At 63.5% G+C, this 51,942-nt stretch carries 46 protein-coding genes and 1 pseudogene; 24 read left to right on the top strand and 23 right to left on the bottom strand.

What is annotated here, in order from left to right:
* The first annotated feature begins 39 nt into the window (after window positions 1–39).
* Both X733_RS143395 and X733_RS143390 read left to right on the top strand, forming a co-directional pair.
* Window positions 40–2,319, top strand: coding sequence for an NADP-dependent malic enzyme (locus X733_RS143395; RefSeq protein ID WP_023819530.1), 2,280 nt, complete (start codon window positions 40–42; stop codon window positions 2,317–2,319).
* A 124-nt stretch (window positions 2,320–2,443) separates the two neighbouring features.
* Complete coding sequence (locus X733_RS143390) at window positions 2,444–3,517, top strand: sensor domain-containing diguanylate cyclase (RefSeq protein WP_023819531.1); 1,074 nt, start codon at window positions 2,444–2,446, stop codon at window positions 3,515–3,517.
* A gap of 71 nt (window positions 3,518–3,588) precedes the next feature.
* Here the strand turns inward: X733_RS143390 and X733_RS143385 are convergent, their stop codons facing one another.
* On the bottom strand, window positions 3,589–4,581 hold the full coding sequence (locus tag X733_RS143385; RefSeq protein WP_023692653.1) for an adenosine kinase: 993 nt from the start codon (window positions 4,579–4,581) through the stop codon (window positions 3,589–3,591).
* Window positions 4,582–4,796: 215 nt separating this feature from the next.
* On the opposite strand from X733_RS143385, the gene X733_RS143380 reads away from it, so the two are divergent.
* A complete protein-coding gene (locus X733_RS143380) occupies window positions 4,797–5,699 on the top strand; it encodes an EamA family transporter (protein WP_023819532.1) in 903 nt (300 codons plus the stop codon).
* 197 nt (window positions 5,700–5,896) lie between these two features.
* A complete protein-coding gene (locus X733_RS143375; RefSeq protein WP_023746645.1) occupies window positions 5,897–6,598 on the top strand; it encodes a sulfate transporter family protein in 702 nt (233 codons plus the stop codon).
* 5 nt (window positions 6,599–6,603) lie between these two features.
* Here X733_RS143375 and X733_RS143370 read toward each other — a convergent pair whose 3' ends face one another.
* From X733_RS143370 to X733_RS143345, 6 genes are all read right to left on the bottom strand, one after another.
* The gene (locus X733_RS143370; RefSeq protein ID WP_023819533.1) at window positions 6,604–7,602 is read right to left on the bottom strand and encodes a proline racemase family protein; all 999 of its coding nucleotides are present in this window, start codon (window positions 7,600–7,602) and stop codon (window positions 6,604–6,606) included.
* Window positions 7,603–7,615: 13 nt separating this feature from the next.
* Entirely contained in the window at window positions 7,616–8,419 is an 804-nt protein-coding gene (locus X733_RS143365; RefSeq protein WP_023732504.1) for an oxaloacetate decarboxylase, read from the bottom strand.
* Between the two features lie 77 nt (window positions 8,420–8,496).
* Window positions 8,497–9,315, bottom strand: a complete 819-nt coding sequence (locus X733_RS143360; RefSeq protein ID WP_245274483.1) for a hypothetical protein — start codon at window positions 9,313–9,315, stop codon at window positions 8,497–8,499.
* Between the two features lie 176 nt (window positions 9,316–9,491).
* Complete coding sequence (locus tag X733_RS143355) at window positions 9,492–10,151, bottom strand: HAD family phosphatase (RefSeq protein WP_023819535.1); 660 nt, start codon at window positions 10,149–10,151, stop codon at window positions 9,492–9,494.
* Between the two features lies 1 nt (window position 10,152).
* A complete protein-coding gene (gene dut / locus X733_RS143350; protein WP_023819536.1) occupies window positions 10,153–10,638 on the bottom strand; it encodes a dUTP diphosphatase in 486 nt (161 codons plus the stop codon).
* Between the two features lie 85 nt (window positions 10,639–10,723).
* On the bottom strand, window positions 10,724–11,194 hold the full coding sequence (locus X733_RS143345) for an Lrp/AsnC family transcriptional regulator (protein ID WP_023746649.1): 471 nt from the start codon (window positions 11,192–11,194) through the stop codon (window positions 10,724–10,726).
* 114 nt (window positions 11,195–11,308) lie between these two features.
* Here X733_RS143345 and X733_RS143340 point away from each other — a divergent pair, with 114 nt between their 5' ends.
* From X733_RS143340 to X733_RS143330, 3 genes are all read left to right on the top strand, one after another.
* Entirely contained in the window at window positions 11,309–11,563 is a 255-nt protein-coding gene (locus X733_RS143340; RefSeq protein WP_023685117.1) for a DUF6356 family protein, read from the top strand.
* Between the two features lie 15 nt (window positions 11,564–11,578).
* Complete coding sequence (locus tag X733_RS143335; RefSeq protein WP_023746650.1) at window positions 11,579–12,373, top strand: class II glutamine amidotransferase; 795 nt, start codon at window positions 11,579–11,581, stop codon at window positions 12,371–12,373.
* Window positions 12,374–12,688: 315 nt separating this feature from the next.
* Window positions 12,689–14,062 (top strand): amidase, encoded by a 1,374-nt coding sequence (locus X733_RS143330; protein WP_023746651.1) that lies wholly within the window; start codon window positions 12,689–12,691, stop codon window positions 14,060–14,062.
* Here the strand turns inward: X733_RS143330 and X733_RS01000000166490 are convergent.
* A pseudogene (locus tag X733_RS01000000166490) lies at window positions 14,056–15,137 on the bottom strand (FAD-binding oxidoreductase). The gene X733_RS143330 and the pseudogene X733_RS01000000166490 overlap by 7 nt on opposite strands.
* Window positions 15,138–15,275: 138 nt before the next feature.
* Between X733_RS01000000166490 and X733_RS143325 the strand changes: the two are divergent.
* Window positions 15,276–16,868: a peptide chain release factor 3 gene (locus tag X733_RS143325; protein ID WP_023685113.1), complete on the top strand. Its 1,593-nt coding sequence runs from the start codon at window positions 15,276–15,278 to the stop codon at window positions 16,866–16,868.
* Between the two features lie 177 nt (window positions 16,869–17,045).
* On the opposite strand, the gene X733_RS143320 is transcribed toward X733_RS143325, so the two are convergent.
* A complete protein-coding gene (locus X733_RS143320; RefSeq protein ID WP_023685112.1) occupies window positions 17,046–17,516 on the bottom strand; it encodes a VOC family protein in 471 nt (156 codons plus the stop codon).
* A 270-nt stretch (window positions 17,517–17,786) separates the two neighbouring features.
* On the opposite strand from X733_RS143320, the gene ilvD reads away from it, so the two are divergent.
* Complete coding sequence (ilvD, locus tag X733_RS143315) at window positions 17,787–19,631, top strand: dihydroxy-acid dehydratase (protein ID WP_023819537.1); 1,845 nt, start codon at window positions 17,787–17,789, stop codon at window positions 19,629–19,631.
* A 67-nt stretch (window positions 19,632–19,698) separates the two neighbouring features.
* Here ilvD and X733_RS143310 read toward each other — a convergent pair whose 3' ends face one another.
* Window positions 19,699–21,456 (bottom strand): ABC transporter ATP-binding protein, encoded by a 1,758-nt coding sequence (locus X733_RS143310; RefSeq protein ID WP_023698913.1) that lies wholly within the window; start codon window positions 21,454–21,456, stop codon window positions 19,699–19,701.
* A gap of 175 nt (window positions 21,457–21,631) precedes the next feature.
* Between X733_RS143310 and X733_RS143305 the strand changes: the two genes are divergently transcribed.
* Window positions 21,632–22,912 carry an amidohydrolase family protein gene (locus X733_RS143305; RefSeq protein ID WP_023698914.1) on the top strand — a complete coding sequence of 427 codons (1,281 nt, stop codon included), beginning with the start codon at window positions 21,632–21,634 and terminating at the stop codon, window positions 22,910–22,912.
* 72 nt (window positions 22,913–22,984) lie between these two features.
* Window positions 22,985–23,908: a DMT family transporter gene (locus X733_RS143300; protein WP_023725821.1), complete on the top strand. Its 924-nt coding sequence runs from the start codon at window positions 22,985–22,987 to the stop codon at window positions 23,906–23,908.
* A 1-nt stretch (window position 23,909) separates the two neighbouring features.
* On the opposite strand, the gene X733_RS143295 is transcribed toward X733_RS143300, so the two are convergent.
* Entirely contained in the window at window positions 23,910–24,812 is a 903-nt protein-coding gene (locus tag X733_RS143295; protein ID WP_023715584.1) for a phosphotransferase family protein, read from the bottom strand.
* A gap of 106 nt (window positions 24,813–24,918) precedes the next feature.
* Between X733_RS143295 and X733_RS143290 the strand changes: the two genes are divergently transcribed.
* Entirely contained in the window at window positions 24,919–25,551 is a 633-nt protein-coding gene (locus tag X733_RS143290; protein ID WP_023692639.1) for a class I SAM-dependent methyltransferase, read from the top strand.
* A 12-nt stretch (window positions 25,552–25,563) separates the two neighbouring features.
* Here the strand turns inward: X733_RS143290 and X733_RS143285 are convergent, their stop codons facing one another.
* Window positions 25,564–28,017: an FAD-dependent oxidoreductase gene (locus X733_RS143285; RefSeq protein WP_023819538.1), complete on the bottom strand. Its 2,454-nt coding sequence runs from the start codon at window positions 28,015–28,017 to the stop codon at window positions 25,564–25,566.
* Window positions 28,014–28,898, bottom strand: a complete 885-nt coding sequence (locus X733_RS143280) for a phosphotransferase family protein (RefSeq protein WP_023819539.1) — start codon at window positions 28,896–28,898, stop codon at window positions 28,014–28,016. The genes X733_RS143285 and X733_RS143280 overlap by 4 nt, the downstream gene beginning before the upstream one ends.
* Window positions 28,899–29,318: 420 nt before the next feature.
* On the opposite strand from X733_RS143280, the gene X733_RS143275 reads away from it, so the two are divergent.
* The 9 genes from X733_RS143275 to X733_RS143230 all read left to right on the top strand — a co-directional run bounded on the left by X733_RS143275 (window position 29,319) and on the right by X733_RS143230 (window position 39,040).
* Window positions 29,319–30,083: a DeoR/GlpR family DNA-binding transcription regulator gene (locus X733_RS143275; protein ID WP_023685103.1), complete on the top strand. Its 765-nt coding sequence runs from the start codon at window positions 29,319–29,321 to the stop codon at window positions 30,081–30,083.
* A 405-nt stretch (window positions 30,084–30,488) separates the two neighbouring features.
* Window positions 30,489–31,100 (top strand): DedA family protein, encoded by a 612-nt coding sequence (locus tag X733_RS143270; protein WP_023685101.1) that lies wholly within the window; start codon window positions 30,489–30,491, stop codon window positions 31,098–31,100.
* Between the two features lie 79 nt (window positions 31,101–31,179).
* Window positions 31,180–32,091 (top strand): LysR substrate-binding domain-containing protein, encoded by a 912-nt coding sequence (locus tag X733_RS143265; protein ID WP_023673412.1) that lies wholly within the window; start codon window positions 31,180–31,182, stop codon window positions 32,089–32,091.
* 211 nt (window positions 32,092–32,302) lie between these two features.
* A complete protein-coding gene (locus tag X733_RS143260; protein WP_023692632.1) occupies window positions 32,303–33,457 on the top strand; it encodes an ABC transporter substrate-binding protein in 1,155 nt (384 codons plus the stop codon).
* 208 nt (window positions 33,458–33,665) lie between these two features.
* Window positions 33,666–34,664 carry an ABC transporter ATP-binding protein gene (locus X733_RS143255; protein WP_023685100.1) on the top strand — a complete coding sequence of 333 codons (999 nt, stop codon included), beginning with the start codon at window positions 33,666–33,668 and terminating at the stop codon, window positions 34,662–34,664.
* A 220-nt stretch (window positions 34,665–34,884) separates the two neighbouring features.
* Complete coding sequence (locus X733_RS143245) at window positions 34,885–35,850, top strand: ABC transporter permease (protein ID WP_023685099.1); 966 nt, start codon at window positions 34,885–34,887, stop codon at window positions 35,848–35,850.
* On the top strand, window positions 35,840–36,655 hold the full coding sequence (locus tag X733_RS143240) for an ABC transporter permease (RefSeq protein ID WP_023819541.1): 816 nt from the start codon (window positions 35,840–35,842) through the stop codon (window positions 36,653–36,655). The genes X733_RS143245 and X733_RS143240 overlap by 11 nt, the downstream gene beginning before the upstream one ends.
* 105 nt (window positions 36,656–36,760) lie before the next feature.
* Window positions 36,761–38,188, top strand: a complete 1,428-nt coding sequence (locus tag X733_RS143235; protein WP_023819542.1) for a gamma-aminobutyraldehyde dehydrogenase — start codon at window positions 36,761–36,763, stop codon at window positions 38,186–38,188.
* A gap of 228 nt (window positions 38,189–38,416) precedes the next feature.
* The gene (locus X733_RS143230) at window positions 38,417–39,040 is read left to right on the top strand and encodes a hypothetical protein (RefSeq protein WP_245274484.1); all 624 of its coding nucleotides are present in this window, start codon (window positions 38,417–38,419) and stop codon (window positions 39,038–39,040) included.
* Window positions 39,041–39,068: 28 nt separating this feature from the next.
* On the opposite strand, the gene X733_RS143225 is transcribed toward X733_RS143230, so the two are convergent.
* From X733_RS143225 to X733_RS143180, 10 genes are all read right to left on the bottom strand, one after another.
* Window positions 39,069–39,428, bottom strand: coding sequence for a hypothetical protein (locus X733_RS143225; RefSeq protein WP_023819544.1), 360 nt, complete (start codon window positions 39,426–39,428; stop codon window positions 39,069–39,071).
* Window positions 39,429–39,483: 55 nt separating this feature from the next.
* Window positions 39,484–39,915: a nuclear transport factor 2 family protein gene (locus X733_RS143220; RefSeq protein ID WP_245274485.1), complete on the bottom strand. Its 432-nt coding sequence runs from the start codon at window positions 39,913–39,915 to the stop codon at window positions 39,484–39,486.
* Between the two features lie 6 nt (window positions 39,916–39,921).
* Window positions 39,922–40,401 (bottom strand): carboxymuconolactone decarboxylase family protein, encoded by a 480-nt coding sequence (locus X733_RS143215; protein WP_023715594.1) that lies wholly within the window; start codon window positions 40,399–40,401, stop codon window positions 39,922–39,924.
* Between the two features lie 110 nt (window positions 40,402–40,511).
* Window positions 40,512–42,065, bottom strand: coding sequence for an alpha/beta fold hydrolase (locus X733_RS143210; protein ID WP_023715595.1), 1,554 nt, complete (start codon window positions 42,063–42,065; stop codon window positions 40,512–40,514).
* Between the two features lie 134 nt (window positions 42,066–42,199).
* On the bottom strand, window positions 42,200–42,514 hold the full coding sequence (locus X733_RS143205) for a formate dehydrogenase subunit delta (RefSeq protein ID WP_023688796.1): 315 nt from the start codon (window positions 42,512–42,514) through the stop codon (window positions 42,200–42,202).
* Entirely contained in the window at window positions 42,504–43,334 is an 831-nt protein-coding gene (gene fdhD / locus X733_RS143200; protein ID WP_023715596.1) for a formate dehydrogenase accessory sulfurtransferase FdhD, read from the bottom strand. The genes X733_RS143205 and fdhD overlap by 11 nt, the downstream gene beginning before the upstream one ends.
* A gap of 349 nt (window positions 43,335–43,683) precedes the next feature.
* Window positions 43,684–46,596 (bottom strand): formate dehydrogenase subunit alpha, encoded by a 2,913-nt coding sequence (gene fdhF / locus X733_RS143195; RefSeq protein WP_023819545.1) that lies wholly within the window; start codon window positions 46,594–46,596, stop codon window positions 43,684–43,686.
* Between the two features lie 10 nt (window positions 46,597–46,606).
* Window positions 46,607–48,163: an NADH-quinone oxidoreductase subunit NuoF gene (locus X733_RS143190; RefSeq protein ID WP_023753003.1), complete on the bottom strand. Its 1,557-nt coding sequence runs from the start codon at window positions 48,161–48,163 to the stop codon at window positions 46,607–46,609.
* Window positions 48,160–48,639 (bottom strand): formate dehydrogenase subunit gamma, encoded by a 480-nt coding sequence (locus tag X733_RS143185; RefSeq protein ID WP_023753004.1) that lies wholly within the window; start codon window positions 48,637–48,639, stop codon window positions 48,160–48,162. Before X733_RS143185 ends, X733_RS143190 begins: the two co-directional genes overlap by 4 nt.
* 195 nt (window positions 48,640–48,834) lie before the next feature.
* Window positions 48,835–49,734 (bottom strand): LysR family transcriptional regulator, encoded by a 900-nt coding sequence (locus X733_RS143180; RefSeq protein ID WP_023673428.1) that lies wholly within the window; start codon window positions 49,732–49,734, stop codon window positions 48,835–48,837.
* Window positions 49,735–49,892: 158 nt separating this feature from the next.
* Here X733_RS143180 and X733_RS143175 point away from each other — a divergent pair, with 158 nt between their 5' ends.
* The 3 genes from X733_RS143175 to X733_RS0135350 form a co-directional block, all read left to right on the top strand.
* Window positions 49,893–50,534: a DUF47 domain-containing protein gene (locus tag X733_RS143175; RefSeq protein WP_023673429.1), complete on the top strand. Its 642-nt coding sequence runs from the start codon at window positions 49,893–49,895 to the stop codon at window positions 50,532–50,534.
* 3 nt (window positions 50,535–50,537) lie between these two features.
* Window positions 50,538–51,542 carry an inorganic phosphate transporter gene (locus tag X733_RS143170; protein ID WP_023703518.1) on the top strand — a complete coding sequence of 335 codons (1,005 nt, stop codon included), beginning with the start codon at window positions 50,538–50,540 and terminating at the stop codon, window positions 51,540–51,542.
* A gap of 77 nt (window positions 51,543–51,619) precedes the next feature.
* Window positions 51,620–51,942: iron-sulfur cluster assembly protein (locus X733_RS0135350; RefSeq protein ID WP_031193760.1), on the top strand; the 323-nt coding region annotated here is incomplete at its 3' end.

Here is a 51,942-nt window from a genome sequence, read left to right on the forward strand (position 1 = left end):
TCTCAAGGGGGCGACACCGGCGAGGAAATCAAAAGCATCATGGCCAAGAAAACCGAAAATAGCGGCCCCTCCGTCAGCGCCGAGGAGGCGCTGGAATTCCACGCCATGGGCCGCCCCGGCAAGCTGGAGATCGTCGCCACCAAGCCGATGGCGACGCAGCGCGATCTGAGCCTCGCCTATTCGCCGGGTGTCGCGGTTCCTGTGCTGGCCATTGCCGAAGACCCCAGCCGCGCTTTCGACTACACGACGCGCGGCAACATGGTCGCCGTCATCTCCAACGGCACCGCCATTCTCGGCCTCGGCAATCTCGGCGCGTTGGCCTCCAAGCCGGTGATGGAAGGCAAGGCGGTGCTGTTCAAGCGCTTCGCCGATGTCGATTCCATCGATCTCGAGGTCGACACCGAGGATGCCGACGAATTCGTCAATTGCGTGCGCTTTCTCGGCCCGTCCTTCGGCGGCATCAACCTGGAAGACATCAAGGCGCCGGAATGCTTCATCATCGAGCAGCGGCTGCGCGAACTGATGGACATCCCGGTCTTCCATGACGACCAGCACGGCACCGCCATCATCTCGGCCGCCGGGCTGATCAACGCGCTGGAGATCACCGGCCGCGACATGAAGACCACGAAAATGGTCTGCAACGGCGCCGGCGCCGCCGGCATTGCCTGCATCGAACTGATGAAGGCGATGGGTTTCGCCCCGGAAAACATCATCTTGTGCGACACCAAGGGTGTCGTCTACCAGGGCCGCACCGAAGGCATGAACCAGTGGAAGTCGGCGCATGCGGTCAAGACCGCCACGCGCAGCCTGGCCGAGGCGCTGGATGGCGCCGACGTCTTCCTCGGCCTGTCGGCCAAGGGCGCATTGACCACCAGGATGGTGCAATCGATGGCCAAGAACCCGATCATCTTCGCCATGGCCAATCCCGACCCGGAGATCACGCCGGAGGAAGTGGCCGAAATCCGCACCGACGCCATCATGGCCACCGGGCGTTCCGACTACCCCAACCAGGTCAACAATGTGCTGGGCTTTCCCTACATCTTCCGCGGTGCGCTGGATGTCAGGGCCACCACCATCAATGACGACATGAAGATCGCCGCAGCGAGAGCGCTGGCCGACCTGGCGCGCAAGGACGTGCCCGACGATGTCGCCGCCGCCTATCAGGGCAACCGGCCGAAATTCGGCCCGAACTACATCATCCCGGTGCCGTTCGATCCGCGCCTGATCTCGGCCATCCCGCTCGCGGTGGCCAAGGCGGCGATGGAGTCGGGCGTCGCCCGCAAGCCTATCCTCGACCTCGACCGCTACGCGCAGGAGCTGTCGGCCCGCCGCGACCCGATCGCTTCGACCTTGCAGCGCATCTACGATCGCGTCCGCCGCCAGCCCAAGCGCATCGTCTTTGCCGAGGGCGAGGAAGAACAGGTGATGCGCGCCGCCGTCTCCTATGTGAACCAGAAGCTCGGCACCGCGATCCTGCTCGGCCGCGACGATGTAATCAAGGAAAACGCCAGGCACGCCGGCATCGACCTGAACAAGCAAGGCATCGAGATCATCAATGCCAGGCTTTCGCGCCGCAACGGCATCTACACCGATTATCTCTACGAGCGCATGCAGCGCAAAGGCTTCCTGTTCCGCGACTGCCAGCGGCTGATCAACAACGACCGCAACCATTTCGCTGCCTGCATGGTGGCGCTGGGCGATGCCGACGGCATCGTCACCGGCGTCACCCGCAACTATTCCACGGCGCTTGACGATATCCGCCGCGTCATCGACGCCAAGCCCGGACACCGCGTCATCGGCGTCTCCATCGTGCTCGCGCGGGGCAAAACAGTCCTCGTCGCCGATACCGCCGTGCACGACATGCCCAATGCCGAACAGATCGCCGACATCGCCGAAGAGGCGGCGGGATTTGCCCGCCGCATGGGCTACGAGCCGAGGCTCGCCATGCTTGCCTATTCGACCTTCGGCCACCCGCAGGGCGAACGCTCCGAGCGGGTGCAGGAAGCGGTGCGTATCCTCGACAAGCGCCGCGTCGATTTCGAATATGACGGCGAGATGGCCGCCGACGTTGCATTGAACGCCCGTGCCATGGCGCAGTATCCGTTCATCCGGCTGACCGGCCCGGCCAACGTGCTGATCATGCCGGCGTTCCACTCGGCCTCGATCTCGACCAAGATGCTGCAGGAACTCGGCGGCTCCACCGTCATCGGCCCGCTGCTGGTCGGCTTGAACAAACCGGTCCAGATCGTCTCGCTCAACGCCAAGGATTCGGACATCGTCAACATGGCTGCGATCGCGGCCTATAGCGCGGGAGCCTGATTGGCGGCAAAATCGCCAACGCATAAGAGATTGATAATATTCGGCTGCTATAGGGAACGTTCTCGCCCCCTATGGCCTTATGGCATTGGCGGCGCGCTCAGACCGCCAAAACGGGGGTGCGGCCATGAAGCATGACACGGCATCTGTGGTCGGCCAGGGGGTCTATCACGACGAGCGCCTGGATGCGCTGCTGAGCATCACCGGCCGCATGGACGGTTATCTCTACCGTTGCCGCAACGATGCGTCCTACACCATGCTCTACATCAGCGACGGCATTTTAACCGTCAGCGGTTATCGGCCGAGCGACTTCATTCAAAATGCCGTGCGCGACTATGTCTCGGCGATCCACCCGGATGATCTCGCTGCGGTCTATGCCGCCGTCGATACCGCGCTCGAGGCGCGCTGCAACTGGAACGTCGACTACCGCATCGTGCCACAGGTCGGCGAGCCGCTCTGGGTGCGCGAGATCGGAGGCGGGGTCTGGAATGGTGCCGGCGAACTCGAATTCCTCGAAGGTTTCGTCGTCGACATTAGCGACCGTAAGGTAGTCGAGGATCTCAATGCCGAACTGCTGCTCGAACTCAAGGCCGCCAATGAGGAACTCTCCGTACAAAAGCGCGAGATCGAGCTGGCCAAGCAGCAGAGCGATCATTCGGCCAACCACGATGCATTGACCGGCCTGCCCAACCGGCGCGCCTTTCACAACGAGCTGAGGTCGGTGATCGACCGCTGCGACAGCACCGGCCAGGCGGCCGGCCTGCTGTTCATCGACCTCGATAGGTTCAAGAAGGTCAACGACACGCTCGGCCACGAGGCCGGCGACGCGCTGCTGCAGGAGGTGGCGGGTCAGCTTCGCACCATCCTGCGCAGCGCTGATTTCGTGGCGCGGCTCGGTGGAGACGAGTTCGCATTCCTGTTTTCAGGAGAGGCTAGCCGGGCCCGACAGAAGGCCATGGGCGTCGCCGAACGTATCCTGGAAAAGCTGCGGATCAAGGTGCCGACGCCGAATGGAGCCATCCATGTTGGTTGCACCGTTGGCGTCGCCATCTACCCGGCGGAAGCGTCCGATTCGGAGGCGCTGATAACGCTCGCCGACCGACTGATGTACATCGGCAAAAAGAGCGGCCGCAACCGGCTGGTCACCGCCGGGGCTTTGGAACCCGGGCCTACGTCCGACGACCTTCGCCGCACCGCCTGAGCGGAGCGCCGGACAGCCTGATCCGGCGGGAACCCCTCATCTGGCTCGGCGCTGCGCGCCGAAAGACGGCCCTACAGCAACCCCGCCAATTGGGCCGCGCTGCGCAGGTTTTGCCGCGGCCGTGGCCCGAGCTGCTGGATCACCAGCCCGGCGGCCAGCGAGCCGAGATCGCCGCAATCCTTCAGGCTGCGCCCCGAGGTGTAGCCGTAGAGGAAACCGGCGGCATAGAGGTCGCCGGCGCCGGTGGTGTCGACCAGTTCGCGGATCGTCGTCGCCTGAATGGTGACGGTCTCGTCGCCGCGCACGATCACTGAGCCTTTTTCGGAGCGGGTGACGGCGGCAATCTTGCAGTCTTTGCGGATAGCCGCCAGCGCCTCGTCGAAGGATTTTGTCTGGTAGAGCGACTTGATCTCGTGGCTGTTGGCAAAGACGATGTCGACAGTGCCCGAGCGCATCAGCTCGAGGAACTCGTCCCGGTAGCGGTCGACGCAGAACGAATCCGACAACGTCATCGACACTTCGCGCCCGGCCTCGTGTGCGAGCTTCGCCGTCTGCCGGATCGCCTCCTTGGCGCGCGGCGGATCCCACAGATAGCCCTCGAAATAGGTAACCTTGGCGCCGGATGCCTTGTCGGCCTCGACGTCTTCCGGGCCGAGTTCGACGCAGGCGCCGAGATAGGTGTTCATCGAACGCTCGCCATCGGGGGTGACGAATATCATCGAGCGCGCCGTCGGCGGCTGTCCCTCAAGCGGCCTGGTGTCGAAGGCAACGCCCTGGGCATGGATGTCATGGGCGTAGATTTCGCCGAGCGGATCGTTCGACACCTTGCCGAAGAAGGCGGCGCGGCCGCCGAAGCTGGCGACGCCCGCCGCCGTGTTGCCGGCGCTGCCGCCCGAGGCCTCGATCGCCGGCCCCATGCGGCTGTAGAGCAGCTCGGCGCGCTTGGTGTCGATGAGGTTCATCGCACCCTTGATGATGCCGTTGGTCTCGAGAAAAGCGTCGTCGCACTGGGCGATGATGTCGACAATGGCATTGCCGATGCAAAGCACGTCAAAATCCGGCATCAATGTCTCCGCCTCGGAACCTGCCGGCTTTCTGCCGCGCCCGGGCGGGTCTACAGCATCACCCCGAAAAATGGCAACCGATTTCCATCCTTTGCCGGCCCAAGCCGGCGCGCGCGCCTGGGACGAGGCTCCATCACAGTTCGACCGTGGCCGAAGCATCTGACCGCCGGGTCGCCTACAAGCTTGGCCTCAAATCAAGCGCTGGAAGCACCCGCATGCAAGCAAAGACCGACATGACCACCGAACTGGCGCTGCTTGGCGTGCTGGCCGCCCTGTGGGGCGCGTCCTATACCTTCATCAAGATCGGTGTCGAGACGATCCCGCCGATATCCTTCATCGCTGCCCGCACCTTGATTGCCGGCGCCATCCTGCTCGCGCTGATCCGCTGGCGCGGCCTCGCCATGCCCAAGGACAGCGCGACCTTGTGGCGGTTCATGGTCCAGGCCTGCCTCAACAGCGTCGTGCCGTTCACGCTGATCGCCGCCGCCGAGCGCTCCATCGACGCCGGTCTGGCCACCATTCTCAACGCGACCTCGCCGATCTTCACCTTCCTGCTGACCGCGCTCATCACGCGCCACGAAACCGTAACCGCACGCAAGCTGTTCGGTGTCGGTGCAGGCATCGCCGGTATTTGCCTGATCGTCGGCACCCAGGCGCTTGGCGGGCTCGGCCATCAATTGTGGGCGCAGCTTGCCGTCATTGCCGCCACGGTCTGCTATGCCGGCGCCGCCATTTTCGGCCGCGGCTTTAGGGGACTCGACCCGATGCTGCCGGCCGCCGGCTCGATGCTGTGCGGCGCGGTCATCCTCGTCCCCTTGAGCCTGGCCTTCGACCGCCCGTGGACCCTGTCGCCTTCAATGGCGTCGATACTGGCCTTGTTGGCATTGTCGGTGTTCTCCACGGCGCTGGCCTTCTGCATCTTTTTCCGCCTCATCCACACGCTTGGTTCGGTCGGCACGACGTCGCAGGCCTATCTGCGCGTGCCGATCGGCGTCGGCATCGGCGTCGTGTTTCTCGGCGAAAGCATCGGGCCGACGGCGCTCTGGGGCATGGGCTGCGTCGTCGCCGGCGTTGCGGCAATGACCATCCCAGCCCGCTCCCGGGCGCTGGCGCGCTAGATCATGATGAGATTTGGTTGAAATCTCATCATGATCTAACCCTTTGTTGGAGTATGATCTTTTCCAAAAACCGGTACCCACTTTTTGGGATCATGCTCTAGTTCCCGTCCGGAATTGCGCCCGCTCCGGCAGGCTTGCGGCTGACAGGGTCTCAGCCTATGTCGAAGATATCCGTTCGTTCCTGGGGGTGAAACGCCGTGATCTTCAACGCTGCCCGCGCCGCCTTCAGCCGGCTGTTTTCTCCCGAATTCCGCGCGGTTTTCCTGAAGACGCTGGGCTTGACCGTGCTGGCGCTGGTCGCGTTGTGGTTCGTCTTGACCGGGCTTGTCGATTGGCTGGCGCTGCCATGGGTTCACTCCTTGCTGCCCGGCCTGCCGTCCTGGGCCGGATGGCTGAGCGGCATCATCGCTGCCATCGCGCTTGCCTTCGGGATGGCGCTGCTGATCGCGCCGGTGACGGCAATCGTGGCCGGCCTGTTTCTCGACGACATCGCCGAAGTGGTCGAGCGCACCGACTATCCGGCCGATCCCGTCGGACGCGCCATGCCGGCGCTGCGCTCGCTCGTGTTGTCGGTGAAATTCTTCGGCGTCGTCATCCTGGGCAACATCGTCGCCTTGCTCCTTCTGTTGGTTCCAGGCGTCAACATCGCCGCCTTCTTCATCGTCAACGGCTATCTGCTCGGACGTGAATTCTTCGAATTCGCCGCCATGCGCTTCCGCCCGGAAGATGAGGCGAGGGCGTTGCGCCGGAAATATGCCGGCACCGTCTTTCTGGCCGGGCTGCTCATCGCTGCCTTCCTCGCCGTGCCCCTGCTCAACCTGCTGACGCCGCTCTTTGCCGCCGCCATGATGGTGCATCTGCACAAGGCGGTCGGCGCGCGGGAGAGCGCCGGGCGATAGGCCTATCAACGCAGAAGAAAACCGCGTCCCAATTCGTCATCCGGCTCGACGGTGAATTCCGCCCGGCCCGAATAGTAGGCGCGGCCGCCGACGCGGGCGATGATCGCATCATGCGGGCCGGCCATGGTCGTGCGCGCCACCGCTCCGGAAAAGCGCGAGCCGGCGATGCTTTCGAAGGACCGCTCCTGACCAGGGTTGATCTCACCCTTGGCATGCATTGCCGCCAGCCGCGCGGTGACGCCGGAGCCGGTCGGCGAGCGGTCGACCTCGGCATCGGCAAAGACGCAGATGTTTTTCGTTGCCTCGCTGGAGAACGCATCTCGTCCATCGGTGAGGATGGTGCCGTAGAGGAAAGCGAGATCGGCATGGTCGGGATGCGATAGAGGGAACTCCGCCTTCAGCCGCTCGGTCAGCGCGGTTGCCGCGTCGACGAAATCGCGCACCCGGCTGCGGCCGAACTCCAGGCCGAATTGATGGCAGTCGGCCAGCGCGTAGAAGGCGCCGCCATAGGCGATGTCGAACGCAATCTTGCCGTATCCCCCCAATTCGATTTGTTGGTCATGGGCAAACAGAAAGGCCGGCACGCTTTCGAACGACACCGATCCCGCTTTGCCGTCCTTGACCTCCACCGAAGCGACGACCAAGCCGCACGGCGCCTCGATGTTGACCATGGTGATTGGCTCCTGTTTCGCCACCAGGCCTTCGTCGACGGCGTAGCGGCCAAGCGCAATGATGGCGTGGCCGCACATCGTCGAATAGCCCTCGTTGTGCATGAACAGCACGGCCAGCTCGGCGCCGGGCAGGTCGGGCTCCACCAGCAGCGCGCCATACATGTCGTAGTGACCACGCGGCTCGAAGACCAGCAGCTTGCGCAAATGGTCGAGGTGGTCGCGCACATAGGCGCGCTTTTCCAGGATCGTGCCTTTGGGAATGTCTGGATAGCCGCCGGTGACGATCCTGAGCGGCTCGCCGCCGGTGTGCATGTCGACGACGGTGAGCGTCATGCGCCGGGACCCCCTAGCCTGAGGATTTGGAAAACAGCGCCTGCAATTTGCCGAACGGGATGGCGGCCCGGGTGAAGCCGAACGTGCCGTCCTGCTGGATCTCGCGCGCCGCGGTTTCCAGCATGCCGAAGGCGAAATTGGTCAGCCACGGACCGAGCGAGATGCGCTTGACCCCGGCCATGGCAAGGTCGGCGATGGTGAAGGCCGGGAGTGCCATGACATTGACCGGCCTGCTCACCGCCGAGCAGATGTTCCGGATGGTCTCGACATCTTTGAGGCCGGGCGCATAGAGCACATCGGCGCCGGCCTTTTCGAAGGCCTGCAGCCGCTTGATCGTGTCGTCGAGATCCGGTTTGCCCCAAAGGAAATTCTCGGCCCGTGCGGTGAAGACGAAATCATGCTTGAGCGCCCGTGCGGCCTCAGCAGCAGCTGCAACGCGCTCGACGGCGTGTGAAAACTCATAGATGGGCTTGTCGGGATCGCCGGTATGGTCCTCGATCGAGCAGCCGGCGAGACCTGCCGCTTCGGCCGCAAAAACCGTCTCGGCGGCACTCGTCGCGCTGTCGCCCTTGCCTTTCTCGAGATCGGCCGACACCGGCAGGCTGGTCGCCGCCGTCAGCTCGCGGCAATGGTGGATCATCGCCTCGAAGGTCACTGCGCCATCGGGCAGGCCGCGCGAGAAGGCAAAACCGGCGCTGGTCGTCGCCAGCGCCTTGAAGCCGAAGGAGGCCAGGAGCTTGGTCGTGCCGACATCCCAGGGGTTGGGCATGACGAAGGTCGAGGCGTGCAGGTCGCGAAAGATCTTGCCCTTGTCCATGAGTGCTCCCTTCAGATGCGGAAATGCCGGCAGATTCTATCGTGCAGCAATGCACCGGGCAAACAAATGCGGTTGGCTCAGAAGCGTTTGGCGTTCTCTCCTGCCAATTTGTCCAGCGCATCGGAATCCTTGACGTAGTGCAACGTCTTCTTGTCCCAATGATAGGTAACGGAAATTGTGTGGGCTTCAGGCTTGGGCGGCTGGTCGTCGCAGCTCTCGCCGTTGAGCACCGTGGCGTCGGTCACCGTCACTTTGACCGCGGCATAAGGCTGTCCGTCAGCGATCGTCTGGAAAGCAACATCCTGCTTGCGGCTGTAGGCGCACAGGTTCTCATCGAAGGTGAAGATCATGTCGATCAGTTGGAATTTGTCGTCGCGCACCATGATCAGCGGCGTGATCGCGTAGTTTTGGCTTGAATTGAAATGCGCGCTCATGGTGATCACGATGTCGTCGTTCGGCCCAACGGAAAGCTTGCCCGGTTCACGGAAATAGGTGCCGCGGTCGAGCGCGACATTGACGACGTCGAGCAGCTTCGGCCTGTCTGTGATGTCGTAGAGCGCCAGCACGGCATAGCCTTCGGCGCTGTCGGGAGAGTCGCCGAGGTCGTAGAGCATCGCCAGCCGGTCCTTACCCCCGGCCTTGATGGCGAGCACGCCGGCGTTGGAGAGGCCCGATGTCTCAGGCGGCGAACCGCCGCCATCCGGTCCCTCGATGTGGCGCATCTCGATCGGCAATCCACCCCGGTAGAAACCGTTGCTGTCACCTGCGAGGCCGGGAATGACCATCCTTGCGAGGTCCAGATAGGTCACATCCATGTGACCGGGGATGGCGCTGCCGAATTCCGGGAAGCTGACGGCTTGCGCGCCGGCTGCGGTCCAAAGCCACGGCAGCAGCACAAGCGCTAGAGCAATTTCAGGAAAAGTGTGTGCGGTTTTCCGGCCGGAAATTGCGACAAAACAAAAAGATAGAGCGGTTCGCCGTTTCCATGAAACGGTGAAACGCTTTAGGATGGAGCGAAGCAGGTTCGTTGGCATGGGTGCCTCAGGCTGGCCGCGCGGAACCTAACACAGCTTCAGTGGATCGGCACCAGCCCGGCAAGTTCGCGCATGTCGTCGAACAGGACGCCGCCGGCGCTGGCCAGGCCATCGCGGTCGGAATAGGGATCGCCATGATAGGAATAGACACGCATGCCGGCGGCAATGCCGGCCTGCGTGCCGGCAACGCTGTCCTCGATGACGATGCAGTCGGCCGACGCAAAACCCATGGTCTTTGCCGCATGCAGGAACAGGTCCGGGAACGGCTTGCCGCGGCTGACCATGGTCGAAGAGAACATGGCATGCTCGAACAGCGGCAGCAGCCCGGTCTGGCCGAGCGTGATGTGCATCTTCGAGATACGCGCGGAAGTGGCGACGCAATAGGGAATGCCGGCCGCGCGAACCGCCTCGATGAAGTCGCGCACGTAGGGGATCGCCTCGACGCCATGCGCAAACAGATCGGGCAGGCCGGCATTCCAGCGATCTACGAAATCGGCGCCGAGCCACACCGTGGTCGTCTCTTCGATTTCCTTCTGCACCGAAGCCATGCTGCGGCCGGAAAAATATTTGCGGCAATATTCGAATGTGGTGGGATAACCGGCGGCAACAAACCACTCGGCAAGCCGCCGGTTGGCAAGGTTCTCGGTGTCGACCAGGATGCCGTCGCAGTCGAAGATGACCAGTTTCGGTATGCTCATTTCAGGCGGTGCCGGTCGATCCGAACCCGCCCGCGCCGCGCGTCGTGGCGCCAGCCAGCGAGCGCTCCTCAACCGTCACCTGCGTCACCGCGGCAAAGACGATCTGGGCAATGCGCATGCCGCGCGTCACCGCGAAATCCTCGTCGCCAAGGTTGATCAGCAGCACCTTGACCTCGCCGCGATAGTCGCTGTCGACCGTGCCCGGTGAATTGAGGACGGTCAGCCCATGCTTGAAGGCAAGGCCGGAGCGCGGCCGCACCTGGCCTTCCATTCCTTCGCGAATTTCCAGGATCAGACCGGTCGGCACCAAGGCGCGCTTGCCAGGCAGGATCAGCAGCGGCCGGTCTTCCGGCACCGCGGCGCGCAGATCCATGCCGGCGGCGCCGGTGCTTTCATAGGCGGGAAGAGGAAGTCCATCTCCATGCGGCAACCTGACGAAGCCGACAGTGGGACCAATGACGGAGGAATTTTGGAAGGCTGCGCGCATAAAATCGATCCTATCGGCGCGAACGGCGATTCGGTCAACTCGTCCGCAGGCCTATCAACGGCTTTCTTTCAGGCGGCAGTGTGACCTAGCGCAATTCCACCGGAACGACGGTCGTCTCCTTGATCTCCTCCATGACGAAGGAGGCCGAAACGTCCGACAGCGCCACCTTGGCGATCAGCCGCTGATAGAGCCGGTCATAGGCCTTCATGTCAGCAACGCGGGCGCGCAGCACGTAGTCGAGATCGCCGGACATGCGATAGACCCCGGTGATCTCGGGAAAACCGGTCACCGCCGCACGGAACTTCTGCAGCCAGTTCGGGTCATGATTGGAGGTGCGGATCAGGATGAACACCGAAAGTCCGAGCCCGAGCTTGTCGGCATCGACCAGCGCCACCCGTCCGGTGATGACGCCGTCCTCTTCCAGCCGCTTGACCCGGCGCCAGCAGGCGTTGCGCGACAGCGACACTTTTTCGGAGAGCTGATCGACCGACAGTGTGCCGTCGCGTTGCAGCTCGGCCAGCAATCTTCGGTCGATTTCATCGAATTCAAGCGCCATGTTGGGATGAATGTCCCGAACGACGGCGTTAGACAAGGACAAATTGAGACCGATGAACCTTTACCCCGTGGCAGGATACCCACATCGGGGCTTATCCCGGCAGGAGGGATCACCATGACGACGCTGTTTTCGAAGCTGTTCACCTCTCACCCGGCCAAGGTGGGCGAGACCTATTTCAGCCATATGGCCTTTGCCGCCTGGTTCTGCTCGCGCCTCCTGATGGCCGCTGGTGCGGCACTCGTTCACGCTTTCTTGCCGTTTCTCTTCGAAACTACGGCAAGCCGAATCGTTCGCGAACTCTATGAACGGACGCACAACAGAGGCTCGCACGCGGTCAAGGAGCCCCAGGCTCTCTTGGATCGCGCCTAGGATTGGTTAGAAGCGATGTGCCGATGGGCGGCCTATCTGGGTGACGCGGTCTTCCTCGAGGACGTCGTCACCGCGCCTTGCCACTCGCTCATCGCCCAGAGCCATTGCGCCCAGGAAGCCAAGTCGCCGACCAATGGCGACGGTTTCGGCCTTGCCTGGTATGGCGACCGGCCCGAGCCCGGCCTCTACCGCGACATCCTGCCGGCCTGGTCGGATCCCAATCTGAAAAGCCTGTGCCGGCAGATCAAATCCGGCCTGTTCCTCGCCCATGTCAGAGCGTCGACCGGCGGCGCCACCAGCCGCATGAACTGCCATCCCTTCATCTCCGGCAGCTGGTCGTTCATGCACAACGGCCAGATCGGCGGCTTCGAAAAGATCCGCCGCGCGCTGGAGAACTCGCTCTGCGACGCCGTCTTCGACCAGCGCGAGGGCACCACCGATTCCGAATTGTTTTTCCTGCTGATGATCGACGAGGGTCTTGCTGGCGACCCGCAAGGGGCAGTATCGCGCGCCACCGCCCGCGTCATCGAGGCATCGCGCCGCGCCGGTCCGGAGCCAGCCTTGAAACTGACTGCGGCCTTTTCGGATGGAAAGGCGCTGTATGCCGTGCGCTATGCCAGCGACGATCACGCGCCGACGCTGTACACGTCGGTGCGCAATGCCGGCCGTTGCATCGTGTCGGAGCCTTTCGATCGCGAGGGCGGGGAATGGCAGGCCATCCCGCCCGCGAGTTTTGTGACCATTACGGGTGATGGGATGAGCATTCGGCCGTTCGTGCCGGTTGTGGCAAGGCTGGCACTGGTCGTCTAGGCCCTAGTCTAGGCCGCATTCCTTCGCGCCCCCCCTCTGTCCTGCCGGACATCTCCCCCACGAGGGGGGAGATTGGAGGTCACGGCGGCCTTCGCCAATTTTCAACGCAGGAAAAGGTGCGCCGAAAGCCAAAGCTGCCAATCTCCCCCCAAAGTGGGCCCAAAGTGGGGGAGATGTCCGGCAGGACAGAGGGGGGCGCCGTAGAGCGCCAACCTCAACCCGACCGGCAAGCGCAATTTTGATCAAGCGCCGATGATCTCCGAATGCTGAACTTGGTTTTAAACCGCGATACGTTTGGCAGCAGCCGGAGCAATCATGGACCTCGCCTTTTCCTCGACCATCGATCTCGCCGCCGCAATCGCGGCGCGAAAGATCTCCGCCGTCGAAGCTCTGGACGCCCATCTGGTCCAAATCGACCGACACAACGGGGCAATCAACGCGGTCGTCAATCTCGATGGGGAAGGCGCCCGCGAGCGCGCGAAACAAGCCGACGCGGTGCAGGCGCGCGGCGATGCGCTCGGACCGCTGCATGGCGTGCCTTTCACGTTGAAGGACATGCACCAAACCGCTGATATGAAGACCACGGTTGGTTTCGCACCATTCGCCGACTATGTGGCAAAGGCAGACAGTCCGGTCGTCGCCCGATTGAAAGCCGCAGGCGGCATCCTGATTGGAAAGACCAATGTCGCGACCATGCTGGGCGACTGGCAGTCAGACAATCCGCTGTTCGGTCGCACCAGCAATCCTTGGAACCTATCGCGCACTTCAGGCGGCTCCAGCGGTGGCGCCGCGGCAGCAGTGGCGACCGGGATGACGCCGTTCGATGTCGGAACCGACATGCAGGATTCGATCCGCCTGCCGTCGGCTTTTTGCGGCGTCTACGGGTTGAAACCGACCGAGCACCGCGTGTCGCTGGCCGGCGCCTTCCCCGATCCGAACGGCGCGGCGCGCAGCGTGCGGCTGATGTCCTGCCTCGGCCCGCTGGCGCGCAGCGTGGAGGATCTTGCGCTGATCTACAAAATCATCGCCGGCCCGGACGGAGCAGACACCGACCTCGCGCCGGTGCCCGTAGAGGCCATGCCCAGGCTCGACCTCAAGACATTGCGCATCGCCGTCGCGCCGTCCTTCCCCGGCTTTCCGGTGGCTGGTAAAATCGCTGCCGCGGTCGAAAGCCTGGCCAAGCGGTTGCAATCAGCAGGGGTGATTGTGGAAGAAGCGAACTTGCCTGAGATCGATCTGCATGACGATCTGGAGCAGGGCGGCGATCTGATCGGCATGATGCTGGAGGCAGCGCAGCCCGAACCGCCGGAGCAGCCAACGCCGATCACCAATTGGTTCGAGGCGCTCGCTCGCCGCGACCGCTCGATCCTGGCCTGGGACAGGTTCTTCGAAACCTGCGATGCCTTGCTGTGCCCGGTCGCCATGACCACGGCCTTCGCGCATTGTGAGCCCGGCACGCCGATCGAAGTCGACGGCAAGGAGCAAAGCTATTGGATGCTACCGGCCTATGGCGCGGTCTTCAATTATTCCGGCCATCCGGCACTCTCGCTGCCCTGCGGGCAAGACCGCGACGGCCTGCCTATCGGCCTGCAACTGGTCGGCAAGCGCTGGTCGGAATCGCGGCTGCTCGGCATCGCCAAGGCGATCGAAGCGCTGACCGGCGGCTTCAAGCGTCCGCCGGGCTACTGAGCAAACCGACCCAACCCATAAGGCGTCAGCAGCGGATCACGCTCGCCGTCGAGAATTTCGCGCGTGGCGAACAGCCCGACCGCGGGCGCCAGCGTTATGCCGGAATGCATGACGGCGACATAGAGACCTTCCGTGCCCTCGGCGCGGCCGATGATCGGAAAGCCGNAAAGCCGTCGATCGGCGTCGGCCGGTAGCCAACCGTGTGGAAATCGAATTCCAGTTCGTCGGCGCCGCGCAAAGCCGCCTTCATTGCTGCAAACAGCTCGCGCGCCGTGGCGTCGGGATTCTCACCGGGATCGCTCCCCGCGAAATCCGAGCCGGCGATGATGCGGCCCTCCGCCGTCTGGCGCATATGCAGCTTTTCGGCATGCACCAGCCCGTTGAGGAGCTTCTTGTAGGGCTGCGAGTGGACGATCAGACCGGGCGGCGTCTCGATTGGCAGCTTGATGCCGGCGGTAGCGGCAATATCGGGCGCCCCGACACCGGCTGCGATCACCACCTCTTCGGCTGGCATCAGCCCATGCGATGTATCGACACCGGCAATCCTGCCATCGGTCTGGACAAGTGCGGTTACAGAACTGGAGAGAACGCGCGCACCTTGCCGTTCTGCGTGGGCCAGCAGCGCCTTGGCCGCTGCGACCGGTTCGGCCACGCCTTCCTCCGCGACATAGACAGCGAATTCCGGCGGCTCGACGAGATTGGGCTCGATTTGCGCTGCCCGCCCGGCGTCGACGCGTTCGATGCCGTAACCCCAGCAAGCGTGCTCAGCCGCGTAGGCTTCGAGCCTGTCGGCCTGCAGATCCCAGCACAGCCCGCCGCACCAGGCGAGCGGCAGGCCGGGCAGCTCGTTTGCCAGCCGCTTCCATTCGGCCATCGCACGGATGCGCAGCCGGAAATAGATTTCGGGATTGCCCCAGCTGGCGTTGATCCAGGCAAAGGAGTTTGGCGTGGCGACGCCGCCGGCACCACTATCGGAAATCACAGTCACCCGCGCCCCGGCCTTGGTCAGGTGCCAGGCGATGGACGCCCCGATAATGCCGGCGCCAATGACGATGACTTCTTTAGCGCTGCTCATACCGGACCTCTCAGAATGGGCTCCTCTGATGCCACCGTAACGATTCAAGCTCAAGTGTGGTCGGCCTGCCGGCCCGAAACTGTCGACAGGCCAGCAATGCGCTGCTAGAAGCCCGCGCCACAGACAGGATTCCAGAAATTGGCTGAAGACATCGAACAGGCGGTATCGCGCCGCCGCACTTTCGCGATCATCGCCCACCCCGACGCCGGAAAGACGACGCTCACCGAAAAGCTGCTGCTGTTCGGCGGCGCCATCCAGCTTGCCGGCGAGGTCAAGGCCAAGAAGGATCGCATCCAGACCCGGTCCGACTGGATGAAGATCGAGCGCGAGCGCGGCATTTCGGTCGTCACCTCGGTGATGACCTTCGAATATGAGGACAATGTCTTCAACCTGCTCGATACGCCCGGCCACGAGGATTTTGCCGACGACACCTACCGCACCCTGTCGGCGGTCGATAGCGCCGTCATGGTCATCGACGCCGCCAAGGGTATCGAGCCGCGCACGCTGAAACTGTTCGAAGTCTGCCGGCTGCGCGACATCCCGATCATCACCTTCATCAACAAGATGGACCGCGAAAGCCGCGACCCGTTCGAAATTCTCGACGAGATCGAGCAGAAGTTGGCGCTGGACACTGCCCCCATCACCTGGCCGATCGGCCGCGGCAAGACTTTTGCCGGCACCTACCACCTGGCGCTCAACGCTGTGCGCAGGGGCGATGCCGAGAAAGACCGCACGCCGGTCAACGGCCCCGACTCCAACCGCGTCGCCGGCCTGCTGCCGGAAAACGAGCGCGAGGCCTTCATCGAGGAGCTGGAGCTCGCGCGCGAAGCTTGCCGCCCGCTCGACATCGACGCCTTCCGCGAAGGCCATCTGACACCGGTCTATTTCGGCTCGGCGCTGCGCAATTACGGCGTGCGCGACCTGATCGAGGCGCTCGGCGCCTTCGGCCCGCCGCCGCGTGCGCAGGACGCAGACACCCGCAAGGTCGAGGCGACGGAGGAGAAGATGACGTCCTTCGTGTTCAAGATCCAGGCCAATATGGACCCCAACCATCGCGACCGCATCGCCTTCGTGCGCGTCTGTTCGGGCAAGCTCGAGCGCGGCATGAAGGCCAAGTTGGTGCGCACCGGCAAGCCGATGAGCCTGTCGGCGCCGCAGTTCTTCTTTGCCCGCACCCGCGTCACCGCCGACGAAGCGTTTGCCGGCGATGTCGTCGGCATTCCCAACCACGGCACGCTGCGTATCGGCGATACGCTGACCGAAGGCGAGGAGATACTGTTCCGCGGCGTACCCAACTTCGCGCCGGAAATCCTGCGCCGTGTGCGCCTCGGCGACGCGATGAAGGCGAAAAAACTCAAGGAAGCGCTGCACCAGATGGCCGAGGAAGGCGTCGTGCAGCTGTTTTCGCCGGAAGACGGCTCGCCGGCCATCGTCGGCGTTGTCGGCGCGCTGCAGCTCGACGTCTTGAAGGAAAGGCTGAATTTCGAATACACGCTGCCGGTCGAATTCGAAATGTCGCGCTTCTCGGTCTGCCGCTGGATCTCTGCCGACGACAAGGCCGAAACGCTTCGCTTCATTGAGGCGCATCGCGGCGACATCGCCCGCGATCTCGACAACGACCCGGTGTTTCTGGCCCAGAACGCCTTCTCGCTGAACTACGAAGCCGAACGCTGGAGGGCGATCCGCTTCGCCACCATCAAGGACTACCAGGTCCGCGACAAGGCGGCGTAAGGCGCCCCTTTTCCTTCTGCCCGCTTACGCGGAGAAGGTGCCCGAGGGCGGATGAGGGGCAGCGCCGACCTTGAAGGGTCAATTGGCTCCAAGGCGCGCCGGCCGTTCGCGTGGCTCAGGGCGTTCGAAGCTCGAAAAGCAAAGCAATTGGCTTTTCGTCCGCTACGCGGCCGCTTCTCACCCCTTCGCAGCTTCCTCGATCTTGGCAATATCGATCTTGCTCATCTGCATCATCGCCGACATCACCCGCCCGGCCTTGGCCCGGTCCGGATCCAGAAGCAGGCGCGGCAGTTGCTCCGGCACGACTTGCCAGGAGACGCCGAACTTGTCCTTCAGCCAGCTGCATTGCGACGGTTCGCCGCCGCCTTCGATGAGCTTGTCCCAGAAATAGTCGACCTCTTCCTGCGTCTTGCAGTCGATCGACTGTGACATCGCCTCGTTGAACTTGAATTGCGGTCCGCCGTTCAGCGCCTGGAACTGCACGCCGTCGAGTTCGAACGTGGTTACCAGCGCCTTGCCGGCATCGGTATGGCCTTCGGGCCAACGCAGCACGCTCAGTACCTTCGAGTTCTTGAAGATGGAAACGTAGAAATTCATCGCCTCTTCGGCCTGGCCATCGAACCACAGGCAGGTGGTGATCTTTTGCATGTCATGCTCCTCGGGTGTTTGGTTGCGGTTACAGGTGAAGCGGCTGACTTATAGAAATGGTGCCATTCCCTTGCCGTCGTCCCAAGGACGGATGCCGGGCTAGCGATCCGACACTGGCCGGCAATCTTTTTCGAAACCCTGATTTCAGCGAGACTCTGGCGCATTGCAAAAATGTGGCCAGACCATACTTGCCGGTCTATAAACCCCGCGGTCCAAATTAAGCGCCGCCACGCTCCGCGTTGAGCGCAGCCAACCAGCCAAGGAACATTCATGCCTGCCTATCGCTCCCGCACTACCACCCACGGCCGCAACATGGCCGGCGCCCGCGGCCTGTGGCGCGCCACCGGCATGAAGGACTCGGATTTCGGCAAGCCGATCATCGCGGTGGTCAATTCCTTCACCCAGTTCGTGCCGGGTCATGTCCATCTCAAGGACCTTGGCCAGCTGGTGGCGCGCGAGATCGAGAAGGCCGGCGGTGTCGCCAAGGAATTCAACACCATCGCCGTCGATGACGGCATCGCCATGGGCCATGACGGCATGCTCTATTCGCTGCCGTCGCGCGAGCTGATCGCGGACTCGGTCGAATATATGGTCAACGCGCATTGCGCCGATGCCATGGTCTGCATCTCCAATTGCGACAAGATCACGCCCGGCATGCTGATGGCCTCCTTGCGCCTCAATATCCCAAGCGTCTTCGTCTCCGGGGGGCCGATGGAAGCCGGCAAGGTGGTGCTCGCCGGCAAGACACAAGCGCTCGACCTGGTCGACGCCATGGTTGCCGCCGCCGACGACAAGATCTCCGACGAGGACGTCAAGGTCATCGAACGCTCGGCCTGCCCGACCTGCGGCTCGTGCTCCGGCATGTTCACCGCCAATTCGATGAATTGCCTGACCGAGGCGCTCGGCCTGTCGCTACCCGGCAATGGCTCGACCCTCGCAACCCACGCCGACCGCAAGCGGCTGTTCGTCGAGGCCGGCCATCTCATCGTCGATCTCGCCCAGCGCTACTACGAGCAGGATGATGAGTCGGCACTGCCGCGCAGCATCGCCTCCAAAGGCGCCTTCGAGAACGCCATGACGCTCGATATCGCCATGGGCGGCTCGACCAACACCGTGCTGCATATCCTGGCCGCCGCCCATGAGGGCGAGGTCGATTTCACCATGGAAGACATCGACCGGCTGTCACGCCGCGTTCCGGTGCTGTGCAAGGTCGCACCGGCCAAGTCCGACGTGCATATGGAAGACGTCCACCGCGCCGGCGGCATCATGGCGATCCTCGGCCAGCTCGACAATGCCGGGCTGCTCAACCGCAACCTGCCCACGGTGCATACGGCAAGCCTGGGCGAAGCGCTCGACCATTGGGACATCTCCCGCACCTCGAGCCAGAGCGTCCGCGACTTCTTTCTCGCCGCTCCGGGTGGCGTGCCGACACAGGTCGCCTTCAGCCAGGACCGCCGCTCGGACGAGCTCGACCTCGACCGCGAGAAGGGCGTCATCCGCTCAGCCGAGACGCCGTTCTCGAAAGACGGCGGCCTTGCCGTGCTGAAAGGCAATCTGGCGCTCGACGGCTGCATCGTGAAGACGGCCGGCGTTGACGAGTCGATCCTGAAGTTCACCGGCCCGGCCCGCGTGTTCGAAAGCCAGGACGCTTCCGTGAAGGCGATCCTGTCCAACGAAATCAAGGCCGGCGATGTCGTCGTCATCCGCTATGAAGGACCGCGCGGCGGTCCCGGCATGCAGGAAATGCTCTACCCCACGAGCTATCTAAAGTCGAAAGGCCTCGGCAAGGCCTGCGCGCTGGTCACCGACGGCCGCTTCTCCGGCGGCACATCAGGCCTGTCGATCGGCCATGCCTCGCCCGAAGCAGCGGAAGGCGGCACGATCGGACTGGTGCAGGAAGGCGATACGATCGAGATCGACATCCCCAACCGCACGATCCGGCTTGCTGTCAGCGACGCTGAACTCGACGCGCGCCGCGCGGCCATGGAGGCGAAGGGCGCCATGGCCTGGAAGCCCGAGGAAAAGCGCAAGCGCAAGGTGACGACCGCGCTGCGCGCTTACGCCGCCTTCGCCACCAGCGCCGACAAGGGCGCGGTGCGGCACGTACCGGAGTGAGGGGTGCGGCGCCGACCCCCACCCCGCTGCTGCGCAGCGACCCTCCCCACAAGGGGGAGGGTAAAGCTCACGGCATCAGCTGATATTCGTAAAGCTTCTGATACAGCCCGCCCTGGTTGAGCAGCGTGCGATGCGCGCCGCTTTCCACCACCTTGCCGGCCTCCAGCACCACGATCGTGTCGGCCTGGTGCACGGTCGACAGGCGGTGGGCAATGACGATGGTGGTGCGCCCGACCGTCAGCTGCTGCAGCGCGTCGCGGAAAAGCGCCTCGGATTCGGCGTCGAGCGCGCTGGTCGCCTCGTCGAGCAGCAGGATTTCGGCATTGCGCAGCATGGCGCGCGCGATCGAGATGCGCTGGCGCTGGCCGCCTGACAGCAGCGCGCCATTCTCGCCGACATCCGTGTCGTACCCTTTCGCCTGGGCGCTGATGAAGTCATGTGCATTGGCGGCCCTTGCGGCGGCCATTACTTCCTCGTCCGTGGCGCCCTCGCGCCCGAGCCTGATGTTGTGCATGATCGTGCCGGCAAACAGGAACGTGTCCTGGCTGACATAGGCGATCTTTTCCCTGACCGAGGTGAGCGTGGCACAAGAAATGTCCTGCCCGTCGAACATCACCCTGCCGACCTGCGGGTCGTACATGCGCATGATCAGGTTGAGGATGGTCGACTTGCCGCTGCCCGAGGGTCCGACCAGCGCCGTCATCTTGCCTGCGGCAAGCGTCAGGTCCAGTCCCTCGAACACCGGCGCGCTTTCGGGGTAGGCGAAGCTGACATTGTCGAAATGGATCTCGCCCGGCCCGGCCCGCAGCGGCTTTGCATCCGGCTTTTCGGCCAGCGTCAGCGGCCGGTCGGCGAGCTGGAACATCATGCGCACGCCGACAATGCCGGTTTCAAGCGAGATGCGTACGCGGGCCAGGCGCTTGGCCGGCTCATAGGCCAACAGCAGCGCCGCGATGAACGCCATGATGTTGCCCGGCATCTGACCGCCGCCGCCCAGAACCAGGAAGCCGCTGACAAAAACGGCGCCAGCGATGGCCAGCCCCGCAAGCGTTTCCATCACCGGGCTGGTGGCGGCCTCCAGCGTGGCGATGTTGTTGGCGCGGCTCTCCACGTCCGACACGGCCTTGTACATGCGCTTGCGCATGGCGCCTTCGAGGCCGAAGGATTTGACGACGCGCACGCCGATCGCCGTTTCCTGCATCACCTGCACGATCTGGCCGAGCGAACGGAATTCTTGCGAGGCAATTTTTCGGACGCGCTTCAGGATACGATTGACGCCGTAAATGGCGATCGGCCCGATCACCAGACAGATCAGGGACAGCGCCGGCTGCTGCCAGACCATCACACCCACCAGCGCAGCCAGCGTCACCAGGTCGCGAACATAGGACGTGACGATTTGGTCGAGCACGCTGCGCGCGGCCTGGGCATTGTTCGTCATGCGCGAAATCAGTTCGGACGAAGAGGTCGAATGATAGAATTCGATGCCTTGCGCAAGAATGCTGTCATAGATCTTGCGCTGCCGGTCGGCGATGATGGCATTGCCGACCCTGCTCATGAAGTAGGCCTGGATGAAGTTTGCGAAGCCCTTGAGAATGAAAATCGCTCCGGTCGCCGCCGCGATCAGATTGACCTGCCCAATCCGCTTGTAAACCACGAATTCATTGGTGATTTCGCGCAGCATATAGGCGCTGGCTGCTGTCGTTGCCGCCACCACCAGCATCGACAGAATGGCCGCAGCGTAGCCAAATCTATGCGCGTGAAAGGATTCCCGCAAAAGCCTTGCGATAAGGCGCTGGTTTTCCGTCGAACGGAAGAAGCGAAACAAATGGCCGATCCCATGCCTGACTGACGAATTTCGGATTCGCCACCAGGGCGAAAGGCGGCTTATAGAGCGAGTTGTGGCCGGATGGAACCTTTCGCTGTCGCGGAGACAATCGGCTGCGGCACGGTGTCTTTTGCGCCACGATTGCGGCGATTGATCTGCGGGGAGATGACGACAGATGGATTTCGACCTTGTTGTGCGCGGCGGAACGCTGCCCGACGGCACCGTCGCCGACCTCGGCATCATCGGCGAGACGATCGTCGCCATCGAGCCCGAACTGCATGTCAGCGCCGGCACGTCGATCGACGCCCGTGGCAATCTGATCTCGCCGCCCTTCGTCGATCCGCATTTCCATATGGATGCCACGCTGTCCTACGGCATTCCACGCATCAACGCTTCGGGTACGCTGCTGGAGGGCATTTCGCTATGGGGCGAGCTGAAGCCGCTCCTGACGCATGACGCGGTTCGCGAGCGGGCGCTCGCCTATTGCGACTGGGCGGTCTCGATGGGCCTGCTCGCCATCCGTACCCATGTCGATGTCTGCGATGACAGGTTGCTCGCGGTCGAGGCGCTGCTCGACGTCAAGAAGATTGTCGCGCCCTATATCGACCTGCAATTGGTCGCCTTCCCGCAGGACGGGTTTTATCGCTCGCCGACGGCGCGCCACAACACCATCCGCGCGCTCGACATGGGCGTCGACATCGTCGGCGGCATCCCGCATTTCGAACGCACCATGGCCGACGGCACGCGCTCGGTGACCGAATTGTGCGAAATCGCGTCGAAGCGCGGGCTGATGGTCGACCTGCATTGCGACGAGACCGACGATCCGCTGTCGCGCCACATCGAGCAGCTTGCCTATGAGACCCACCGCCTTGGCCTTCAGGGCAAGGTGGCCGGCTCGCACCTGACTTCCATGCACTCGATGGACAATTATTACGTCTCCAAGCTCCTGCCGCTGATTGCCGAGGCCGGTGTGTCGGCGATCCCCAATCCGTTGATCAACATCATGCTGCAGGGCCGCCATGACACGTTTCCCAAACGCCGCGGCATGACCCGGGTGAAGGAGATGCAGGCGCTCGGCATCCGCGTCGGCTGGGGCCAGGATTGCGTTCTCGACCCCTGGTATTCGCTCGGCACCGCCGACATGCTCGACGTCGCCTTCATGGGCCTCCACGTCGCTCAGATGTCGAGCCCTGCCGACATGGCGCGCTGCTTCGACATGGTCACCAATGTCAACGCCGCCATCATGGGCCTCGATCATCTCGGCCTTGCCGTGGGCAAGCGCGCCAGCTTCGTTATCCTCGATGCCGGCAACCCGATCGAGGCCTTGAGGTTACGTGCCGAACGGCTGTGCGTCGTCGCCAGGGGCAAGGTGGTGGCCGAGCGCACGAAGCAGGAGACACGGCTGTCGATCGCCGGCCGTCCCGGACAGGTGAACCGGCGGCACAAAACTGCGTAGAAACAGCCGATTTCCGCCGCTGGTCTTACCGATTTGCCTCGTCAAAGCGGCCGCTTGCAGCTAGGGAGCCGCATGGCCCAGTCGCTCGTCCGCACCTTTACCATCAGGAACGTGCTTTTGGCCGGCATCCTTTTGATGCTGGCCGGCGACTTCATGTTCGCGCTGAACGACGCGATGGGCAAATGGCTGGTCGCCAGCTTCTCGGTGGGGCAGGTGGTGCTGATCCGATCGATCGGGGCCTTCATCGTGCTCGGCCCGATGATCGCCAACCAGGGCGCCGGCAGACTGTTCCAGATGGAGCGGCCGGTCCTCCAGATTCTGCGCGTGCTGGCGACCACGGTGGATACAGCCTTGTTTTACGCGGCCGTCGTCTATCTGCCGCTGGCCGATGTGATGAGCTTCTACATGGCCGGGCCGATCTATGTGGCGGCGCTGTCGCATTTCCTGCTCGGTGAAAAGGTCGGCTGGCGCCGCTGGGCCGCCATCATGGTCGGCTTCTGCGGCGTGCTGATCATCTTGAAGCCGTCTTCGGCGGCGTTCTCGCAGTCCTCGCTGTTCGCACTGGTCGGCAGCATTGCCTTCGCCTTCGCCATCATCCTCAGCCGCCGCCTGCGCGGCACCAGCGACACAACGCTGGTCACCTGGCAGACTATCGGCACGCTGCTGGTCGGCGGCGTGATGACCATCGGCGCCTGGCAGACGCCCTCGGCACTCGATTTCGGCGCCATGCTCCTGCTCGGCATCGTCTCCTGCAGCGCGCATCTGATGATTACCAGGGCGCTGAAACTGGCCCCTGCCTCGACGCTGGCGCCGCTGCACTACAGCCTGCTTCTATGGGCGGTGATCTTCGGCCTGGCCTTCTTCGGCGACGTGCCGGGACCGCGCATCCTGATCGGCGCGGCCATCGTCGTGCTCGCCGGCCTGTTCATCTTCCACCGCCAGAAGGTGGTCGAAATAGTCGTGCCGCCGGAGAACGTGCCGAAAGGCGTGAATTGACCTAACCTTGGCGCACCGCCGCCAGATGCCGTGAAAACTCAGGCGTTTCCATCAGCGCCTTGCAACGGGCGAAGCGGCCGTCGGCATAGGCGCGGAAATCCTCGACCGGGTTGTTGTTGGCAAGCTGGATAAGGCCCCAGAGCGTCCACAACAGGTCGCACATCGCCTTGTAGGTGACGACGCGGCCGCGCTCGGCCGGTTTTGCCTCGCCGCCGAAATAGGCGCGCATCATCTCTTCCTCCTGCGCGGTGTCGAACCGGCCTTCGACCGAGAGGTCGCCGAGGTCCCAGAGCGGGTCGTTCATCCCCGAATATTCCCAGTCGACGATCCACATCCGCTCGCCCGTATCGAGAAAATTCTCGCACAGTGGATCGCAATGGCAGGCGGCAATCGGCAGTCTATGCGCGGCAAGGGACGCACGCACGGTGTCGGATTCGCGCACCACGTCGTGGTAGCCCGGCGGCAACGCGACTTCCTTGGTCGATAAGACCTTGAGATAGTCGTCGATCATCGCAAACAGCTCGAAGCGGAACGGAAATACCGCACCGGACGTGTGCAGCTTGCGGAAGGCTTCGCCGGCGCGGGCCGGGCTGCCGGCGCGCAGCTTGAACTTTTCCGGCGACATCGTCACGGCGCCGGCAACGAAGCGGCTCGCCAGCACGCCTGTCGCGGGGTCGACATGCAGCACTTCGGGGCTGACGCCCGCTTTGGCCGCCTCACGCGCCGCCACCGCTTCATTGGCGCGGTTGATATACTCCTCGGTGCCTTTGCCGGGGATACGCAGGCAGATATCGCCGGCCCGAAAGACGAGATTGGTCATCCCGCCCAGCCGCTCAAGCGGTCCGTCATAGCCCGCCAATGCCGGAATTGCCGCAAGTGTTGCGCGTGCCTCGTCCGTCCCCATGCCTGTTGCCCTTGGCCGTGTATTTCTTGCGACAACGGTTCCACAGTTTTCGCCGTTTGGCTATCATCCGATCGAGGGTGAGCAGCGAGCTGGCGGAGAAACAGCCATGGCGGGCAACAAGGATCATGGCGGGCTTGGCGCCGCCTATGCGGCGCAACGGCCCGAGGACGTCGCCGCGATCTATGACAGTTGGTCGGAAACCTACGATGCCGACATGTCGGCCGCCGGCTACCGCCATCCGACGATCTGCCTGGCCCTGCTGGCCCGCCATCTGCCGCGCGGCGCCGCACCGCTTCTCGACGCCGGCGCCGGCACCGGGCTGATCGGCGAGTGGCTGGCCATCACCGGCTATCCCCAGGTCGAAGCGCTCGATATTTCGCAAGGCATGCTGTCTAAAGCGGCGGCAAAGGGCGTCTATTCGGCGCTGCATTGCCTGGCGCTCGGCGGGCCACTGCCCTTTGCCGACAATGCCTATGCCGGCATCGTCTCGGCCGGCGTTTTCACCTCCGGCCATGTCGGCGCCGAGGGGCTGGACGAACTGATCCGCGTCTGCCGTCCCGGTGGCGTCATCGTGCTGACCATCAAGAACACGCTGTGGAACGCCGGCTTTGCCGATCGCATCGCTGCGCTCGAGGCTGAGGTCAGGGTCGTTCGTGCCGAGGAGACTGCGCCTTATGTTTCGATGCCGGGCGAGGCTGACACCGTGCCCAGCCGCGGCCTTGTACTCCGTGTGAGCTAATCCAGGTTTCGTCTACGCCTTGATCCTGCTCATCGAAGAATCGTACATCGGTTCGAGATGAATGTTGGCCGGCGTCCGTTCCATCGCGACCACCAGCTCATAGTCCCCTGAGCTGAGAAAATCGTCGCCGACGCCATCGGCGTTGCGGACATAGCCATAGCCGATGTTCTTAGCCAGCGTGTAGCCATAACCGCCGCTGGTGAGATAGCCGACCGGTTCGCCATTGCGCAAAATCGTCTCGCGCCCGACCAGCACGATATCGGGATCGTCGACCGTGAAGCCGGCAAAGCGTTTCTTCAGGTCGGCGCCGCTGATCTTTTCGAGCGCCCGCCGGCCGACGAAATCGGTGTTCTTCCTCAGCTTCACCGCCCAGCCGAGGCCGGCCTCCTGAGGCGTGTCGTTGGGGGTGATGTCGGAGCCCCAGGCGCGGTAGCCTTTCTCCAGCCGAAGTGATTCCAGCGCCCGGTAGCCGATCGGCCGGATGCCGTGCGGCTTGCCTGCCGCCATCAGCGTGTCGAAAATCTCGCCGGTGGCGGCGATCGGCACATGCAATTCCCAACCAAGCTCGCCGACATAGGTGACGCGCAGCGCCCGAACCGTATGGCCGGCAGTCGTGATCTCGCGGATATGGCCGAACGGGAAGGCGGCGTTCGAGACATCGGCATCGGTCACGGCAGCCAGAACGTCGCGGGCCCGCGGTCCCATCAGCGACAGCGTGCCGAAATCCTCAGTGACATCTTTCAGCGTCACGTCGAGACCCTTGCCGACATGGTCGCCGATCCAGGAGAGATCATGCGTGCGGAAGCCGGTGCCGGTAACAATGTAGAATTTGTCTTCGGCGAGCCTGGCCACCGTCAAATCGGCCTCGATGCCGCCGCGCGTGTTGAGAAGCTGCGTGTAGGTCAGCCGTCCCACCGGCTTGGCGACATCGTTGGCGCAGATCCAGTCCAGCGCCTTAGCCGCATCCGAACCCGTCATTTCGTATTTGGCGAAGGACGACTGGTCGAAGATGCCGACTTTCTCGCGCACATGGCGATGCTCCTCGCCGACCGGGCCAAACCAGTTCTGCCGGCCCATGGAATAAATGTCTTCGGATGTGGCGCCCTGCGGCGCGAACCAGTTCGGCCGTTCCCAGCCGAGCTTGGAGCCGAACACCGCGCGGTGCGCTTTCAGCCGCTCGTGGAGCGGCGAGACGATGCGCGGCCGGCCCGAGACGTACTCCTCATGCGGAAAGCCGATCGTGTAATGCTTGCCATAGGCTTCCAGCGTGCGATCGCTGACCCATTGCCGGTCGCGGTGCAAATTGGAAAAGCGCCTGATGTCGACCACCCAAAGGTCGAGCGGCGCTTCACCATCGACAACCCATTGCGCCAGCACCCAGCCGGCGCCGCCGCCGGAAGCGATGCCGAAGGCGTTGAAGCCGGCGCCGACGAACATGTTGGCGCATTCGGGCGCGACACCGAGGATGAAATTGCCGTCCGGCGTAAAACTCTCCGGCCCGTTGATCATCTGCTTGACGCCGACCGTCTCCAGCGCCGGCACGCGCGCGATCGCCTGGCTCATATGCTGTTCGAAATGATCGTAGTCGTCGTCGAACAGGCGGAACTCCCAGTCATCGGGGACATCGCCGCCGGGCAGGCCGGTCGCCCAGGCCTGCGGGTTCGGCTCATAGCCGCCCATCACCAGCCCGCCGACCTCTTCCTTGAAATAGGTGCGGCGGTCGGGATCGCGGATTGTCGGCGCGTCGGTCGCCAGCCCGTCGATCTTCTCGGTGACGATGTACTGGTGCTTGACCGGTTGCAGCGGCACGCAAATGCCGGCCATCGCGCCGACCTGGCGTGCCCATTGCCCGGCGCAGTTCACCACCTTGTCGCAAGCAATGTCGCCCTTGTTGGTCTTCACCGCGGTGATGTGCCCGTCCGTCATGTCAAAGCCGGTAACGCGGACGTCCTCGAACAGCTTGGCGCCATGCATGCGCGCGCCCTTGGCCAGCGACTGCGTGATGTCGGAGGGGCTGGCCTGCCCATCGGTCGGCAGCCAGGAGGCGCCGACGAGGTCGCCAGTCTCCAGCAGCGGCCACATCTTTTTGACCTCCCCCGGCGACAGCAACTGCATGTCCATGCCGAAGCTCCTGGCCGTCGTCGCCAGCCGTTTATATTCGGTCCAGCGGTCGGCATTGGTCGCAAGCCTGAGGCACCCGGTCATCTTCCAGCCGGTAGCGAGTCCGGTTTCGGCTTCCAGTCCCTTGTAGAGCTCGACCGAATATTTGAGCACGCGGGTGATCGAGGCCGACGAGCGCAACTGGCCGACCAGCCCGGCCGCATGCCAGGTCGAACCCGAGGTCAGCTTGCCCTGTTCCAGCAGCACGACATCGGCCTTGTGGTCGCGCGCCAGGTGATAGGCCGTCGAACAGCCGATAATGCCGCCGCCGATGACGACGATGCCGGCATGCGTGGGCAAGCTCATGACTGTGTCCCGTATTTCGTGCGGTAATTGTCCAGCGCCGCGTCGAGCCGCGTCAGGTTCTCCGCGGTGTAGGCGACGTAGTCGATGCCGGGCGCGTCGAGGTAAAGTTCGGAAACCATGCTCCACATCGCCTCGCGCAGCAGCGAGGCGCATTGCATGGCCGCGTGCGAGCGGCGGATCGCCTCATCCGGCTCGCGCATGAAATACGCCGTGAGGAAAGAGAAGGACTCCGCGTCGCTCATCTCGGCGTTGGAGGCAACGCCGGCAAGATCGAACATCGCGGTGTTGAAACCGGCATATTCGAAATCGATGAGCCACAACCTGTCGCCATCGTCGAGGATATTTGCCGGCAGAAGATCGTTGTGGCCGAATACGATCGGCAGCAGCTTCTGCGCCCGCTCCAACTCGTCGGCCAGAGCCAGCAGCCTGGGCAGCTCGTCGCGCTTGCGGCTGCCGCCTTCGCTCAGCGTTCGCGCATAGTCGCGGATGACATGGAAGACCCAGAACATGAAGCCGGCGCCGGAGATGTGATTGGGCATCTCGCGATGGAACCCGCGCATAAGCGCTGCGACGCGGCCGATATTGGCGCGCACATCCTCGGCGACATAGGTCTTCGCGCCGAGGAATTCCGTGACCATGATGCCGGGTTCGGAATGGTGGACCGCCGGCGCGAAGCCTGCGGCGTGCGCCGCGCGGGCCGTCATCACCTCGCGGTCGCGAAAGACATGGTGGAACGGATAGTCCTGGCCGAAGCGCACGACATGCCGCCCGGCCGCGTCCTTGACCAGATAGTTGGCGTTGCTGAGGCCGCCCGGCAGCGGCGCAATGTCGATGCTGCCATTCCAGCAAGGCAAGGCCCGGATGCGGTCTTCAGCAGTCACGGGGCCATCCCTGACTTTTGCGGAGCTTTCTTGGGCGCCATGCGCCGCGCAACGAGCGTTGGGAAACGCAAAAAATCTCGTCGGTGCGGGACGCAGGAACTCCTATCCCGCGCCGCACCGACGAGCCCCTCTGGCCAGGTTTTGATACCCGGTCTCCGCCCCCGCGGATTTGAGAAACTTTTGTGCCAGTTCAAACCCAGACGGTCTGGCCAAACGGTCCGGTCCGTGAATTGCGGCTCTGCCATCACCCTCCCGTGGCAGTTCCGAAGCTGTCACGCCGTCAATGTCACGCCAGTGCTGCCTAGCTGTCAATGAAATGTTGTGACTTTTTTTGGGTGTTTTGCCCGAAACCACGAGCAATTCCTTTAAAAACGGCGGCATTGCCCTAAAACCGGGCAGGCCGCAAATTGAGGAAGCCAGATGATCCATTCGAAACGGCATGGCGAAATCCTCCGCCTCCTCAAGGAAGAGGGCACCGTCACCATTGCCAGCCTCGCCGACCGGCTGGGGGTTTCGCTTGAAACGGTGCGCCGGGATGTCAAGCCACTGACCGGCAATGGCTCGGTGCTCAAGATGCATGGCGCCATCGGCCTGCCGTCGATGGCCGGCGAAGCGCCCTTCGAGCGGCGCATGCGCGACAATGCGGAGGCCAAGCGGCTGATCGCCCGCATGGTCGCTGCCACCATTCGCGACGGTGAATCGGTCATGCTGGACACCGGCACCACGACCTCGTTCCTGGCCCGCGAACTGCTCGGCCACCGGCGGCTGACCGTGGTCACCAATTCATCCGACATCGCCCGCACGCTGGCCACCGTCAACGGCAACAAGGTCTATATGGCCGGCGGCGAATTGCGCAGCGATTCCGGAGCCGCCTTCGGCGCCTCGGCGATCGATTTCGTCAGCCGCTTCTCGGTCAGCCATGCGGTGATTTCGATCGGCGCCGTCGATGCCGCCGCAGGCCTTGCCGACTACGATCTGGAAGAGGCGGAGTTCGCCCGCATGGTGCTGTCGCGCGGCCAGCGCTCGCTGGTCATCACCGACCACACCAAGTTCGGTCGCCAGGGTCTGGTCCAGGTCTGCGGCTTCGACGGTTTTTCCGAACTCGCCACCGACCAGCCGCCGCCGCGCGACATTGCCTCGGCACTTGCCGAGGCTGGAGCGCGCCTCAGCATCGCTGCGGCCTAGCCAAACACCAGCGACTGGCGCGCCGCGATCCCGGCCCATGCCGCTACCCGATACCACGAAGGCGATGTTGTGCATCATGCGTCCGCGTCGCCGGCCGCATAAGATGTCGTTCTGGTGAAAAATTGTTTTTTAATCATCCGGCTCTTCGCAATGTCCATGCAACTTGGCAGCCGCAAACAGCGCCTCGTCGAAATGCGGGCCGGGCGAATTGCCCGCATCAGCAATGAGGTCACCATGCTGCAAACGATGCCTTGTCTTTCCTCATGGCCTGGACGCTTGCGCGCTCCGACCTGGAAGCGGACCCGGCTTGGCCGGACATTCCGCAACTTTCCGCCGGCGACGGTGTATGACGGTGTATAAGGTGTCCAGGATCAAGAACCTCAAAACCTATGACTGGCGCTTCGCATGACTGATCCACTGTCGGCGATCCTGGGCTTCGGCCTGCTCGGCGTCGCCTGCCTCGCCTTCACAGAAAAGATCCTGCCGCTGCCGCCCTCGCATGTGCTGCTGCTGTTCCTCGGCATGACGGCAGCCTCCGATCTCCTGGCGCTGGCGATTCTGCTCCTGGTGACGACGCTGTCCGCCATCACAGGCTGCCTTGTCTGGTATAGTGTGGGCCGTAGGATTGGATTGGATCGTGCCGACAGGCTGGTCGAGCGTTTCGGCAAATATGTCTGCTTGCGCTATGCGACCTACAGCAAGCTTGGTCAGGCCTATCGCCGCCATCATGTCCGGGTCTCCTTGCTGGCGCAGTTCATCCCGACGGTTCGCAACTATCTGCCGATCGCGGCCGGCGCGCTCCGTCTGCCACTCTTGCCCTTCGCGGCGGCGACGCTGCTCGGCGCCACGCTATGGAACACCGGCTTCCTCGTCACCGGCTACCTTATGCGCGGCAGCGGCCGGGATTCCTATGCCATCGGCTTTCGCATCATCGTCATCGTTTTGGCGCTGGAGACGGCTTTTATGCTCGCGCTTCGCTACGGTCCTGCCTGCCGGCGGCGCCTCGGCTTCGGCTGACAGGAGGCGCCTCAAGCCCTACGGGTAAAAGGCCCGCCTTCGGCTTTCCTTCTCCGTCGCGCCGGTGTTTAGTCCGGCCATGGCTTTCACCATCCGTCAGCTGCAGTTCTTCATTGCCGTCGCCGAGCAAGGCACGGTGTCGGGCGCCGCACAAAACCTCTCCATCTCGCAATCCTCGGTCACCGAGGCGATCAAGGAGCTGGAGAGCGATCTCGGCGTCGAATTGTTCGAGCGCCACCCACGTGGCCTCAACATTACTCACAAAGGCCACCAGTTCCTGCGCCATGCGACCAAGATCCTGGCCGACGTCTCCGATGCGCGCCGCGCTTTCTCCGACGACCAGGTGGTGGCCGGCGGGCGCCTGCAGCTCGGCGTCACCTCGCTGGTCGCGGGCTATGTGCTGTCCGATCTGCTGGCGCGCTACCGCCGCGCCTATCCCGGCGTCGATGTCTCGGCCATCGAGGACAATGGCGACTATCTCGAACATCTGCTGATCGGCGGCAAGCTCGACATTGCCGTCATGGTCACCTCCAATTTGCGCGACCGCACCGCGCTGCAGTCGGAAATCCTCGAGGTCTCGGCCTACCGGCTGTGGGTCCCGCTCGGCCACAAGCTGGCCAGCGCCGACATTATCGGCATAGGCGACATTGCCGGCGAGCCGCTGATCATGCTGACCGTCGACGAGATCGAGGAGAACACCGGCAAGCTTCTGGCGGCGATCGGCGCCAGGCCGCATGTCGCCTTTCGCACCCGCTCGGTCGAAGCCGTTCGCAGCCTCGTCGCCACAGGTGCGGGCGTGGCGTTGCTGCCCGACCTAGTCTACCGGCCGTGGTCGCTGGAAGGCGACCGCATCGAATCGCGCGACATTTCGGGTTCCCTGCCGGTCGTCCAGGTCGGCATGGTCTGGCGCCGCGGCTCCGGTCTGCCGCAGGCGTCGCGCGACTTCATCGGCCTTGCCCAGTCGCAGCGTATGGTACGCCAGCAGCGTTGATAGGGTGCGTGGTTATCTATCGGAAAAACCGATATCGCGTTTCTGATAAATGAATTTGCGAAACCGGAATTTTCCGAGCACTTTTCATGTCAGGGACGAAAGCCGCCATCAGAGCGGCAACGTGCCATCGGATGAACTGACGCTTTTCAGCCTGCGGCTGACCGCGGCGGCGACTCGCTTCGCAGTCAGGCGCCAAAATGGGAGATTGACGATGAATTCATTCCTGAAGACGTGCACCGCCTTGACGGTCGCGCTGACCTTTTCCGGTCAGGCCGTCGCCCAGGTCAAGGAACTTGGCAAGGGCGAAGGGGAGGTCAGCATCGTTGCCTGGCCGGGGTACATCGAGCGCGGCGAAACCGACAAGGGCTATGACTGGGTGACCTCCTTCGAGAAGGAGAGCGGCTGCAAGGTCAACGTCAAGACCGCGAACACCTCCGACGAGATGGTCTCGCTGATGAATGAGGGTGGGTTCGATCTAGTCACCGCTTCGGGTGACGCATCGCTGCGCCTCGTTGCCGGCAAGCGCGTGCAGCCGATCAACACCGATCTCATCCCGAGCTGGAAGGCGGTAGACGACCGTCTGAAGGATGCGCCCTGGTTCACCGTCGACAAGGTGCATTACGGCGTTCCCTATCAGTGGGGCCCGAACATCCTGATGTACAACACCGATGTCTTCAAGGAAGCGCCCAAGAGCTGGAACGTCGTCTTCGAGGAAATGAACCTGCCGGACGGCAAGTCCAACAAGGGCCGCGTCCAGGCCTATGACGGGCCGATCCACATCGCCGACGCCGCCAACTATTTGATGTTCCACAAGCCGGAACTCGGCATCAAGGACCCGTACGAACTGAACGAAGACCAGTACAAGGCAGCGCTCGAGCTGCTGCGTGTTCAGCGGACGCTGGTCGGCCGCTACTGGCATGACGCCGCCATCCAGGTCGACGACTTCCAGAACGAAGGCGTCGTCGCTTCCGGTTCGTGGCCTTACCAGGTCAACACGCTGGTTGCCGCCAAGAAGCCGGTCGCCTCGACCGTGCCGGAAGAAGGCGTCACCGGCTGGGCCGACACCACCATGATGGAGGCCGACGCCGCGCATCCCAACTGCGCCTATATGTGGCTTGAGCATTCGCTGTCGCCCAAGGTCCAGGGCGACGTCTCGGCCTGGTTCGGCTCGCTCCCGGTCGTGCCCGCTGCCTGCAAGGGCAACGAGCTGCTCGGCGAGGAAGGCTGCAAGACCAACGGCTACGAGAACTTCGACAAGATCAAGTTCTGGAAGACGCCGGTCTCGAAGTGCGCCACCCAGAACGACCAGTGCGTGCCTTACTACCGCTGGGTGTCCGACTATATCGGCGTCATCGGCGGGCGGTGAGCTCCCTTAACCCTCCCCCCTTGTGGGGAGGGTCGAGCGCAGCGTCGGGGTGGGGGCAGCGCTGACGTCCGGTGCTAGTCACCCCCACCCGCGGCTTCGCCGCGACCTCCCCCATCGAGGGGGAGGTGAAGTGCCGTGCCCGCTGGCCTGATTGGTGGCGGCAAGAGCTATTTCGACGAACCACAAACCGGCAACAGACGGACAGCCCATGACATCGGCCGTTTCCTTCCAGAAAGTCTCTCGCCATTTCGGCAGCGTGCGCGCCGTCGATGCGGTCGATCTCGACATCGTGCCCGGCGAGTTCTTCGCCATGCTCGGTCCGTCGGGGTCAGGCAAGACGACCTGCCTGCGCCTCATCGCCGGCTTCGAGCAGCCGACATCGGGCTCGATCTCGATCTTCGGCGAACGCGCCGAGGGCGTGCCGCCCTATCGCCGCAACGTCAACACCGTGTTCCAGGACTACGCGCTGTTTCCGCATTTGAACGTGCTCGACAATGTCGGCTACGGGCTGATGGTCAAGGGCATCGCCAAGCCGCAACGACAGAAGGCGGCGGAAGAAGCGCTGTCGCTGGTGCGCCTGCCGGGCTATGGCGCCCGCCGTCCCGGCCAGCTCTCCGGCGGCCAACGCCAGCGCGTCGCGCTGGCCCGTGCGCTGGTCAACCAGCCCAAGGTGCTTTTGCTCGACGAGCCGCTCGGCGCGCTCGACCTCAAGCTGCGCGAGAACATGCAGGAAGAGCTGAAGTCGCTGCAGAAGGCGCTCGGCATCACCTTCGTCTTCGTCACCCATGATCAGGGCGAAGCGCTGTCGATGGCCGACCGCGTTGCCGTCTTCAATGACGGCAAGATCATGCAGATCGGCACGCCGGAAGACATCTACCAGCGGCCGAAGACCCGCTTCGTCGCCGATTTCGTCGGCTCCTCCAACGTACTGCCGCCGGACTTCGTCCAGCGCTATTCCGGCCAGCACCGCTGGGGCAGCCTGCGTCCCGAATCCATCCGCATCGGCCGCGCCGCCAAAGGCGAGGGCGTCGCCGCGCGCCTGGTCGGAACCAACTATCTCGGCGCTACGACCAAGCTGGCGCTCGACGCCGACGGGTTGAGGCTGCACGCCATCGTGCCGGCCGGGACAAAGCTGCCGGCGGAAGGCGAAGCGGTGGTGCTGATGTTCAACCGCGAGCATTTGCATTTGATGGACGAGCCGGCATGATTGAGGTTTGCGCCAAGCACCCCCCTCTGTCCTGCCGGACATCTCCCCCTCAAGCGGGGAGATTGGCTGTTCTTCCCGGTTTCGCCAATCTTCAACGTTGGGGATTTGGCGAGGCAGCGAAACTGCTGATCTCCCCCCTTGAGGGGGAGATGTCCGGCAGGACAGAGGGGGGTGTGAAGGAACGCGGCTTCTCAGGGTTCCTTCAGCACGCGGTCGCCCCATGACCATCGCCGCGCTCAACTCAACCTCCGCCCCCGCCATCCTGCCCGGCAGCGGTGGCATGCGCGGCGCACTGTCGGACCTTTTCTGGCGCAAGCCGCAACTGCTGCTGTTCCTCATGCTGCTGCCGCCGGTTCTATGGCTCGGCGTTGTCTATATCGGCTCGTTGTTCGCACTTCTGGCGCAGAGCTTTTTTTCGATCGACGAGTTCTCCGGCCTCATCAACCACGAATTCACGCTGAAGACCTATGGCGACCTGTTCCAGCCCGCCAATCTCGACATCATACTGCGCACGGTGACGATGGCGGTTCTGGTCACGCTGGCCTCCGCCGTCATCGCCTTCCCCATTGCCTATTACGCGGCGCGCTATGCCCGCGGCCGGTGGAAGGCGCTGTTTTATCTCGGAATCATGCTGCCGCTATGGTCGAGTTACCTCGTCAAGATCTACGCCTGGAAGCTGATCCTCGCCAAGGAAGGCATTTTGACCTGGCTGCTCGCCAAATTGCATCTGCTCTGGGTGCTCGATGGCTGGCTGTCGCTGCCGGTCGTCGGCGGCAACTCTTTGTCGGTCTCCGCCACCGGCACCTTCATCGCTTTCGTCTATGTCTGGCTGCCGTTCATGATCCTGCCGGTGCAGGCGGCATTGGAGCGCGTGCCCGGCAATCTGGTCGAGGCGTCCTCCGATCTCGGCGCATCGCCGGGCCAGACCTTCCGCAACGTGCTGTTCCCGCTGGCGCTGCCCGGCATCGTCGCCGGCTCGATCTTCACCTTCTCGCTGACGCTGGGCGACTACATCATCCCACAGATCATCGGCACATCGCGGCTGTTCATCGGGCAGGCCGTCTATTCGCAGCAAGGCACAGCCGGCAACATCCCGCTCGCCGCAGCCTTCACCGTCGTGCCCATCGTCATCATGGGTTTCTATCTCTGGGGCGCCAAGCGCATGGGGGCCTTCGATGCGCTCTGACGGTTCGCAATCCGCTCCGCTCGGCCTCAAGATCGCTGCCGCCTGCGGCCTGCTGTTCCTGCATCTGCCGATCTTGTTGATCTTCGTCTACGCCTTCACCACGGAAGAGAAGAGCTTCGTCTGGCCGCCGCCGGGGCTGACCACACAATGGTTCGCCGTCACCTGGAACCGGCCGGATGTCTGGCAGGCGCTGTCGCTTTCGGTCCGTGTCGCCGCCATCTCGACCGCGATTGCCTTGATGCTGGGCACGCTGTGCGCCGCCGCCGTGTCACGGACGAAATTCTTCGGCCGCGAGACGATCTCGCTGCTCGTCATCCTGCCGATCGCGCTGCCCGGCATCATCACCGGCATCGCGTTGCGCTCGGCCTTCTCGCTAGCCGACATCCCGTTCTCGTTCTGGACGATCGTGCTCGGCCACGCCACCTTCTGCGTTGTCGTCGTCTACAACAATGCGGTCGCCCGTTTCCGCCGCACTTCCGGCTCAATGATCGAGGCCTCGATGGATCTCGGCGCCGACGGCTTCCAGACCTTCCGGCACGTCGTGCTGCCCAACATCGCCACCGCTCTGCTTGCCGGGGGGATGCTCGCCTTCGCGCTCTCCTTCGACGAGGTCATCGTCACCACCTTCACCGCCGGCCAGCAGCAGACCGTGCCGATCTGGATGCTGGAAGAGCTGATCCGCCCACGCCAGCGTCCGGTCACCAATGTCGTCGCCATGGTCGTGGTGCTGGTGACGCTGCTGCCCATCCTTGCCGCCTATTACCTGACCCGCGACGGCGACCAGATCGCCGGTTCGGGCAAATGAAGAACAGCGAATAGGGAGTAGCGAATAGCGAATAGGGGAGATTGCACGACCAGCCCTATTCGCTACTCGCTATTCGCTACTCGCTCCTGACCGAGGAGAACCTGCATGGACACCCAGATGCTGATCGGCTCGAAATTCGAGAACGGCACCGAGACCGAGGAGCCGATTCTGAATCCAAAGACCGGGGCGACCATTCTCAACCTGCCTGAAGCAAACCAGGCGCAGATCGAGGCGGCTGTTACTGCCGCCGGGCGAGCATTCGTCTTGTGGTCACGCACAACGCCGGCGCAGCGCTCCGGCTATCTTCTCAAGATCGCCGACCGCATCGAGGCCAACGCGCGGGAGTTCGCGGCGCTCGAGGCGCTGAATTGCGGCAAGCCGATCAACGCCGTGCTCAATGACGAGATCCCGGCGATCGTCGACTGCTATCGTTTCTTTGCCGGCGCTGTGCGTTCGATGCCGGGCGTGGTCGCCGGCGAATACATTCCCGGCCACACCTCGATGGTGCGGCGCGATCCGATCGGCATTGTCGCTTCCATCGCGCCGTGGAACTATCCACTGATGATGATGGCCTGGAAGCTGGCGCCGGCCATTGCCGGCGGCAACACCGTCGTCTTCAAGCCGTCGGAGCAGACGCCGCTGACGGCGTTGAAGCTGGCCAGGATCCTGGCCGAGGTGCTGCCCGAGGGCGTCGTCAATGTCGTGCTCGGCCGCGGCGACAGCGTCGGCAACACGCTGATTAATCACGCCAAGGTCAACATGATTTCGATCACCGGCGACGTCGCGACGGGCAAGAAGGTGCTGCAGGCCGCCGCCAAGTCGGTCAAGCGCACGCATCTGGAACTCGGCGGCAAGGCGCCGGTCATCGTTTTCGACGACGCCGACCTCGGCGCCGTGGTCAACGGCCTGCGCGGTTTCGGCTACTACAATGCCGGGCAGGATTGTACAGCCGCTTGCCGCATCTATGCCGGCAAGAAGATCTACGACAAGCTCGTCGCCGATCTCTCATCTGCCGTCTCGACCATCAAATACAACCAGCCCGACGACACCGAAAATGAGATCGGGCCGCTGATCTCGCGCCGCCAGCGCGATCGCGTCTCGAGCTTCGTCGAGCGCGCTTCGGAACTGAAGCACATCGAGATCACCACCGGCGGCAAGCCGGGCGAAGGCTCCGGCTTCTATTACCAGCCGACGGTGGTTGCCGGCGCGCTGCAGGAAGACGAGATCGTGCGCCGCGAAGTGTTCGGTCCGGTCGTCTCCATCACCCGCTTCTCCGAAGTCGATGAAGCCGTGAACTGGGCCAATGACAGCGACTACGGCCTGGCATCCTCGGTGTGGACCAAGAACGTCTCGCGCGCCATGGCGACGGCCGCCCGTCTGCAATATGGCTGCACCTGGATCAACACCCATTTCATGCTGACCAACGAGATGCCGCATGGCGGGCTGAAGCAGTCTGGCTACGGCAAGGACATGTCTCTCTATGCGCTGGAGGATTATACCGCTGTTCGTCATGTGATGGTGGCGCATGGGTAGAGGCCGCCAATATCTCTAAAATATTCGCCAACCCGTTTTCTGTACATTAAGCGAGAGTTAGTTTTGCGGTACGGCGGGAGTTCACGATTTACTGAATATTCAACCTGAACGAGCAGCCTCTTGCCGGGAAACCGCGCGGCGAGGGGTTTGCGCATGAACACGACCAAGATCAAGCTGGTACTCATTGGCGGCTTCTGTCTGCTGATCGCTGTGTTCGGCGGCAAGGACATGATCAAGAAGAGCGGCTGGCCCGAGGCGCCTGCTGAAATCCTCGCGGTCAATGTCGAATGCGACATGGAATCGACCGCCCACAAGATTGTCTACAAGACCGTCAGCACCGCCACGATCCCGTGCGAACTGGTGGATGCGTTCAAGACGGTTCATGCTGACAAAGAGTGGAAGGTGACCCAGAAATTCACCGGCACCTTGCGCGTCGGCACCGGCGCCGACGCCGTCGAGGCCACGATGGAGCTGAACAAGAACGGTGCCCGCGAACCGCAGGTCGGCGACAAGCTCACCGTCGTCCAGAACCCCGCCAACCCCACCCAGATCGAACGCACCGGCATGACCGGCACGCGTTTGACGATCGTCATTGGGGCTGGACTGCTCGGCGCGTTGCTTCTCTATCTTGCTTTCAAACCCCGCCGGCGGATGTCGACCTCCGCCGTGGCGGGCAACCCTGCCGGAGATGCCGGCGCGGACCAGCGCGCGCGCCAGGCCGACGCCTTGATAGCGGCGGCCCTGGCCAAGCAGGCCACATTGCCCAATCAGCCGGCACGTGTCGCGGCTGCCGGATTGGCCAGGGAAGGGCGGTTTTCCGGGCAGCGGACGAGTTTCGGCCGCCGCAACTGATGGCCGAAAACTGCTGCACCTGCCACCGCTACTCCACGATGCGGTAGATGTTCCAAAGGCTGGTGCCTGAAACGACGTAGGGCTCCATCTCCTTGCCCCATTTGGCGTGCGCGTCGATCTTGCCGATCCTGGCGAAGAATCCCTCCAGCTGGGCAAGGCTTTCGACCTGATGATGCGATTCGACCGTCGCTTCCCGAGCTCCGACCGAACCGGTCATGATCTGGAACTCGAGATCGGCAATGCCGACCTGAGAGCCGATCNATGATCTGGAACTCGAGATCGGCAATGCGACCTGAGAGCCGATCTCGCGTTCCCATTTCTTCAACAAGTCGAGCACGGTCTGCTTGTGCCCGAACTTGGCGTCGATCTGCCATCTGGCGCTGAACATTTTTGTCTCCTCCAGTTTTGCGGCCCAAACCGCGGTTGATCTTTCCGCGGTGGAACTACTCGTCCCAGGCCTGCACGACGGTCTGTCGTGCAATCCGCCCATTCTTCAGCTCCAGCATCGCCGCGCAGAACACTTTCGTTCCGTCCGGATAGGCGCAGGCCTGGGTGAAGGCGAGATTGTCGCCATCGGCGATGGTGGTGTCGACCTTGTGGGTCATTGCCCGGCTGCAGATGTCGTCCCAGAACGTGCTGATCGCCGCCCGGCCGCGGATCTCGCGCGGCTTGCTCGGCGGATTGTTGCGGTCGATCACCCGCACCAGCGCGTCGTCGGCGTAAAAACTCGCCAGCATCCTGCCGTCCCGTCCTTCGATCGCTTTCTTGATCGCCGCGCCGTCCACGTTTTGCGCCTTGGTCAGCATTTTTTCCTCCATGGCCCGTCGATCGGGCGGTTGATGATCACAAGCACTGCCCGGCGCACCGCCGGGCATTTTCTTTCACTGCGACTTGGCTTTGACGGCTGCGAACACGCCGTCGGTCTGCTGTTTGAAGGTCGCGAAATCGACCTGGCTGCCGTTGAGCATCGTCGACCAGTGGCGCACGATGGCCGCCATCGCGATCGCCTCCTTGATCTCCTCGTCGGTCGCGTCATTGAGCTTGGCGGCCTCGGTATGGAAATAGATGCAGTACTGGCAGGGGATCTGCGAGGCGACGGCCAGCCCCAGCAGTTCCTTGGTCTTGCCGTCGAGCGCGGTCTTGGGGTTGAGCTGCACGCCCTTGATCTCGGCCCAGGCGCCGGCAACCGCGACATCCGGCAGCGTCTTGAACATGTCCGGCACCGAGCCGAGCGTCGCCTCGATGTCCTTGTAGGCGGCGGCCGCCGAGGCATCCTCGGCCTTGGCGGGAGCGATCGTGAACAGCGCGCCAACGCCTGCCGCTATCACCAGCGATTTGATCGACCTGTTTGACTTCAGCATTGCATCCTCCATCCGCAGTGCCTTTCCCGGCGACATCCGCCTGGCCTGCATGGAGAGAATTGGTACACCTCGACCCCACCTGGCCGCTTCGCCCGAAAGCGCCATGGTCCCTATGGCCCGTCCGGGCCAGCCTGCCTGGCGGAAAATGCCGCTGCCGCCGCCCGTGACGGCAAATCGAGCTTCAGCAATATGTTGGCGACATGACGCTTGACCGTATGCTCGCTGAGCCTCAGCTCGGCGGCGATCGCGGCATTGCTCTTGCCGTCGGCGATCAGGATCACCACCTCGCTTTCGCGCGCCGTCAGTTGAGCCGGCTCGGCGGGTTTCGCCTTGGGGCGGCAGGCCGGCTCCAGGTGCTGTTCCGACGTCGCCTGGACCAGCGCCAGCGGCTCGTCCAGCTCATCCACCGTGACACGCCCGGCATCGATGAAACGCAAGCCGGACCCCGCCGCCAGATCGGCGGCCAGCCGCGACGCCAGAATATCGCCGCGCCCGGCATGGGCGGCGATCTGCATCGTCACCCGTGCCATCAGCCCCACCGGCGGCCCGCGCATTTCGACCTCACCGACATGGGCGCCCTGGGCGCTTGCAATGCCCATATGTTGCGCCGCATCGCGCAGTGCCGCCGCGCAGCGTATGGCCCGCGCCGGCCCGTCGAAGCGCGAGATCATCAATTCGCCATGGATGCCGGCGACGCGTCCGCCATGACGGCCGACCAGCTGCCGCCAGCTCTCCTGGAAGCGCTCGCTACGTTCGCTCCACATGCGGTCGCCAACCCGCGCCGTGTCGTAGATGCGTGTCGCCAGAAGAGCGGCAAGCACGCGCTCCGCTTCGGCCACGGCACGCTCGCCAGTCAGGAATTCCTCGATCAGGTCGGCCACCCGGTCGACATCGCCGGTCCAGATCGGGTGGTCGCGCCCGGGGACCTCGACCAATCGCGCATTCGAGATGTTTTTCGCCAGGAAGCGGCTGGCGTCGGGGTCGACGCGCGCGTCGTCGCGGCGATGGATGAGCAGCGTCGGTGCGCTGATCGCCGAAAGCACGCCGCGCACGTCGATGCCGGCATTCATCCGGGCAAGTGCGGCCGCTGCCGTCGGACTGGCCGACAGCCGTTCGAAGCGTGCCCACCACTGGGTGAAATGCGCATCATCTACCCGGCCGGGAGCGAAGTTGGGCAGTGTGGCGCCCGTGCCCCATTCCGTGCCGGCCGTCGCGATGAAGGCCTCGAGGCGCTCCGGCGACATCACCCATTTGTGGAAATGCGCATAACCGCCATAGAGCGCCAGCGCTCGTGTCCGTTCCGGATAGGTGGCGGCAAACAACATTGCCATCGGCGCGCCTTCCGAAGCGCCGAGCAAGGCCGCGCGGCCGCTGCCGGTGGCATCCATCACCGCGCGCACATCGTCCATGCGGGTTTCGAGGCTGGGCAGGTGGCGTGGGTCGACGCGGTCGGAGAGGCCGGTGCCGCGCTTGTCGAACAGGATCAGCCGCGAGAACGCCGAGAGCCGTTTCAAGAGCCTGGCGTAGCCCTCGTCTTCCCAATGCAGGTCGAGATTGGAGATGAAGCCGGGCACGAAAACCAGGTCGAACGATCCCTGGCCGACCACCTGATAGGCGATCCGCACGTCGCCGCTGAGGGCATATCGCGTCTCGATCGGCCTCACGTTGCTATCCCGCCCGGCCAGACGATTTCTGATCGCCGACCATAGCAGACGCCCGGCGGATGCGGCAGCCAAACTTTAGAAGACAGGAATATAGCCCGCGGCGAGCCGTGTTCGCCCGCCATTTCTGGGGGAGGCTATTTCTGGGGAGCGGCGCTCTCTGCACCCGTGGGTTGGACGTAGCCGATGCTCACATCGGCCTGCTCCTCGGTCTTCGGCCGCTTGATTCTGGCCGAGGCCACGACGACGAGTTCGTCAAAACCTTCGCCGCCGCTGTCCAGCATCTCGAAGAACTGCCGGCGCATCCTGGGCTCCCAGAACTTGTTGATGTGCTCGGCCACGCCCGCCACACCTTCCTCGCGGGGCCTTGAATGGAAGAAGGCGGCGATCTGGTTGGCCATGCGCACCAGCTTTTCCCCGGTGCTCGTGATGTGTTCTTCGTCATGTGACATGCTGGGCAACTCCCAAGACCACCCGTTCCGGGTGGGTGAAAACATCGAAATCGTCGCCGCGCACCAGCGCCACCAGCGTCATGCCGGCCTCTTCGGCGGTGCGGATGGCAAGGGCTGTCGGCGCCGACACGGCGATGATGAAGGCGGAGCCGATCGCCGCCGTTTTCTGCACCATCTCCACTGAGACGCGTGATGTCACCACCACCGCGCCCGATGCACCGTCAATGCCGGCCTTGGCCAGCGCGCCGGCCAGTTTGTCCAGCGCATTGTGCCGGCCGACATCCTCGCGCGCCATGACGATGCCTTTGCCGGGAATGTAGAAGCCCGCTGCGTGCACGGCGCCGGTTTCTGAATGCAGAGGCTGCACCTTGGACAAAAGCTTTACCGAACGGGTGATATCGTCGGCTTCAAGCGTAAGCTTGGACGCACCAACCTTGTCGACCGAGCGCATCGCTTCCTCGATCGATTCGATGCCGCACAGCCCGCAGCCAACCGGCCCGGCCAAGCGCCGGCGCCGCGTCTCGAAGCGCGTATTGGCCTGGTCCTTCAGCCGGATCTGGATATCGATGCCGGCGCCATGGTCCCCGACCTCGATCGCATCGATTTCGTCAGGCAAGGCTATGATGCCTTCGGTCAGAGAGAAGCCGAGCGCGAAATCCTCGAAATCGGCCGGGCTCGCCATCATCACCGCATGGGTGGTGCCGGCAAAGGAGAACGCCACCGGCGTCTCCTCCGGCACCATGCGGTTGGCCGATGTCGTGCCGCTGGCGCGGTGGGCAAGGCGAGAGATTTGGGTGGTGGCTTGGCGTTTGCGGGTCACGAGGCGCGCCCCTCTGCCCTGTTCGTCCTTAGCAGTAGCTGTGGAGGCTCGCGCCTTTCCTCTCCCCCGTCGACCGGGGGAGAGGTGTCAAGCGAAGCTTGACGGAGTGGGGGTCGACTGCTCGCCAGATAGGCCGGTTTGCCTGCTCTTTGGGTTGTGCGCGACTTTCGACGGCTGCGTGTTGCGGGGCCGGCTTCCCCCACTCCGTCGCCGCTTCGCGGCGCCACCTCTCCCCCCTCCGGAGGGAGAAGAAAGGCGCCAGGCGGCATAAGCTCGCGTCCTTCCTGACGGAGTAGGGGTCGACCAACCGTCAAGATTGAAGCTCTTATTGTCGAACGCCGTGGCAAGACTACTCCGCCGCTTCCAGCTTTGCGATGCGGCGGCTCTGCTCGGCCTGCTCGTTATAATCGCGCTGCCAGTCCGAAGGCCCGTTGGAGGCGCCGACCTGCACCGCGGTCACCTTGTACTCCGGGCAGTTGGTCGCCCAGTCCGAGAAGTCGGTGGTGATGACGTTGGCCTGCGTGTCGGGATGGTGGAACGTTGTGTAGACCACACCTGGCGACACCCGGTCGGTGATCAGCGCACGCAGCGTCGTCTCACCCGAACGGCTGGTCAGCCGCACCCAGTCGCCATCGCGCAGGCCGCGGTTCTCGGCATCGTGCGGATGGATCTCCAGCCGGTCCTCCGAGTGCCACATGACGTTTTCGGTGCGCCTTGTCTGTGCACCGACATTGTACTGGCTGAGGATGCGACCGGTGGTCAGCAGCAACGGGAAACGCGGCCCGGTCCGCTCGTCGGTCGCCACATATTCTGTGCGGATGAACTTGCCCTTGCCGCGCACGAAGCCGTCGATATGCATGATCGGCGTGCCGAGCGGCGCCTTCTCGTTGCAGGGCCATTGCACCGATCCGACACGGTCGAGCAGATCGAAAGAGACGCCGGCGAAGCTTGGCGTCGTTTTGGCGATCTCGTCCATGATTTCGGAGGGATGCTGGTAGTTCCAATCCAGCCCGATCGCGCGGGCAAGCTCCTGTGTCGCTTCCCAGTCGGCATAGCGCGCCTTCGGCTCCAGCACCTTGCGCACCATGTTGATGCGGCGCTCGGCATTGGTGAAGGTGCCGTCCTTTTCCAGGAAGGTCGAGCCCGGCAGGAAGACATGCGCGTAGTTAGCTGTCTCGTTGAGGAACAGGTCGTGCACGACGACGCATTCCATCGCCGCCAGGCCGGCCGCGACATGCTTGGTATCAGGGTCGGATTGCAGGATGTCCTCGCCCTGGATGTAGATGCCCTTGAAGGATCCGTCGACGGCGGCATCCAGCATGTTGGGGATGCGCAGGCCCGGTTCGTCGTCGAGCTTCACCCCCCACAACGTCTCATAGATGTCGCGCACCGCCTCGCCGGAGATGTGGCGGTAGCCCGGCAGTTCATGCGGGAACGAGCCCATGTCGCAGGAACCCTGCACGTTGTTCTGGCCGCGCAGCGGGTTCACGCCGACGCCGGGACGGCCGATATTGCCCGTCGCCATGGCAAGGTTGGCGATCGCCATCACCGTGGTCGAACCCTGGCTGTGTTCGGTGACGCCGAGGCCATAATAAATCGCGCCATTGCCGCCCTTGGCATAGAGCCGCGCAGCACCTCGGACCAGTTCGGGATCGACGCCGGACAGCTTGCCGACGATTTCGGGGCTGTTTTCCGGCAAGGCGACGAAAGAAGCCCAATCCTGGAACTCCGCCCAGTCGCAGCGTTCGCGGATGAAGGCTTCGTCGAAAAGACCTTCGGTGACGATGACATGCGCCAGCGCCGTCAGCACCGCCACGTTGGTGCCGGGCTTCAGCGGCAGGTGATAGTCGGCCTCGATATGCGCCGACTTGACCATTTCGGTGCGGCGCGGATCGAGCACGATCAGCTTGGCGCCCTGGCGCAGCCGCTTTTTCAGCCGCGAGGCGAACACCGGGTGCGCGGAAGCCGGATTGGCGCCGATGATGACGGCGACATCGGTGAAATCGACGGAATCGAAATCCTGCGTGCCGGCCGAGGTGCCATAGGTCTGGCCGAGGCCGTAGCCGGTCGGCGAGTGGCAGACGCGCGCGCAAGTGTCGACATTGTTGTTGCGGAAGCCTTGGCGCACCAGCTTCTGGACGAGATAGGTCTCTTCATTCGTGCAGCGCGAGGACGTGATACCGCCGATCGAGGTGCGGCCGTATTGATACTGGATACGGCGGAATTCCTTGGCCGTATGGGCGATGGCCTCTTCCCAGCTCACCTCGCGCCAGGGATCGCTGACCTTTTCCCGGATCATAGGCGACAGGATGCGGTCCTTGTGGGTGGCATAGCCATAGGCGAAACGGCCCTTCACGCAGGAGTGGCCGTGGTTCGCCTTGCCGTCCTTGTAGGGCATCATGCGAATGACTTCGTCGTCCTTCACTTCTGCCTTGAACGAGCAGCCGACGCCGCAATAGGCGCAGGTGGTGACAGCGGAACGCTCGGGCATGCCTTTCTCAAGCACGGTCTTTTCACGCAGCGCATCGGTCGGACAGGCCTGCACGCAGGCGCCGCAGGATACGCATTCGGAGGCGATAAAATCCTCGTGCATGCCGGCGACCATGCGCGATTCGAAACCGCGGCCCTCGATCGTCAGCGCGAAGGTGCCTTGCACCTCTTCGCAGGCCCGCACGCAGCGCGAGCACACGATACATTGCGCCGGATCATAGGTGAAATAGGGGTTGGACTCATCGCGGGCGATGTAGTCGACCGCCAGCGAGCCATGGCCGGGCGCGACGCCGTTTTCCTGCTTGACGTGGTTGCGGCCCTCGATGCCGAAGCGGTTCTCGGTCAGGCCGACAGACTTCGCCACAACGTCGAACTCGCTGGCCCCGGTACCGGCCTTCTCGTTCCAGCCGGTCGGGTGGTCGGAGACGTAAAGCTCCATGACACCGCGGCGGATGGCGTCGAGCCGCTCGGATTGCGTGCGCACCACCATGCCTTCGCCGACGGGCGTCGTGCAGGATGCCGGCGTGCCGCCGCGCCCGTCGATCTCGACCAGGCAGACGCGGCAGGAGCCGAACGAGTCCAGCATGTCCGTGGCACAGAGTTTTGGGATCTCGACCCCGCCTTCCATCGCCGCGCGCATGATCGACGTACCCTCCGGCACGCTGATGCTGCGGCCGTCGACGATCAGCGTAACCTGCTTTTGCGCCTTCGATTCCGGGGTTCCGTAATCGAGTTCTTCGATGAGTGTCGGGAAGTCGGCCTTGATATTCATCTGCCAGCACCTATTCAGCAGCCACGCGCGCCGGCGCGGGCTTGAAATCTTCGGGGAAATGGGTGATCGAGCTCATCACCGGATAGGGCGTGAAGCCGCCCAGCGCGCAGAGCGATCCGAACTTCATCGTGTTGCAGAGATCGGTGACCAGAGCCAGGTTCTTCTCCGGCTCGATGCCGGCGGCAATCCGGTCGATGGTCTCCACCCCGCGTATCGAGCCGATGCGGCAGGGCGTGCACTTGCCGCAGCTTTCGATGGCGCAGAACTCCATGGCAAAGCGCGCCTGCTTCAGCATGTTGGCCGTGTCGTCGAACACGGTGATGCCGGCATGGCCGATCAGCCCGTCGCGCTTCGCGAACTCTTCGTAGTCGAACGGCGTGTCGAACAGGCCGCGCGGGAAATAGGCGCCGAGCGGGCCGCCGACCTGCACCGCCTTCACCGGGCGACCAGTGGCCGTACCGCCGCCGATATCGTCGACGATTTCGCCCAGCGTCATGCCGAAGGCCGCCTCGAACAGGCCGCCGAATTTGACGTTGCCGGCGATCTGTATCGGGATCGTGCCGCGCGAGCGGCCCATGCCGAAATCCTTGTAGAAGGCCGCACCCTTGTCCATGATGATGGGCACGGAGGCTAGGCTGATGACGTTGTTGATCACCGTCGGCTTGCCGAACAGACCCTGGATTGCCGGCAGCGGTGGCTTGGCTCGGACCACGCCGCGCTTGCCTTCAAGGCTGTTCAGCAGCGACGTTTCCTCGCCGCAGACATAGGCGCCGGCGCCGACGCGGATTTCCATGTCGAAGGGGTTGGGCGAACCCAGCACGCTGACGCCGAGCACGCCTGCCTTGCGGGCGACCTCGACAGCCTTGTTCATGACATCCACCGCATGCGGATATTCCGAGCGGATATAGACGAACCCCTTGGTCGCGCCGGTGGCGATGCCGGCAATCGTCATGCCTTCGATGAGCACGAAGGGGTCGCCCTCCATGATCATGCGGTCGGCAAAGGTGGCGCTGTCGCCCTCGTCGGCATTGCAGACGATGTATTTGCGGTCAGATGTCGTATCGAGCACCGTCTTCCACTTGATGCCGGTCGGGAAGCCGGCGCCGCCGCGGCCGCGCAAGCCCGATTCCGTGACCTGTTTGACGATGTCGAGCGGCGCCATGGCCACCGCGTTCTGCAGGCCCCTCAGCCCGCCCAGTGACTTGTAGGCGTCGAGCGATAGCGGGTCGTTGATGCCGCAACGCGCGAACGTCAGGCGCGTCTGTTTGGCCAGGAACGGGATCTTGTCGGGCGCGCCCAGCCAGCGCTTGTGATGCCCGCCGGTGAGAAAGCCGCTGTCGAACAGGCTCTTGACGTCCGATGGCTTGACCGGCCCGTAAGCGACGCGGCCCTTTTCGGTCGCGACCTCGACCATCGGTTCGAGGAAATAGGCGCCGCGCGAGCCGTTGCGGACGATCTTGGCCTCGACGCCCCGTTCAGCCAGTTCCGCACGAACAGCCTTGGCGACCTTTTCGGCGCCGAGCGCCAGCGCGCCGGAGTCACCTGGAATGTAGATGCGCGGGATCATGAGCGTACCTCCCCGACGATCTCTTCGATCTTCTCGTCATCGAGCCGCCCGATCACCTCACCATCCAGCATCGCCGACGGTGAACAGGCGCACAGCCCGAGGCAATAGACAGGCTCAAGTGTAACCAATCCGTCGCGGGTGGTCTCATGGAAATCGATGCCCAACAACTGCTTGACCTTTGCGGCGATCGCATCCGAACCCATCGACTGGCAGGCTTCCGCCTGGCAGAGCTTGAGCACATGCCGGCCAGCCGGCCGGGCACGGAAATCATGATAGAAGGTCACGACGCCATGCACTTCGGCCCTCGACAGGTTCAGCCCATCGGCGATGACGGGCACGGCGTCCTGCGGCACGTGGCCAAATTCTTCCTGGATCTCGTGCAGGATCGGCAGCAGGGGGCCTTCGAGGCCCTTCAACTCCTGGATGATCGCCGCCGTGCGCGACTGTATCTCGGTACTTGCAGGCTGCATCGTCACGCAGCGCCCCTCCCTATCGTAGCGATCGATGCATATAATCGTCCAAAAGCATGAAGCGGTTTTGGAACAACGACATGCCTACGCCGCTTAATCGCTAAGTGCTTAAGAAATCAGAGAAAACCTATGAAATCAATAAAGCGGTTTCGTTGCACGATAGAAAATTTCTATCGCGCCGATTGACCAGTTATGACTAGCTCAGCGATTGGCGCGGAAATCGTCTGCCAGCGCCATCGCCTCGTCCAGCAGCGCCTGCACCAGCGGCGTGTGCGGTTCGCGCGGCGCGGCGACCAGCCCGACCGTGTGGCTGGCATCCGGTTCGACGATCGGAATGGCCCGGATCGGCTCGGAAAAACCGAATGTTTCCGCCAGGTTGAGCGGCATGATCGACGACCATTTGCCTGTCCGTATGTGGGAGAACAGCACGATCATCGAGTTGGATTCCAGTGTCGGCCGCACCTGCACGCCGGCCTCGGCCAGATGCTGGTCGATGATGCGGCGGTTCTGCATGTCCGGCGTCAACAAGCAGAGCGGCAGCTGGCTGATTTCGGCCCATGTCACTTTGTCGCGATCCGAATAGGGATTTCCGACCGCCGTGATCAGCTGGTAGCGCTCGTCATAGAGCGGCACGCTGGTCACCCGTCCGAGAGGCTCGTTGTCGAGATAGGTGATGCCGGCATCGGCGTCGAAATTGCCGAGCAGCGACAACACCTCGATCGAGGTGCGCGACAGGATAGAGAAGGTGACGCCCGGATGCTTCTCGCGAAATGGCGTCGTAAGCCGCGCCACCATGGCGAGGGCGGTCGGGATGGCGGCAATACGGATACGCCCGGACAGGCCATGTCGCGCCGCCCGCATCTCTTCGCGCATGGTCCTGGAATCGCCGACGATGCGACGCGCCCACACCAGCACCTGCTTGCCTTCCGGCGTCAGCCCCTGAAAGCGCGAACCGCGATTGACCAGCATGACGCCGAGCTGGCCCTCCAGCTGCTTGATCCCGGCCGACAAGGTCGGCTGCGTGACGCCGCATGCTTCCGCCGCCCGGCCGAAATGCTCCTCCTTGGCCAGCGCGATGAAGAATTCGAGCTTGTCGATCATACCATCCGTCCGTTCGTTTCGCGCAAGGTCGGGGAAATTGCCTTTCGCCGCAAGCTCTACCCGCAATTGGCCATGCATCCACATCTTTGGGCCGGCTGGCTGTTTCCCCCGGCCGAACACGGCGCTATGTGGTTGGATGGAATACGAGGAGATCGGACATGCTGGGCTGGTTCCGCAAGCTTTTGCCGCGCGAAGATCGCTTCTTCGACCTCTTTGAACGGCATTCCCGCACCGTGGTCGGCGGCGCCGAGGCGCTGGAGCAGCTCCTGCAGGGCAAGGACATCGATCGTTGGTGCCAGAAGATCATCGATCTCGAGGACGAGGCCGATCATATCACGGCCGAAGTGCTGCTGGCGGTGCGGCGTTCCTTCATCACGCCCTTCGATCGCGGCGACATCAAGGACCTGATCCAGTCGATGGATGACGCCATCGACATGATGCACAAGACCGTCAAGACGGTGAAGCTGTTCGAAAAGAAGGAATTCGACCCGCTGATGCAGGAGATGGGCGGCGTCATCGTTGCCGCCTCCAGGCTGGTTGCCGAAGCAATCCCGCTGCTCAGCAAGGTCGGCACGCACACGGTACGCCTCAACGCCATCGCCGAAGAGGTGATGCGCGTCGAAAGCCGCGCCGACGATCTGCATGAGCAGGGATTGAAGGACCTGTTCAAGCGGCATGGCCGCAGCGATCCGATGGCCTACCTGATCGGCTCGGAGATCTACGGCCAGCTGGAGAAGGTGGTCGACCGCTTTGAGGACGTCGCCAACGAGATCAGCGGCATCGTCATCGAGAACGTTTAGGCAATGGAAGCCACCATCGCCTTTCCCGTGCTGATCGGCCTTGTCGCCGTCGCGCTGTTTTTCGATTTTCTCAACGGCCTGCACGATGCAGCGAACTCCATCGCCACCATCGTCTCCACCCGCGTGCTGAGACCGCAATATGCGGTCCTGTGGGCGGCTTTCTTCAATTTCATCGCCTTCATGTTCTTCGGCCTTCACGTGGCTGAAACCGTGGGAAAAGGTATCGTCGACGTCAGCATCGTCACGCCGGCGGTGATCTTCTCGGCGCTCGTCGGCGCCATCGTCTGGAACATCGTCACCTGGATTGCCGGCATCCCGTCCAGCAGTTCGCATGCCCTGATCGGCGGGCTTGTCGGCGCCGGCGTTGCAAAGGCTGGGCCCGGCGCCATCGTCTGGACCGGGCTTGGCAAGACGGTCGCCGCAATCGTCGTGTCGCCGGCGACAGGGTTTGTTCTGGCGCTGGTCCTCATCCTGGCCGTTTCCTGGCTGTTCGTGCGCCAGACACCGTTCGCCGTCGACAGCACTTTCCGCGTCATGCAGTTCTTTTCGGCCTCGCTTTATTCGCTAGGGCACGGCGGCAACGACGCCCAGAAAACCATGGGCATCATCGCCGTGCTGCTCTATTCGCAAGGTATGCTCGGCGGGACGTTCTACGTGCCGCTGTGGGTCGTCCTCACCTGTCAGACAGCACTGGCGCTCGGCACTTTGTTCGGCGGCTGGCGCATCGTCCACACGATGGGCTCGAAGATCACCCGGTTGAACCCGATGCAGGGCTTCTGCGCCGAGACCGGCGGCGCCATCACCCTGTTTGCCGCCACCTGGCTCGGCGTTCCCGTGTCGACCACCCATACCATCACCGGGGCCATCATCGGTGTCGGCGCCGCCCGCCGCGTCTCGGCCGTGCGCTGGGGCATTGCCGGCAACATCGTCATCGCCTGGATCGTCACCTTGCCGGCCACGGCTGCAATTTCGGCGCTCACCTACCTAGCGGTTGGCCTGGCAGGGTGAGGCGGACACCGGTGGTGCTTGGAGTCGCTGCCAATCTGCACTATCTGAGCCGCAGCCAAACGCCTAGGGAACAATGCATGTCCGTCACCAAGGAAATCGTCACCGAGCGTCTGAAGACGGTCAACGGGCCGGACTTCACCGGCAACATCGTCGACCTCGGCATGGTTTCGGAGATTTTCATCGCCGATTCGAAAGTGTTTTTCTCGATCACCGTTCCCGCCGCCCGCGCACAGGAGATGGAGCCGCTGCGCGCCGCAGCCGAGCGTGTCGTCAAGGCGATCCCTGGTGTCGCCGGCGCCGTCGTCGCGCTGACGGCGGAGAAGAAGGGCGGCGGCATGGAGGCTCCGGTTGCGTCGCGTCCCGCGCCCAGGCCCGCACCGCCGGCTGCGCCAGCCGCGCC

Source organism: Mesorhizobium sp. L2C066B000, from assembly GCF_000502335.1.
In the GTDB taxonomy this organism is placed as follows: domain Bacteria; phylum Pseudomonadota; class Alphaproteobacteria; order Rhizobiales; family Rhizobiaceae; genus Mesorhizobium.

What these genes read in the sequence shown, in the direction of transcription:
- X733_RS143290 (WP_023692639.1), top strand. Translation starts at nt 24,919, where the DNA reads ATGGCGGGCAACAAGGATCATGGCGGGCTTGGCGCCGCCTATGCGGCG.
- X733_RS143385 (WP_023692653.1), bottom strand. Translation starts at nt 4,581, where the DNA reads ATGCCGGATTTTGACGTGCTTTGCATCGGCAATGCCATTGTCGACATC.
- X733_RS143230 (WP_245274484.1), top strand. Translation starts at nt 38,417, where the DNA reads ATGATCAAGAAGAGCGGCTGGCCCGAGGCGCCTGCTGAAATCCTCGCG.
- X733_RS143275 (WP_023685103.1), top strand. Translation starts at nt 29,319, where the DNA reads ATGATCCATTCGAAACGGCATGGCGAAATCCTCCGCCTCCTCAAGGAA.
- fdhF (WP_023819545.1), bottom strand. Translation starts at nt 46,596, where the DNA reads ATGAATATCAAGGCCGACTTCCCGACACTCATCGAAGAACTCGATTAC.
- X733_RS143295 (WP_023715584.1), bottom strand. Translation starts at nt 24,812, where the DNA reads ATGGGGACGGACGAGGCACGCGCAACACTTGCGGCAATTCCGGCATTG.
- X733_RS143340 (WP_023685117.1), top strand. Translation starts at nt 11,309, where the DNA reads ATGACGACGCTGTTTTCGAAGCTGTTCACCTCTCACCCGGCCAAGGTG.
- X733_RS143305 (WP_023698914.1), top strand. Translation starts at nt 21,632, where the DNA reads ATGGATTTCGACCTTGTTGTGCGCGGCGGAACGCTGCCCGACGGCACC.
- X733_RS143395 (WP_023819530.1), top strand. Translation starts at nt 40, where the DNA reads ATGGCCAAGAAAACCGAAAATAGCGGCCCCTCCGTCAGCGCCGAGGAG.
- X733_RS143270 (WP_023685101.1), top strand. Translation starts at nt 30,489, where the DNA reads ATGACTGATCCACTGTCGGCGATCCTGGGCTTCGGCCTGCTCGGCGTC.
- X733_RS143320 (WP_023685112.1), bottom strand. Translation starts at nt 17,516, where the DNA reads ATGCAAAAGATCACCACCTGCCTGTGGTTCGATGGCCAGGCCGAAGAG.
- X733_RS143365 (WP_023732504.1), bottom strand. Translation starts at nt 8,419, where the DNA reads ATGGACAAGGGCAAGATCTTTCGCGACCTGCACGCCTCGACCTTCGTC.
- X733_RS143190 (WP_023753003.1), bottom strand. Translation starts at nt 48,163, where the DNA reads ATGATCCCGCGCATCTACATTCCAGGTGACTCCGGCGCGCTGGCGCTC.
- X733_RS143285 (WP_023819538.1), bottom strand. Translation starts at nt 28,017, where the DNA reads ATGAGCTTGCCCACGCATGCCGGCATCGTCGTCATCGGCGGCGGCATT.
- X733_RS143345 (WP_023746649.1), bottom strand. Translation starts at nt 11,194, where the DNA reads ATGGCGCTTGAATTCGATGAAATCGACCGAAGATTGCTGGCCGAGCTG.
- X733_RS143220 (WP_245274485.1), bottom strand. Translation starts at nt 39,915, where the DNA reads ATGCCCGGCGGTGCGCCGGGCAGTGCTTGTGATCATCAACCGCCCGAT.
- X733_RS143355 (WP_023819535.1), bottom strand. Translation starts at nt 10,151, where the DNA reads ATGAGCATACCGAAACTGGTCATCTTCGACTGCGACGGCATCCTGGTC.
- X733_RS143265 (WP_023673412.1), top strand. Translation starts at nt 31,180, where the DNA reads ATGGCTTTCACCATCCGTCAGCTGCAGTTCTTCATTGCCGTCGCCGAG.
- X733_RS143240 (WP_023819541.1), top strand. Translation starts at nt 35,840, where the DNA reads ATGCGCTCTGACGGTTCGCAATCCGCTCCGCTCGGCCTCAAGATCGCT.
- X733_RS143390 (WP_023819531.1), top strand. Translation starts at nt 2,444, where the DNA reads ATGAAGCATGACACGGCATCTGTGGTCGGCCAGGGGGTCTATCACGAC.
- dut (WP_023819536.1), bottom strand. Translation starts at nt 10,638, where the DNA reads ATGCGCGCAGCCTTCCAAAATTCCTCCGTCATTGGTCCCACTGTCGGC.
- ilvD (WP_023819537.1), top strand. Translation starts at nt 17,787, where the DNA reads ATGCCTGCCTATCGCTCCCGCACTACCACCCACGGCCGCAACATGGCC.
- X733_RS143215 (WP_023715594.1), bottom strand. Translation starts at nt 40,401, where the DNA reads ATGCTGAAGTCAAACAGGTCGATCAAATCGCTGGTGATAGCGGCAGGC.
- X733_RS143300 (WP_023725821.1), top strand. Translation starts at nt 22,985, where the DNA reads ATGGCCCAGTCGCTCGTCCGCACCTTTACCATCAGGAACGTGCTTTTG.
- X733_RS143235 (WP_023819542.1), top strand. Translation starts at nt 36,761, where the DNA reads ATGGACACCCAGATGCTGATCGGCTCGAAATTCGAGAACGGCACCGAG.
- X733_RS143245 (WP_023685099.1), top strand. Translation starts at nt 34,885, where the DNA reads ATGACCATCGCCGCGCTCAACTCAACCTCCGCCCCCGCCATCCTGCCC.
- X733_RS143170 (WP_023703518.1), top strand. Translation starts at nt 50,538, where the DNA reads ATGGAAGCCACCATCGCCTTTCCCGTGCTGATCGGCCTTGTCGCCGTC.
- X733_RS143335 (WP_023746650.1), top strand. Translation starts at nt 11,579, where the DNA reads ATGTGCCGATGGGCGGCCTATCTGGGTGACGCGGTCTTCCTCGAGGAC.
- X733_RS143370 (WP_023819533.1), bottom strand. Translation starts at nt 7,602, where the DNA reads ATGACGCTCACCGTCGTCGACATGCACACCGGCGGCGAGCCGCTCAGG.
- X733_RS143330 (WP_023746651.1), top strand. Translation starts at nt 12,689, where the DNA reads ATGGACCTCGCCTTTTCCTCGACCATCGATCTCGCCGCCGCAATCGCG.
- X733_RS143380 (WP_023819532.1), top strand. Translation starts at nt 4,797, where the DNA reads ATGCAAGCAAAGACCGACATGACCACCGAACTGGCGCTGCTTGGCGTG.
- X733_RS143180 (WP_023673428.1), bottom strand. Translation starts at nt 49,734, where the DNA reads ATGATCGACAAGCTCGAATTCTTCATCGCGCTGGCCAAGGAGGAGCAT.
- X733_RS143255 (WP_023685100.1), top strand. Translation starts at nt 33,666, where the DNA reads ATGACATCGGCCGTTTCCTTCCAGAAAGTCTCTCGCCATTTCGGCAGC.
- X733_RS143175 (WP_023673429.1), top strand. Translation starts at nt 49,893, where the DNA reads ATGCTGGGCTGGTTCCGCAAGCTTTTGCCGCGCGAAGATCGCTTCTTC.
- X733_RS143260 (WP_023692632.1), top strand. Translation starts at nt 32,303, where the DNA reads ATGAATTCATTCCTGAAGACGTGCACCGCCTTGACGGTCGCGCTGACC.
- X733_RS143205 (WP_023688796.1), bottom strand. Translation starts at nt 42,514, where the DNA reads ATGTCACATGACGAAGAACACATCACGAGCACCGGGGAAAAGCTGGTG.